Source organism: Variovorax sp., assembly GCF_035634955.1.
In the GTDB taxonomy this organism is placed as follows: Bacteria; Pseudomonadota; Gammaproteobacteria; order Burkholderiales; family Burkholderiaceae_C; genus Variovorax.
Map to the genome: position 1 here is coordinate 1 of NZ_DASQBZ010000002.1, position 52085 is coordinate 52085.

The 52085-nt window shown below is 69.2% G+C and carries 48 protein-coding genes; 33 read left to right on the top strand and 15 right to left on the bottom strand.

The features are described 5' to 3' along the window. The first annotated feature begins 535 nt into the window (after positions 1-535). The gene (locus tag VES41_RS00155; RefSeq protein ID WP_324811480.1) at positions 536-2446 is read left to right on the top strand and encodes an ATP-binding cassette domain-containing protein; all 1911 of its coding nucleotides are present in this window, start codon (positions 536-538) and stop codon (positions 2444-2446) included. Positions 2447-2521: 75 nt separating this feature from the next. After that, on the top strand, positions 2522-4345 hold the full coding sequence (locus VES41_RS00160) for a phospholipase D family protein (RefSeq protein WP_324811482.1): 1824 nt from the start codon (positions 2522-2524) through the stop codon (positions 4343-4345). 15 nt (positions 4346-4360) lie between these two features. On the opposite strand, the gene VES41_RS00165 is transcribed toward VES41_RS00160, so the two are convergent. Continuing rightward, the gene (locus tag VES41_RS00165; protein WP_324811484.1) at positions 4361-5773 is read right to left on the bottom strand and encodes a PLP-dependent aminotransferase family protein; all 1413 of its coding nucleotides are present in this window, start codon (positions 5771-5773) and stop codon (positions 4361-4363) included. A 97-nt stretch (positions 5774-5870) separates the two neighbouring features. Here VES41_RS00165 and VES41_RS00170 point away from each other — a divergent pair, with 97 nt between their 5' ends. The 7 genes from VES41_RS00170 to VES41_RS00200 all read left to right on the top strand — a co-directional run bounded on the left by VES41_RS00170 (position 5871) and on the right by VES41_RS00200 (position 11748). After that, positions 5871-6470, top strand: a complete 600-nt coding sequence (locus tag VES41_RS00170) for a LysE family translocator (RefSeq protein ID WP_324811485.1) — start codon at positions 5871-5873, stop codon at positions 6468-6470. Further along, positions 6467-7444 (top strand): DMT family transporter, encoded by a 978-nt coding sequence (locus VES41_RS00175; protein ID WP_324811487.1) that lies wholly within the window; start codon positions 6467-6469, stop codon positions 7442-7444. The genes VES41_RS00170 and VES41_RS00175 overlap by 4 nt, the downstream gene beginning before the upstream one ends. Next, the gene (locus VES41_RS00180; RefSeq protein ID WP_324811489.1) at positions 7441-8664 is read left to right on the top strand and encodes a PLP-dependent aminotransferase family protein; all 1224 of its coding nucleotides are present in this window, start codon (positions 7441-7443) and stop codon (positions 8662-8664) included. Before VES41_RS00175 ends, VES41_RS00180 begins: the two co-directional genes overlap by 4 nt. Positions 8665-8683: 19 nt before the next feature. Then, positions 8684-9325, top strand: coding sequence for a glutathione S-transferase (locus VES41_RS00185; protein WP_324811491.1), 642 nt, complete (start codon positions 8684-8686; stop codon positions 9323-9325). Positions 9326-9330: 5 nt separating this feature from the next. Next, positions 9331-10254 carry a PhzF family phenazine biosynthesis protein gene (locus VES41_RS00190; RefSeq protein ID WP_324811493.1) on the top strand — a complete coding sequence of 308 codons (924 nt, stop codon included), beginning with the start codon at positions 9331-9333 and terminating at the stop codon, positions 10252-10254. A gap of 10 nt (positions 10255-10264) precedes the next feature. After that, entirely contained in the window at positions 10265-10960 is a 696-nt protein-coding gene (locus tag VES41_RS00195; RefSeq protein WP_324811495.1) for a VOC family protein, read from the top strand. A 113-nt stretch (positions 10961-11073) separates the two neighbouring features. After that, a complete protein-coding gene (locus VES41_RS00200; protein ID WP_324811497.1) occupies positions 11074-11748 on the top strand; it encodes a histidine phosphatase family protein in 675 nt (224 codons plus the stop codon). 3 nt (positions 11749-11751) lie between these two features. Here VES41_RS00200 and cutA read toward each other — a convergent pair whose 3' ends face one another. From cutA to VES41_RS00220, 4 genes are all read right to left on the bottom strand, one after another. Beyond that, on the bottom strand, positions 11752-12105 hold the full coding sequence (gene cutA, locus VES41_RS00205; protein ID WP_324811499.1) for a divalent-cation tolerance protein CutA: 354 nt from the start codon (positions 12103-12105) through the stop codon (positions 11752-11754). 11 nt (positions 12106-12116) lie between these two features. Further along, complete coding sequence (locus tag VES41_RS00210) at positions 12117-12365, bottom strand: GlsB/YeaQ/YmgE family stress response membrane protein (RefSeq protein ID WP_324811501.1); 249 nt, start codon at positions 12363-12365, stop codon at positions 12117-12119. Between the two features lie 55 nt (positions 12366-12420). Then, positions 12421-13260 (bottom strand): creatininase family protein, encoded by an 840-nt coding sequence (locus VES41_RS00215; protein ID WP_324811503.1) that lies wholly within the window; start codon positions 13258-13260, stop codon positions 12421-12423. 62 nt (positions 13261-13322) lie between these two features. Then, positions 13323-14168 (bottom strand): DMT family transporter, encoded by an 846-nt coding sequence (locus VES41_RS00220; protein ID WP_324811505.1) that lies wholly within the window; start codon positions 14166-14168, stop codon positions 13323-13325. A gap of 50 nt (positions 14169-14218) precedes the next feature. On the opposite strand from VES41_RS00220, the gene VES41_RS00225 reads away from it, so the two are divergent. The 5 genes from VES41_RS00225 to priA all read left to right on the top strand — a co-directional run bounded on the left by VES41_RS00225 (position 14219) and on the right by priA (position 21763). Beyond that, a complete protein-coding gene (locus tag VES41_RS00225; RefSeq protein WP_324811507.1) occupies positions 14219-14974 on the top strand; it encodes an alanyl-tRNA editing protein in 756 nt (251 codons plus the stop codon). A gap of 62 nt (positions 14975-15036) precedes the next feature. Beyond that, positions 15037-17253 carry a protein-disulfide reductase DsbD family protein gene (locus VES41_RS00230; protein WP_324811509.1) on the top strand — a complete coding sequence of 739 codons (2217 nt, stop codon included), beginning with the start codon at positions 15037-15039 and terminating at the stop codon, positions 17251-17253. A gap of 205 nt (positions 17254-17458) precedes the next feature. Continuing rightward, entirely contained in the window at positions 17459-18064 is a 606-nt protein-coding gene (locus VES41_RS00235) for a thioredoxin family protein (RefSeq protein ID WP_324811511.1), read from the top strand. 39 nt (positions 18065-18103) lie between these two features. Continuing rightward, a complete protein-coding gene (gene hemE / locus VES41_RS00240; protein ID WP_324811513.1) occupies positions 18104-19213 on the top strand; it encodes a uroporphyrinogen decarboxylase in 1110 nt (369 codons plus the stop codon). Between the two features lie 372 nt (positions 19214-19585). Further along, positions 19586-21763 (top strand): replication restart helicase PriA, encoded by a 2178-nt coding sequence (priA, locus tag VES41_RS00245; RefSeq protein WP_324811515.1) that lies wholly within the window; start codon positions 19586-19588, stop codon positions 21761-21763. A 63-nt stretch (positions 21764-21826) separates the two neighbouring features. Here the strand turns inward: priA and VES41_RS00250 are convergent, their stop codons facing one another. Further along, on the bottom strand, positions 21827-22018 hold the full coding sequence (locus VES41_RS00250; protein ID WP_324811517.1) for a hypothetical protein: 192 nt from the start codon (positions 22016-22018) through the stop codon (positions 21827-21829). A gap of 240 nt (positions 22019-22258) precedes the next feature. On the opposite strand from VES41_RS00250, the gene VES41_RS00255 reads away from it, so the two are divergent. Continuing rightward, positions 22259-22912, top strand: coding sequence for a hypothetical protein (locus VES41_RS00255; RefSeq protein WP_324811519.1), 654 nt, complete (start codon positions 22259-22261; stop codon positions 22910-22912). Here the strand turns inward: VES41_RS00255 and VES41_RS00260 are convergent, their stop codons facing one another. Beyond that, the gene (locus tag VES41_RS00260; protein WP_324811521.1) at positions 22913-23884 is read right to left on the bottom strand and encodes an AEC family transporter; all 972 of its coding nucleotides are present in this window, start codon (positions 23882-23884) and stop codon (positions 22913-22915) included. Positions 23885-24004: 120 nt separating this feature from the next. Here VES41_RS00260 and VES41_RS00265 point away from each other — a divergent pair, with 120 nt between their 5' ends. The 3 genes from VES41_RS00265 to VES41_RS00275 are packed head-to-tail and all read left to right on the top strand — an operon-like array spanning position 24005 to position 27746. Beyond that, complete coding sequence (locus VES41_RS00265) at positions 24005-26089, top strand: ATP-dependent helicase (protein ID WP_324811523.1); 2085 nt, start codon at positions 24005-24007, stop codon at positions 26087-26089. 2 nt (positions 26090-26091) lie between these two features. Beyond that, the gene (locus VES41_RS00270) at positions 26092-26547 is read left to right on the top strand and encodes a hypothetical protein (protein ID WP_324811566.1); all 456 of its coding nucleotides are present in this window, start codon (positions 26092-26094) and stop codon (positions 26545-26547) included. Then, positions 26544-27746 carry a phospholipase A gene (locus tag VES41_RS00275; RefSeq protein ID WP_324811524.1) on the top strand — a complete coding sequence of 401 codons (1203 nt, stop codon included), beginning with the start codon at positions 26544-26546 and terminating at the stop codon, positions 27744-27746. Before VES41_RS00270 ends, VES41_RS00275 begins: the two co-directional genes overlap by 4 nt. Here the strand turns inward: VES41_RS00275 and VES41_RS00280 are convergent. The 4 genes from VES41_RS00280 to VES41_RS00295 form a co-directional block, all read right to left on the bottom strand. Further along, a complete protein-coding gene (locus VES41_RS00280) occupies positions 27743-28087 on the bottom strand; it encodes a hypothetical protein (protein ID WP_324811526.1) in 345 nt (114 codons plus the stop codon). The genes VES41_RS00275 and VES41_RS00280 overlap by 4 nt on opposite strands. A 138-nt stretch (positions 28088-28225) precedes the next feature. Further along, a complete protein-coding gene (locus VES41_RS00285) occupies positions 28226-29620 on the bottom strand; it encodes a HAMP domain-containing sensor histidine kinase (protein WP_324811529.1) in 1395 nt (464 codons plus the stop codon). Beyond that, a complete protein-coding gene (locus VES41_RS00290; protein ID WP_324811531.1) occupies positions 29617-30300 on the bottom strand; it encodes a response regulator in 684 nt (227 codons plus the stop codon). The genes VES41_RS00285 and VES41_RS00290 overlap by 4 nt, the downstream gene beginning before the upstream one ends. 168 nt (positions 30301-30468) lie before the next feature. Then, positions 30469-31236, bottom strand: a complete 768-nt coding sequence (locus tag VES41_RS00295) for a pseudouridine synthase (RefSeq protein WP_324811533.1) — start codon at positions 31234-31236, stop codon at positions 30469-30471. 106 nt (positions 31237-31342) lie between these two features. Here VES41_RS00295 and VES41_RS00300 point away from each other — a divergent pair, with 106 nt between their 5' ends. Together VES41_RS00300 and VES41_RS00305 are read left to right on the top strand one after the other, a co-directional pair. After that, a complete protein-coding gene (locus VES41_RS00300; RefSeq protein WP_324811535.1) occupies positions 31343-33421 on the top strand; it encodes an AsmA family protein in 2079 nt (692 codons plus the stop codon). A gap of 80 nt (positions 33422-33501) precedes the next feature. Further along, positions 33502-34869: an NAD(P)/FAD-dependent oxidoreductase gene (locus VES41_RS00305; protein ID WP_324811537.1), complete on the top strand. Its 1368-nt coding sequence runs from the start codon at positions 33502-33504 to the stop codon at positions 34867-34869. A gap of 36 nt (positions 34870-34905) precedes the next feature. Here VES41_RS00305 and VES41_RS00310 read toward each other — a convergent pair whose 3' ends face one another. Continuing rightward, positions 34906-36204 (bottom strand): chloride channel protein, encoded by a 1299-nt coding sequence (locus tag VES41_RS00310; RefSeq protein WP_324811539.1) that lies wholly within the window; start codon positions 36202-36204, stop codon positions 34906-34908. Between the two features lie 28 nt (positions 36205-36232). Then, positions 36233-36949 carry a Crp/Fnr family transcriptional regulator gene (locus VES41_RS00315; protein ID WP_324811568.1) on the bottom strand — a complete coding sequence of 239 codons (717 nt, stop codon included), beginning with the start codon at positions 36947-36949 and terminating at the stop codon, positions 36233-36235. A gap of 161 nt (positions 36950-37110) precedes the next feature. Here VES41_RS00315 and VES41_RS00320 point away from each other — a divergent pair, with 161 nt between their 5' ends. The 9 genes from VES41_RS00320 (at position 37111) to VES41_RS00360 (ending at position 47300) form a co-directional block, all read left to right on the top strand. Continuing rightward, the gene (locus VES41_RS00320; RefSeq protein ID WP_324811541.1) at positions 37111-39054 is read left to right on the top strand and encodes an AMP-dependent synthetase/ligase; all 1944 of its coding nucleotides are present in this window, start codon (positions 37111-37113) and stop codon (positions 39052-39054) included. An 11-nt stretch (positions 39055-39065) separates the two neighbouring features. Beyond that, positions 39066-39896 carry an ABC transporter ATP-binding protein gene (locus VES41_RS00325; RefSeq protein ID WP_324811569.1) on the top strand — a complete coding sequence of 277 codons (831 nt, stop codon included), beginning with the start codon at positions 39066-39068 and terminating at the stop codon, positions 39894-39896. An 18-nt stretch (positions 39897-39914) separates the two neighbouring features. After that, complete coding sequence (locus VES41_RS00330) at positions 39915-40844, top strand: branched-chain amino acid ABC transporter permease (RefSeq protein ID WP_324811543.1); 930 nt, start codon at positions 39915-39917, stop codon at positions 40842-40844. Between the two features lie 16 nt (positions 40845-40860). Next, the gene (locus tag VES41_RS00335; protein ID WP_324811545.1) at positions 40861-41925 is read left to right on the top strand and encodes a branched-chain amino acid ABC transporter permease; all 1065 of its coding nucleotides are present in this window, start codon (positions 40861-40863) and stop codon (positions 41923-41925) included. Positions 41926-42009: 84 nt separating this feature from the next. After that, on the top strand, positions 42010-43329 hold the full coding sequence (locus VES41_RS00340) for an ABC transporter substrate-binding protein (protein WP_324811547.1): 1320 nt from the start codon (positions 42010-42012) through the stop codon (positions 43327-43329). Positions 43330-43340: 11 nt separating this feature from the next. Next, a complete protein-coding gene (locus VES41_RS00345) occupies positions 43341-44156 on the top strand; it encodes an ABC transporter ATP-binding protein (RefSeq protein ID WP_414718975.1) in 816 nt (271 codons plus the stop codon). 43 nt (positions 44157-44199) lie between these two features. Further along, positions 44200-45447 (top strand): phenylacetate--CoA ligase family protein, encoded by a 1248-nt coding sequence (locus tag VES41_RS00350; protein ID WP_324811549.1) that lies wholly within the window; start codon positions 44200-44202, stop codon positions 45445-45447. Between the two features lie 129 nt (positions 45448-45576). Continuing rightward, positions 45577-46236: a peroxiredoxin gene (locus VES41_RS00355; protein WP_324811550.1), complete on the top strand. Its 660-nt coding sequence runs from the start codon at positions 45577-45579 to the stop codon at positions 46234-46236. A 23-nt stretch (positions 46237-46259) separates the two neighbouring features. Continuing rightward, positions 46260-47300 carry an MBL fold metallo-hydrolase gene (locus tag VES41_RS00360; protein WP_324811552.1) on the top strand — a complete coding sequence of 347 codons (1041 nt, stop codon included), beginning with the start codon at positions 46260-46262 and terminating at the stop codon, positions 47298-47300. 6 nt (positions 47301-47306) lie between these two features. On the opposite strand, the gene VES41_RS00365 is transcribed toward VES41_RS00360, so the two are convergent. Together VES41_RS00365 and VES41_RS00370 are read right to left on the bottom strand one after the other, a co-directional pair. Beyond that, positions 47307-48194, bottom strand: coding sequence for an alpha/beta fold hydrolase (locus VES41_RS00365; RefSeq protein ID WP_324811554.1), 888 nt, complete (start codon positions 48192-48194; stop codon positions 47307-47309). Positions 48195-48255: 61 nt separating this feature from the next. Then, positions 48256-48750 (bottom strand): DUF2127 domain-containing protein, encoded by a 495-nt coding sequence (locus tag VES41_RS00370; protein ID WP_324811556.1) that lies wholly within the window; start codon positions 48748-48750, stop codon positions 48256-48258. 120 nt (positions 48751-48870) lie between these two features. Here VES41_RS00370 and VES41_RS00375 point away from each other — a divergent pair, with 120 nt between their 5' ends. The 4 genes from VES41_RS00375 to VES41_RS00390 form a co-directional block, all read left to right on the top strand. Next, positions 48871-49635, top strand: a complete 765-nt coding sequence (locus tag VES41_RS00375) for a class II aldolase/adducin family protein (protein ID WP_324811558.1) — start codon at positions 48871-48873, stop codon at positions 49633-49635. Continuing rightward, positions 49563-49895, top strand: coding sequence for a 4-oxalocrotonate tautomerase (locus tag VES41_RS00380; RefSeq protein ID WP_324811560.1), 333 nt, complete (start codon positions 49563-49565; stop codon positions 49893-49895). The genes VES41_RS00375 and VES41_RS00380 overlap by 73 nt, the downstream gene beginning before the upstream one ends. 58 nt (positions 49896-49953) lie before the next feature. Next, positions 49954-51285 (top strand): cytosine deaminase, encoded by a 1332-nt coding sequence (locus VES41_RS00385; RefSeq protein WP_324811562.1) that lies wholly within the window; start codon positions 49954-49956, stop codon positions 51283-51285. 105 nt (positions 51286-51390) lie between these two features. Continuing rightward, positions 51391-52085, top strand: a 695-nt coding sequence (locus VES41_RS00390; RefSeq protein WP_324811564.1) for a tripartite tricarboxylate transporter substrate-binding protein, incomplete at its 3' end; no start/stop codon positions are given.

The following is a 52085-nucleotide window of genomic DNA, read 5'->3' on the forward strand; positions in this document are numbered from 1 at the left end:
TATATTTTTAATGAACCGCTCAAAACTCTTCGTTTTGAACTTCGCTCGCTGCGATCAGCGGAGCCTTCGATTATCGCACAGATTTTAAAGACCTGTCAAACTTGAGGGACTTTGCTGATCTTGTCGATCAACTCGCCCCACTGACTCTTTGCATTTCACTGCCTGCCTCGCTTTCGCGTTGCGCTCAGTGCCTTGCTTGAGCCGAGCCTTGAATTATGACACGAAAAATTCGTTCTTTTCAAGACCCCCGGCAAATTTCGCAGTTTTTTGGAAACTCGCTTTCGGCGGCGTTCCCTGCGTTGTGCCGAGCCCATGAGTATATGCCAGATTTTCTGCCCGAGTAAACACCGAACTCCTTTTCTTCTACTTTTCCTCGTTGCCCACGGAGCGCACCTGCGCGGGGGCGTTGCCCCGGGCGTCTGCTGAGGCGACGAGCCCGCCTCGTGCCGCAGCCGCGACCGGGGCCCAAGGAACGGCTTTGCCGCCACGGCTACATTGGGCCGCCGGCCACGCTCGTGGTCTCGATAATCCGCCCATGTCACTTCTCACCCTTTCCGCCGCCCAACTTGCATATGGACATGTGGCGCTCCTCGACGATGCGGAGTTTTCGCTCCAGGACAGTGAGCGCGTCGGCCTCATCGGACGCAACGGCGCGGGCAAGTCCTCGCTATTGAAGATACTGGGCGGGCTCGAGCGACCGGATGACGGCCTGCTGCAACTGCAGCAAGGCCTGCGCATTGCCTACGTGGCGCAGGAGCCGCGGCTCGATCCGTCTTTCACCGTGTTTGCCGCGGCCAGCCAGGGTATTGCGGACGTGATCGCCGCCCGCGACGATTATCTGAACGCGGTCGAAGGCGCAGACCTGGATGCGCTGCAGTCGCAGATCGAGTCCGGCAACGGCTGGAACTGGGAGCAACGCGTTCAGGAGGTGCTCGACCGCCTGCACCTCGACGGCCAAGCACTCGTCAAGACGCTCTCCGGAGGCACGCGCAAGCGCGTTGCCCTGGCCCAGGCGCTAGTAGCGACCCCCGACGTCTTGTTGCTGGACGAGCCAACCAACCACCTGGACCTCGATTCCATCGAGTGGCTGGAGCAACTTCTGATCGAGTTCAAGGGCAGCATCGTCACGATCACCCACGACCGCACCTTCCTTGACCGCGTCGCCACCCGCATCGTCGAGCTCGATCGCGGCGTGCTGCGCTCCTATCCCGGCAACTTCACCGAGTATCAGAAGCGCAAGGAGGAGCAACTGGCGCAGGAGCAGGTCATCAACGCGAAGGCAGACAAGCTGCTCGCGCAGGAGGAAATATGGGTTCGCAAGGGCGTCGAGGCACGCCGCACCCGCAGCCAGAGCCGCATCGGGCGGCTCGAGGCCCTGCGCCGGCGACGTGCGAGCCGGCGCGACGCGGTCGGGCGGGTGAACATGGAGCTTGCCACCGGCCTGCCGAGCGGCAAGATCGTCGCCGAACTCAAGCTCGCCACCAAATCCTTCGGCGACAAGACGGTGGTTCGGCAGTTCAGCGGCACATTGCTGCGCGGGGACAAGATCGGGCTGATCGGGCCCAACGGCGCCGGCAAGACGACCTTGCTCAAGCTGATTCTCGGCGAGCTCGAGCCCGACTCGGGCCAGGTGCGTCGGGGCACCAACCTGCAGGTGGCATATTTCGACCAGATGCGTGACGCGCTGGACCTGGACGCCACCCTGGAAGACTTCATCAGTCCGGGCAGCGAGTGGATCGAGATCGGCAGCCAGCGCAAGCACGTCAAGAGCTACCTGTCCGACTTTCTGTTCTCGCCCGCGCGTGCGAACTCGCCCGTCCGCTCCCTCAGTGGGGGTGAGCGCAACCGACTCCTGCTGGCGCGCCTGTTTGCGCGGCCCGCCAACGTCCTGGTGCTAGACGAGCCGACGAACGACCTGGACATCGACACGCTGGAACTGCTCGAGGACCTCCTGCAAAACTTCGAGGGCACCGTGTTCCTCGTCAGCCACGACCGCACCTTCCTGGACAACGTAGTCACCAGCACCGTCGCCTACGAGGGCGACGGCCGCTGGCGGGAATACGAGGGCGGCGTCCAGGATTGGCTGATCCAATCGCAACGTGCACGGGAAATTGCAGCCTCGTCGGCTTCCGCCGCCGCCTCGACCGCGCCGACGGCGGCGCCCGACCGCAAGACACAGGAAGCCGCCCCAACAGACGGCGCGGCCCGGGCGCCGGCAAAGCGCAAGCTCAGCTACAAGGAACAGCGTGAACTCGAGGCCCTGCCCGAGCGCATTGCCAGCCTGGAGGCCGAACAGCAGGAGATCGACCAGGCACTGGCCAGGCAGGGTGGCGTGCTCTATCGCGACGATCCCGCCCGTGCGGCCGAACTCGCCCAACGCCATGCCCGGATCGAGGAAGACCTGATGTCGGCCCTGGAGCGATGGGCAGAACTGGACGTCGGCTGACAACGGCCACGGACGGCCACCAGCTATATATACGGCTTCGTCACTGTGCGTGTCCTGAGAAGTACGCGCATTCGCATGCCCCTTTCTCGCCCATTCGCCATCACACGCATTGCTGCCGCCATCCAGGCGCCATCGCACCGCCGTTGGTCCGGCCTCGCAGTCGCACTGCTGCTCGGCGCTTGCGCACCATTGCCGCGCCACGTCGAACGCCCCGCCTCATATGCGCTGGCCACCTCCCAGGGCACGCCGCTCGCGAGCCTCACCGACGTGCTGCGCCCCAGGGACGCGCCCCGTCGCGACTCCGGCTTTCTCTTGCTGGCGGGCCCCCAGGATGCCTATGGTGCGCGCCTCGCACTGATCGATGCAGCGCGCAAGACGCTGGACCTGCAGTACTACGCCATTCACGTGGACGCCAGCACCGGGCGGCTGGTGCGCGCCTTGCGCGCAGCAGCGGCGCGTGGCGTGCGCGTGCGCATCCTGGTCGACGACTTCCACAGCACCGGGCACGATGCCCTGATCATGCGGCTGGCCTTCGAGAAGAACATCGAATTGCGGATGTTCAATCCGGTGCCAGGCGGGCGCGCCTCGATGGCCAGCCGCCTGTTCGGCGCGCTGACAGATCCGGCCCTGATGCAGCAACGCATGCACAACAAGCTGTTCATCGCCGACAACGTGATGGGAGTGACCGGCGGGCGAAACCTCGGCGATGCCTACTTCGGAAACAGCGACGACGGAAATTTCATCGATGTCGATGTGCTGGCCGCCGGGCCCATCGTCCCGGCCATGTCGAAGAGCTTCGACGCCTACTGGAACGATGAACGCGCCTACCCCGCGCAGTCACTGATCAGCCCCAAGGAGCTCGACGAGATCCGGGCTCAGGCCCGCGCGGAGCGCGAGAAGTCCAGCAACGCAGCGGAGGCGCACCGGATCGGCGAAGACGCCCCCGCCCAGCCGGAGGCCGATCGCCAGCCAGGCACCGCCGTGGAGGCGCAGGCACGCGCCCAGCGGCGGCAACGCGTCTGGAACGAGGAGCCGCTCGACCTGCGCGCGATGCATCTGACCTGGGCGCCATCGGCCGTTCTGGCAGACACGCCCGAGAAAATCGGCGGCGAAGGCGAGCCCGGCAAGGCGGCCCCGGCCGCAGCCACGCCCACGCCCCCAGACGAAGACCCCGCGAAACTGGCGCCCAAGGATCCGTCCACTGAGACATCGGCCAAGGTGCGAGTCAGCGGGCAGGACGGCGCGCAGACCGTCGAGGACATCGGCGTGGTGGACAGCCTGCTCGAGCTTCTGCGTCGAGCGCGCAGCAGCGTGGTGATCGTCTCGCCCTATTTCGTTCCGGGCCAGGACATGCTCGATGCATTGGCCGACGCTCGCAGAAGGGGCGTGAGGGTCCAGTTGCTGACGAACTCGCTGGCATCCAACGACGCGATCGCGGCGCATGCCGGGTACGTGCGCCATCGCGAAGCATTGCTGTCGATGGGCGTCGAACTCTACGAGTTGCGAAGCGAGCGTGGCTCCGCGGGAGGTGCGCTGGGATCGTCCGGTACCGGCTCGGCCGGCGAATCCCGCTCGATGCTTCACTCCAAGATGCTGACGCTCGACGGCGCCTGGGTCGTCATCGGGTCGATGAACCTGGACCTGCGCTCGCAGCTGCAGAACACCGAACTGGCGCTGCTGATCCATTCGTCGGACCTGGCGCACGCGGTCGACCAGCGACTCGAAGGCTCCGTGTCCCGCCTCGCCTGGCGGGTACGCAAGGACGAGCACGGCCAGCTGATCTGGCAGGCGCCGCAAGGCAGCGGTGTGCCCGACGCCCACGAGGAGCCGGACACCACCCTCGGACAACGCATGCTGATGCATCTGCTCGGCCCACTGGCCCCGCAGCGCCTCCTGTAGGCGCAGCCCGCCGCCTCAGCGCAGCGTGTCCCGCAGCCGGGCGAACGCCTTCCAGAACTGTGCGTCCTGCGCCGAGGCGAAATTGACCCGCATGCGGGTGTCGGGCGGCCGCCGGGCGTGGAACAGGGAGCCCGGGGCGATCAGGTAGCCCTCGTCCAGCAGCCGCTGCGTCAGCGCGTCAGTGTCGACGCCCGTGTCCACCCACCCGAACAGGCCCGCCGGCTCGGACGCGAAGGTACACCCCGCCGCCAGCGCCAGCTTCACGGTGCGGCTGCGCGCCGCATCCAGGCGTGCCCGGATGCGTTCGCAATGCCGCCGCAACTGCCCCTGATCGATGCACCAGGCCAGCGCCCGCTCGAAGATGGCCGGCGTGGTCAGCGTCGCCAGCAACTTCGTCTCCAGCAGGCGCGGATACAAAGAAGGCGGCGCCGCGAGGTAGCCGATCCGCCAGTTGGGTGCGAGGATCTTTGCGAATCCGCTCACGTAGATGGTGCGCTGCAGGCCGTCGAGCGCACACAGTCTGGTCGCATGGTCGGGTGCCAGATGGCTGTAGGTGTCGTCTTCGACAATGTGGAAGTCGTGGCGACTCGCCAGTTGCAGCAGCCGGTGCGCACTCCCCGGCGCCAGGCTGTAGCCGGTCGGGTTGTGAAGCACGCTGACGCTGACGAACAACTTCGGGCGATGGCCCTCCCCGGCTTCACAGTAGCGCGCCATCACGTCCAGGTCCGGCCCGTCGGGGCGCCGCGGCACCGGCAGGATGCGCATCCCCAGCGCCTCCAGCCGGGCAAACTCGATGGCCCACCCCGGCTCCTCGACCATCACCGGGTCCCCGGCGCGCAGCAGGGTACGACTGACGATGTCCAGCGCATGCGTCGCGCCAACGGTGGTGATGATCTGGTCGGGCCCGGCTGCGACGTTGATCCCCATCAGCTTTTGCGAAAGGCTGCGCCGCAGCACCGCGTCGCCGGCCGGCTCGCCGTACTGCAACGACAACTCCTGCAACGTCGGCCCCCCGATCACGCGCCGAAGGGCAGCCGGCGCGAAGGTGTTGTCCAGCCAGTCCGGTGGAAACACCCCCATGCCGGGTTGCGGCTTGGCGCTGTGCCGATGGAACATGCTGCGGATCAGGGAACTGGCATCCGCCTGGACCGGCGCCGCGGCTGCTGCCGCGGAGGACAATGACGGCTCCGCCCGGGCCGCCGCGTCACGTACGAAGAAGCCGCGCTGGCGACGCGCTTCCACCAGCCCCTGTGCCTGCAACTGGTCGTAGGCTGCGACCACCGTGTGCGGGCTCACGCCGTGCTGGCGCGCGCACTCGCGTACTGACGGCAGGCGCGCCCCCGGCGCCAGCAGGCGCCCGCGGATGCGCTCGGCAAAGCGTGCGGAGAGTTGGTCGGTGAGCGACAGCCCAGCGGTTCGTGTCAGCATGGTCGAAGCTGTATCAAGCAGCAGGCCAATACAAATGTTGAATTTGTACGGTCATCTGTACTGGTACTGTAATGGTCTTGAGTCTAAAGTCTGTACCATGACTTGGCAAGAATTCACCGCCCTGCTGGTGTTGGCCACGGCGATGAGCTTCTCGCCGGGGCCCAATACCACCTTGTCCACCGCCCTCGCGGCAAACGGCGGCATGCCGCGCGCCATGCGTTTCGTGCTGGCTGTGCCGGTCGGCTGGACGCTTCTGCTGGGCCTGTGCGCCGCTGGCGTGGGCGCGCTGGTCCTGGCCGCGCCGGGCCTGCGCATCGCCGTCCAGGCCCTTGGCGTGGGCTACCTGCTGTACCTGGCATGGAAGCTCGCGGGCAGCAGCGCGCTGGCGCAGGCCGAACAGTCGGCCTTGCGGGTCGGTTTCTGGCAGGGCGTGGCACTGCAGTTCGTGAACATCAAGGCCTGGCTGCTGGCGCTGACGATCGTCGCCGGGTGGGTGGCCGGCCAGCCCGACGCTCTGCACCGCTTCGCCATCGTAGCGCCGGTCATGCTCGTCTATGCATTTGCGAGCAACTTCGTCTACGCATTGGCCGGCGCGCTGCTGCGCCACTGGCTGGCCCAGGGCAGCCGGCTGCTGTGGTTCAACCGCGCCATGGCCGTCGTCCTCCTGCTGACTGCCTATTGGATTGCTCGCGCATGAGCACCGGCCTGCGCGCATCGCGGCGCCCATGGGGGCTGTCCGACTCCACCCTCGGCATGTGGCTGGGGGTACTCGGCGTGGCTGTCTTCGCGTTGACGCTGCCGGTCACGCGGCTTGCCACGGGCACGCAGGAAGCGCCTCAGTTGTCACCCTGGTTCGTCACGCTGGGCCGGGCCGCCCTTGCCGGCATGCTTTCGGCGGGGTTCCTCCTTTCCACGCGCTCCCCCTGGCCCAAACACCATCACTGGAAGCCGCTTGGCCTGGCGGTGCTGGGCAATGTCCTGGGCTACCCGCTGCTGCTCGCTTACGCGTTGCGCGTGGTCGATGCTGGTCACGCCGCGGTCATCACCGCGCTGCTGCCGCTGGTCACCGCTGCCGTCGCGGCCTGGCTTCTGCACCAGCGTGCCAGCGGCGCTTTCTGGTGGTGCGCCGTCGCCGGCAGCGCACTGGTGATCGTCTTCGCCGTGCTGCGCAGCGGCGGTGCAGGCTCCGTGCTCGGCTTCGAGTGGGCCGATCTGCTGTTGATCGGCGCCGTCGTGGCGGCTTCCGTCGGCTACGTTGCCGGCGCGCAGATCACGCCCGAACTCGGCGCCGAGCGGGTGATCTGCTGGGTTTGCGTCCTGGCGTTGCCCTTCACGCTGCCGGGCGCCCTGTGGCTGTGGCCCACCGGCCCGATCGCCCCTTCGGCCTGGAGCGCCTTCGTCTACCTCGGCATGTTCTCGATGTGGATCGGGTTCTTCGCGTGGTATCGCGGACTGGCACTGGGTGGCGCTCTTCGCGTCAGCCAGACCCAGTTGCTGCAGCCGTTTCTGTCCATCGTCGCGGCGCTGCCGCTGCTGGGCGAACCAGTGGACGGGCTGACCCTGGCCTTTGCCGCCGCGGTGGTCGCCACCGTGGTCCTCGGCAAGAAGCTTTCGCGACCTGCAGCAGCGCCGTCCCCACCTGTCTCCCGTCCGTCCAAGGAAAAGCCATGAAATGGAAACTCGCCGCACGCTCCGAAAAGATGAACCCGTCGGTGCTGCGTGAAATCCTCAAGGTCACCGAACGCCCCGGCATCATCAGCCTGGCTGGCGGCCTGCCATCCCCGCGCGCCTTCCCGGTCTCGGCCTTCGCCGACGCATGCGCCCAGGTGCTCGGCACGCAAGCCGAAGCGGCGTTGCAATACGCGGCCAGCGAAGGCTACGGGCCGCTGCGCCAGGCCGTGGCCGACATGCTGCCCTGGGACGTGGATCCGGCGCAGGTGCTGATCACCACCGGCTCGCAGCAGGGCCTCGATCTGGTGGCCAAGGTACTGCTCGACCCGGGTAGCCGGGTGCTGGTCGAAACACCTACTTATCTCGGCGCCCTGCAGGCCTTCGCACCCATGGAGCCCGAGCCTGTCGCAGTAGCCAGCGACGGCCAGGGCGTGCTGCCCGAAGACCTCCTTGCCAAGGCAGCCGGCGGCGACGCGCGCTTCGTCTACCTGCTGCCCAACTTCCAGAACCCCACCGGCCGCAGCATGAGCGAAGCGCGCCGTGTCGCGGTGGTCGAGGCGGCCCGCCAGGCCGGCCTGCCGATCGTCGAGGACAACCCGTATGGCGAACTGTGGTTCGACCAGCCGCCCCCGTTGCCACTGACGGCGCGGCATCCGCAAGGCTGCATCTACCTGGGATCTTTCTCCAAGGTGCTGGCACCCGGATTGCGCCTGGGCTTCCTGGTGGCACCCAAGTCCATCTTCCCCAAGCTGCTGCAAGCCAAGCAGGCGGCCGATCTGCACAGCCCGATCTTCAACCAGCGCATGGTCCACGAAGTGATGAAGGACGGGTTCCTCGATCGCCACGTGCCCACCATCCGCGCGCTCTACAAGCACCAGCGCGACGTGATGATCGAAGCACTCAGGCACGAAATGGCCGGGCTGGACGTCACCTTCCAGACACCCGCCGGCGGCATGTTCCTGTGGCTGCGCCTGCCGGCCGGCATCGATACCGTCGAACTGCTGCCCCATGCCGTGGAACGCGGCGTGGCGTTCGTGCCGGGCGCGCCCTTCTACGCCGATGCGGCCGACTCGCGTACCCTTCGCCTGTCATACGTGACGGCCAGCGAAGAGCAGATCCGCAGCGCCATCGCCGCGCTGGCCGAAACGGTGCGCGAGCAGCTTGCACACCAGGCAGCCGCTCGTACCGAACAACTTCTCGCCGCCGAGCCGGCGCCCTGACCGGAAGGACCCGACCGCCATGCTGAACATCTGGGGGCGCATCAGCTCCATCAACGTGCGCAAGGTCGTCTGGTGCGCGCAGGAACTCGGTCTGGATTTCCAGCGCACGGAAGCCGGCGGACGCTTCGGCGTGGTGCAGACCGAACCGTTCCTTCAGCTCAACCCGAATGCCCTGGTACCGGTGATCGACGACGGCGAGGGCGAGCAGCGCGTGGTGCTGTGGGAGTCGAACGTCATCGTGCGCTACCTGTGCGCCAGGCACGCGCCCGGCGGGCTCTATCCGCTGGATCTGCCGGCGCGCTTCGACGCCGAGCGCTGGATGGACTGGCAGCAGACCACCATGAATCGCGCCGGCAGCCCTGCTTTCCTGCAACTGGTGCGCACCCCGGCCGAGCAGCGCAACCCGGAAGTCATCGCACAGTCGTGTGCGGCCACCGAATCGCTGTTCGCCTTGCTCGACGCCCATCTGGCAGGCCGCGAATTCATGATGGGCGATCAATTCACCATGGCCGACATCCCGCTGGGCTGCGAGGCGCATCGCTGGTTCGGCCTGCCCGCGGCGCTCTACACCCGGCCGTCGTGGCCGAACGTCGAGCGCTGGTTCAGCCAGCTGCGCGCGCGCGCCGGTGCGCGCGGCGTGCTCGATCTCACTCTGGAGTAGATTCCATGCGCAGCCGCGACTTCAAGCAGGTCGACGTCTTCACCGATGCGCCCTATCTGGGCAACCCGCTGGCCGTCGTGCTCGATGGCGGCGACCTCGACGACGAGGCGATGCAGCGCTTCGCGCGCTGGACCAACCTGTCCGAGACCACCTTCCTGCTTCCGCCGACGGACCCGGCCGCCGACTACCGCGTCCGCATCTTCACGCCCGGCGGAGAACTGGCTTTCGCAGGCCACCCGACGCTCGGGAGCTGCCACGCATGGCTGGCCGCGGGCCATACGCCCAGACAACGCGGCGAGATCGTGCAGCAATGCCAGGCCGGGCTGGTGCGTATTCGCAAGATCGGCAGCCCGGACGGCGGCCTCGCTTTCGCGGCACCGCCGCTGCGGCGCGCCTCTCCGAGTCCGACCGTGCTGGCCAAGGTGGCCGCAGCCCTCCAGCTCAAATCCCACCAGATACTCGCCGCGCAGACGCTGGACAACGGCACCGTCTGGCTCGGCCTCCTGTTGGCTGACGCAGACCTGGTGCTGGCGCTGTCGCCGGATCACCGGCAATTGCGCGAAATCGGACTCAAGGTCGGCGTGGCGGGCATCACCAGCGCGCAGGACACCGCGTTGCTGATCGGTCGATCGAACCGAGAGGCGCGTGCATTCACCGGTGCCGCATCACGAGCCCGGGCCGAGGCGCAACTGGAGGTCCGCGGCTTCGCCGCCCCGATCGGCGTCGACGAAGACCCCGTCACCGGCAGCCTCAATGCGAGCCTGGCGCAATGGCTGATCGCCGACGATCGCCTGCCCGAACGCTACGTGGCGGCCCAGGGCCAATGCATCGGCCGCGACGGACGGGTGCACATCGAGCGCGACGATGACGGGCAGGTCTGGGTCGGCGGCCGCTCGGTCACCTGCATCCAAGGCAGCGTCACGCTCTGATCCATCGACGATGACCCGCGCTCGAATCGACCATCTGGTGGTGGCAGGCGCGTCGCTGGCCGACTGCGTGCAGTGGTGCGAAGCCACGCTCGGCGTGTCACCCGGCGCTGGCGGTCGGCATCCGCTGATGGGCACGCACAACCGGCTGCTCGATCTGTCGAGCACCGCCCATCCGCGTTGCTACCTGGAACTGATCGCTGTCGAGCCTGGCGTGGCGCCCACCCGCGCCCCGGGCCTGCGCCGCTGGTTCGACCTGGACGACGAAGGCCTTCAGGCCAGCCTGCGCGTCGAAGGACCGCGGCTCATCCATTTCGTGGCCCGGGTTGCCGACGCGCAGGCAACCGTCGATTCGCTCGCGCATGAAACGCCCCCCGTCAACCGCGGCGCCGTGATCCAGGCGACCCGCGACAGTCCCGCCGGCCGCCTCGAATGGCGCATCAGCGTCCGCGACGATGGCCAGCGCCTGATGCAAGGGCTGTTGCCCACGGTGATCCAGTGGGGCAATCTGCATCCGACCGGTACGATGCCCCCATCCGGCCTGACGCTCGAGCGCCTCGTCGCCCGCCATCCGCAGGCGATGCCGCTGGCGGCCAATCTCGCGTGCATCGGCTTGCACGACGTCGAGACGCAGCCAGGCCCACCGCTGCTCACCGCATGGCTGCAGACCCCGCGCGGGCCGGTCAGCCTGTGCTCCGACGGGATCTGAGCGGCCCGGCAGTGTCCTGCGCGGTCCAGCCCCGCTGGGGCCAGGCGCAGACGGGCAAACGGCTCGTCACGCGCGGGACGGGTTTCGACGGCGCCTCTTGCCAGAATCCACGCATGGGCACCCTTTACCTCGTGCGGCACGGCCAGGCCTCTTTCGGCGCCGCCGACTATGACAACCTCAGCGACCTGGGCCGCCGCCAGAGCGAACGCCTGGGCGAATACTGGCGCGAACGCGGCATGACCTTCGACGCCGTGATCACCGGCACGCTACGCCGCCACCGTCAGACCTGGGAGGGGATTGCGCGCGGCCTGGGCCTGACGCGCGACGACGTGCTGCCCTGGCCCGGACTCAACGAGTACGACAGCGAGGCCGTGATCGCCGCGATCCATCCGGCCAAGCTGGAGAAACCGGACACGCCCGAGCTGTACCGGCACCACTTCCGGCTTCTGCGCGACGGGCTCGGCTCCTGGATGCAGGGCCGCACCACGCCCGTCGGCATGCCCAGCTACGTGGACTTCCTGGCCGGCGTCACCTCGGCATTGGACCACGTCCGCGACCGCCACCACGGCGCGCGCGTGCTGGTGGTCTCGAGCGGCGGGCCCATCAGCACCGCCGTCGGCCACGTGCTGGGCACCAGCCCGGAAACCACCATCGAGTTGAACCTGCGCATCCGCAATACGGCCGTGACGGAGTTCGCGTTCACGCCCAAGCGCCACATGCTGGTGACCTACAACACCTTGCCGCACCTGGACGGTCCGGCCTGGGAAGACTGGGTCACCTACGCCTGAGCGTCAGGGCGACGCCGGCCCCGGCGTGGTCGCCTCGACCAGCCAGCGCAGATACTCCGGCAGGCCGCCACCGAGGGGCAGTTGCAGGATTTCCGGCGTCTGGTAGCTGTGCCGCTCGCGGATGAGTGCCTGCGCCTGCGCCGCGCATGCCGCACGGGTCTTGACCATCAGTACCCATTCGGGCTCACGCCGCAACTCGCCATCCCAGCGGTAGAAGCTGCGCACCTGCGTCACCTGCACGCAGGCGGCCAGGCGCGATTCGACCAGGGCGCCTGCCAGCGCCTCCGCTTCGTCCTCGGTTCCGAGCGCGGTCGTCAGGAGACAAGGGGCGTCGGCGTCGATCTGGGTGCTGCTCATGGCGGGTGCCGTCAGGTCTTGCGCTTGATCAGGCCCCAGATGACGAGCAGCACGATGGCGCCGACCACCGAGGCGATGAAGCCCGCTGGTTCGCCGACGGCATACCACCCCATGGCCTGGCCGACATAACCGGCGGCCAATGCGCCGAGCACGCCGGCGATGGTGGTGGCAATGATGCCCATCGAATCGTCGCCGGGCTTGATGGCGCGGGCCACGAGGCCCACGACGAAGCCGATCAGAATGGTCCAGACAATGCTCATGAGCGTGTCCTCTTCGTTGCGGCGGCCCGGGCGGTGTGTCCGGACTCGAAGGCCATCATAGCGGCGTGGCTGCTCCGCCGGGGGCGGGGCCGTCCACCAGCGTGGACAGCGGCAACCGCGAGACCTCGCCCAGCAGGAGCGCCAGTTGCCTGGCTGCGCCGTCCACCAGCGCCTGGCCCTTCGCAGCGTCGGCCGCGGCGGCGTTGCCTGCGGCGCCTTCGGGGTTGTAGTCCTGCATCGCCCAGGCCAGCTTGGCGCTCCTGCCGTTGCCGAGGATCGGATAGTCGGCGGCGCGCTGGCGCGAACTGGAGGGAAAGTCCTTGGCGGCGCCCATGTCCACCAGTTGCGGCGCAAGCGCCAGCATCATGGCGGTCTCGGACTCGCCTGCATGCACGTCGAACCGGCCCGGCTCCGCGTCGCCCAGCGGCAGGTGGAACCAGCTGACGCTGTAGACCAGCAGGTCGTGCGCCTGCCGCAACTCGCGCGCGACCACGTCCATCGCGCCGACATGGCCGCCGTGGGCATTGAAAAGCACCAGCTTGCGCAGGCCGGCACGCGCGACGCCGGCACCGATCTCGGACCACACCGCCATCAGGGTGCGGGCAGACAGGGTCAGGGTTCCGGGAAACCGGGCATGCTCCGGGCTCAGGCCGATCGGTTGCGTCGGCAGAAACAGCACCGGCAGGCTTGACGGCAGCAGCGGCAACGCCGCCTGGACGATGCCATCGGCCAGCATGGTGTCGACGCCCAACGGCAAGTGCGGCCCGTGCTGCTCGGTGGCGCCCAGCGGCAGCACGGCCACCGTTGTTGCCGGATCGAGCGCGGCAAAGTCGCGGGTGCCCAGTTCGGCCCAGAAACGGCGGGAGCGGGGCGGACTGTGGGGTGCGGCGGTCATGCCGTGCATCTTAGTCAGGCGCGGGCGGCCTGCACGCTGCAGATCGCGCAGGCGCGCCGCGGCTAGTGGCGCCGCTCGCGCATCAGCACCAGCGCAATGCCGCCGAGAATGGCGGCGCTCGCGCCCACCAGCCGCATGCCAGGTTGCTCGGCCATGAACATGACGCCGCCGATGGCCGCCAGCGGCGGGACCGACAATTGCACGGTGGCGGCGCGCAGTGCCCCAAGCCCTGCCAGCGCGGCGTACCAGACCACGTAGCCCAGCCCGGAACTGATGGCCCCTGAGGCCACGGCCAGCGCAACCCCGCGCGCATCGGCGTGGGCCTGCCAGCTCAGCGCCAGGGCCAGCGCGAGCGCCAGCGGCGTCGCCCAAAGAAAATTGTGGGTGGTGGCGGCCAGCGGATCGGCCACACCGCGCCCACGCAGTGTGTAGACGCCCCAGGCGATGCCGGCCACAGCCATCAGCAGGGCGCCGACCGGCGGCGGCGCGCTGACGCCCGGCAAGACCAGCCACACGAAGCCGGCGACGGCCAGGGCGAAGCCGACCCAGCCCCGGGCGCCGAAGGATTCGCCGCGGCGCAGGCCGACCGTCAGCATGGTCAGTTGCACTGCACCGAAAAGGATCAACGCGCCGGTTCCGGCGGACAGCGTCCGGTAGGCGAAGGAAAAGAAGGCGACATAGCCGAAGAGCATGGCCGGCGCCAGCCAGTCGCGACGGACAGGCACCGCAGGCCGTGCGCGCCACCGCAGCACCAGGACGAGCACCAGCGAACCTGCGGCCAGACGCAAGGCGCCGAAGCTCGCCGGATCGATGTCTGCGTCGGCAAGCGCCAGCCGACACAGGACCGAATTCGCCGCGAACGCCACCATCGCGACAACCGTCAGGACGAGGGTGCGCATCGCGGGCATGGACGGTATTGTGCGGCGCGCGCCAGCACGCCGCCCGCTACCATCGGCCCATGACCGAAGAGCTGTTCCGAACGGACGCCTACCTGCGCGAGTGCAGCGCGCGCATCGCACGCCTGGATGAGGGCGGCGCCATCGTGCTCGACCGCACCGTGTTCTATCCGATGGGCGGCGGCCAGGCCGGCGACAGCGGCGCACTGCTGCTGGCCGACGGCCGCGCCATCGCCATCTCCGACTCGCGCAAGGCGCGGGACGCGCACGGCCGGCCGTTGCCCGACGTCCTTCACGTCCCGGAGCCCGGGCAGGAATCCCTGCTCGACGCACTGCACCCGGGCGACGCGGTCGTCGCGCGCATCGACTGGGCGCGCCGCCACAAGCTCATGCGGTTTCACACTGCCACCCACTTGCTGTGCCACCTGGTGCCACATCCGGTCGATGGCTGCTCCATCACGCCCGAATACGCGCGGCTGGACTTCCACATGACCGAGCCGCTCGACAAGGAAGCGTTGACGGCCGGCCTGGCGCAACTGGTGGCGCAGGCCCACCCGCTGGCCGTCGGCAGCATCAGCGAAGCCGAACTCGACGCCAACCCGGCGCTGGTGAAGAGCATGAGCGTGCAGCCGCCACGCGGCAGTGGGCAGGTGCGCACCATCCGCATCGGCGGCGGCGACGGGCAGCCGCAGATCGACCTGCAGCCGTGCGGCGGCACCCACGTGGCCAACACGGCCGAAATCGGCCCGGTGCTGGTCAGCAAGGTCGAGAAGAAGAGCGCACGCACGCGGCGGGTCGTGCTCGGCTGGGCGGCATGAGCGGCCGCCAGCCGCCAGTGCCACCGGAACTTCGACTCGCCTTGCATGCTCCGACCTGCCGCATGAACACCTTCGCACGCCGGCTGCTGGCGCCCTTCCTGTTTCTCATGACCGCCGGCTACGCCGCCCTGGCGCTCGCGCAGGCGCTGCCGGGCGGGCCGGCGCAGCCGGTGCTGACGACGCCCCACGTACGTGCCGAGCTGGTGGCGTATGCACCCCAGGGCGTGGCGCCGGGCCAGCCCTTGTGGGTCGGCTTGCAGATCCAGCACCAGCCCGAATGGCATACGTACTGGAAGAACGCCGGCGATTCCGGGCTCCCCACCGAGATGCACTGGACGCTCCCGCCCGGCATCGACGCCGGCGACATCGACTGGCCGGTGCCGCACAAGATCCCGGTCGGCTCGCTGGCCAACTACGGATACGAAGGCACGGTGCTGCTGCCGGTACCGCTGACCGTTTCGCCGGACTATCGCCCTGCGCCCCTGGCGCGCAGCCTGCCGGTGCGCCTGCAGGCGTCCTGGCTGGTTTGCCGGCTCGAATGCATTCCCGAGGAGGGCACCTTTACCCTCGACATCCCGTTGAACGGCAGCCTGGCGCTGAGCGCCGACGCCTTCCAGGCCGCCTTCGACGCCCGCCCGGCGCCGCTGCCGGATGCCGGTGCCGTCACGGTCGAAGGCGATCGCCTCCAGGTTCGCCTCGGCGGCCTGCCGGCCGAGGCGCAGGGCCGGATGCTCGAGTTCTTCCCGGAAACCGGCGAATTGATCCGAAATGCAGCGGTTTCCGGGCGCGACTGGACGCAGTCCTGGCAAGGCGCCACGTGGACCGCCAGCGTGCCGCTCGACCCGCAGCGGGCCGTCAGCCCGAGCAGCCTGCCGCTCGTCGTCGCTCTGGCCGAACCACGCACCGGGGAGGTGCCGCGCGCCTGGCGCGTCGACGCGCCGATCTCCGGCACCTGGCCGGGCCCCGCCGCCGCGCGCGCGCAGGTCTCCCCGGCATTGCAAGCCGCGCTGGCCGAGAACAGCGCCGCGGGCGGCCCCGTTGCCGGCGCACCCGTCCCGACGACCATGCCGCTGGCAGACGCAAGCTTTGCGCTCGCATTGGCCGGCGCCCTGATCGGCGGGCTACTGCTCAACCTGATGCCATGCGTGTTCCCGGTGCTGGCCATCAAGGTTCTGGGCATCGCGCGCCAGGCCCAGGACCACCACGGCCATCGTCGCGCGGCGCTCGCCTACAGCGGCGGGGTGGTCCTGTCTCTGCTGGCGCTCGGCGCCGCCATGCTGGCGCTGCGCGCCGCCGGCGCCCAGTTGGGGTGGGGCTTCCAGCTGCAGTCACCGGCGGTCGTGGCGGCACTGGCTGCACTGTTCACCCTGATCGGCCTGAACCTCGCCGGCGTGTTCGGTGTCGGCCGGCTGGCGCCGGATGCGGTGCTCAACCTGCAGGCGCGGCGTCCGCTGGTCAATGACTTCCTGTCGGGGGTGCTGGCGGTGGTGGTCGCTTCGCCGTGCACCGCCCCATTCATGGGCGCATCCCTCGGCTTGGCGGTGACGCTGCCATCGGCCCAGGCATTGCTGCTTTTCGCCGTGCTTGGCCTCGGGCTGGCGCTGCCCTATCTGCTTGCCGGCTTCGTGCCGGCGCTCGCACGTGCCTTGCCGCGCCCGGGTCCATGGATGGAGACGCTCCAGCGGCTGCTTGCGTTCCCCATGTTCGCCACCGTGGCCTGGCTGGTCTGGGTGCTGGGACAGCAGGCGGGGATCGACGGCGCGGGCGCCCTGCTTGCCTTGCTCGTCTGTCTGGCTGCTCTGGTGTGGGCATTCAGCCTGGCCGGCCGTGCACGCCTGATCATCGGCGGAGCGGTGGCGGCCATCACATTGGCCGTGGCCGGCGCCATCGGCGGCAACATCGTCCGGGAAGCACCCGCGGCCGCGGTGGCTTCCGCGGACGCCCGCTGGCAACCCTGGTCGGAAGGTCGGGTGGCGGAATTGGCCGCCCAGGGCAGGCCTGTCTTCGTCGACTTCACCGCCGCCTGGTGCGTGACCTGCCAGTACAACAAGAAAACCGTGCTATCCGACCCCGAGGTGCTGGCCGAATTCGACGCCAAGCGGGTCGTCACCCTGCGCGCCGACTGGACGCGCCGGGACCCGGCGATCACGGCCGCGCTGGCCGCGCTGGGACGCAGCGGCGTGCCCGTCTACGCCCTGCACATGCCCGGTCAGGCGCCGCGGATCATGAGTGAGATACTGAGCAAGAACGAGCTGTCGGCCGCCCTCGCGCGACTGTGAAAGCGTCTGTGACAGGACTTGACCCTGTCTCGCGCCGGGTTGTGTAGGCATCAGTTGAAATATCCGGTCTAAGCTCCGGCCGTGTTTCAGTTTTATGGAGACAGGCAAGAAAGACATGTCCACCGTTTCAAGCTCCGCCACGCGCTCCCTTCGCGCCGCGCGACGCGCACGTGCCGCGCTTACGCGGGCCTCGCGGCGCGCCATCATGACCGCCGCGGTTGCGCTTGGCGCCACCCTGCTGGCCGGCAGCCCGGCGCATGCCGCCCCGGCCATCGGCCAGAAGGCGCCCGATTTCGTGGCCACCGACACCCAGGGACAGCAGCACCGCCTGTCCGATTTCGCCGGCAAGTTCGTGGTGCTGGAGTGGACCAACCCCGGTTGCCCGTTCGTTCAGAAGCACTATGACAGCGGCAACATGCCGGCCACCCAGAAAGCGGCGGCGTCGCGCGGCGTGGTCTGGCTGGCCATCAACTCCACCGAGCGCGCGGCCTCCGATTTCATGCAGCCGGCCGCCATGGCCGCGTGGATGCAGGAGCGCAAGGGCGTCCCCACCGCCATCCTGATGGACCCGGACGGCACCATCGGCCAGGCCTACGGCGCACGCACCACACCCCACATGTACATCATCGATCCGAAGGGCGTGCTGGTGTACGCAGGCGGCATCGACAGCATCGCGTCGGCGCGGCAGGAAGACATCAAGACTGCCACGAACTACGTCAACCAGGCCCTGGCCGAGGCCTTCGGCGGCAAACCGGTCTCGGCCGCCAGCACCCGCGCATACGGCTGCTCGGTCAAGTACAAGAGCAGTTGACCCGCCTCGGGGGGCTGGGGCGCCTGCGACAATCGCGCCATGGCCTTTTCCCCGCTGAAGAACGACAGCTTCCTGCGCGCCTGCTGGCGCCAGGCGACCGATCACACGCCCATCTGGCTCATGCGCCAGGCCGGGCGATACCTGCCGGAATACGTGGCGACTCGTGCCCTAGCCGGCAGCTTCATGGGCCTGGCGACGAACGTCGACTACGCCACCGAGGTCACGCTGCAGCCGCTGGAGCGATACCCGCTCGATGCCGCCATCCTGTTCTCGGACATCCTCACCGTGCCGGACGCCATGGGTCTTGGGCTGTCCTTCGAGGCCGGCGAAGGCCCGCGCTTCGCCCGCCCCGTGCGCGACGAGGCGGCGGTCGCGCAACTGGCCGTGCCCGATGCGGACAAGCTGCGGTACGTTTTCGACGCCGTGGGGTCGATCCGCCGCGCGCTCGACGGGCGGGTACCGCTGATCGGATTTTCCGGCAGCCCCTGGACGCTGGCCTGCTACATGGTCGAAGGGGCGGGCTCGAGCGACTACCGCCTGGTCAAGTCCATGCTCTACGGCCGGCCCGACCTGATGCATCGCATCCTGGCGGTGAACGCCGATGCCGTGGCCGCGTATCTGAACGCCCAGATCGACGCAGGAGCGCAGGCGGTGATGATCTTCGACAGCTGGGGCGGGGTATTGGCCGACGGCATGTTCCAGACCTTCAGCCTGGCCTACACCGCGCGCGTGCTGTCGCAACTGCAGCGCCACGGGGCCGACGGGCAGCCGGTGCCGCGCATCGTCTTCACCAAGGGCGGCGGGCTGTGGCTGTCCGAGATGGGCCAGCTCGATTGCGAGGTCCTGGGCCTGGACTGGACCGTCAACCTCGGCCGTGCCCGCGCTGCCGTGGGCGAGGAAGGCACCGCACGGCCGAAGGCTCTGCAAGGCAACCTGGATCCGAACGTGCTCTTCGCACCGCCGGAGCGGGTGGCCGCCGAAGCCCGGAAAGTGCTCGACAGCTTCGGCAAACCCCATGGCGACCGGCAATCGGCCGGGCCGACGCATATCTTCAACCTCGGCCACGGCATCAGTCAGTACACCCCGCCGGACCACGTCTCGGCATTGGTGGAAGCCGTTCACTCGCACTCACGGGCGCTGCGCAGTTAGCGAAGGCTCACCTTCGTTAACGAATGTAACTGCAAACTGTGAAAAAGCCGCTTGTCAAGCACAAAGAGGTAAGCACCGGCTGACTTATACACAAAGTCCTTGTTGCACTGCGCAAGGACCGCTTGTAGGAAGCCACTGGCGACGCGTTCCAAGGTATCTCGCTAAGTGCTTGATTTTTATAGAGTTTGAAGATTGCCGTTTTTGCGGGCAACCTAGCCGAAGCCTTGATTTGCAAGGCTTGCCGGCCGGTCAGGCGCTGATATCAACAAAGTTATCCACAAAAAATCTGGACGACTTTCAAAGGCCCGAAAAATCAACGACTTAGTCCATGTTCTTACAGGGCACCTCAAGAATGTTGCTGGCGCGCGCGACATGAAGTGGCGGTTGGACGTCGCCGTGCCGACCCCCGCGCACAGTGCGCTGGGCGATCTGCTGAGCTATGGCAGCGACGCGCCGCTCGTGCCCGGGACGCTGGTGCGCGTGCCGCTCGGGCGCCGCGAAGTGCTCGGCGTGGTCTGGGCTGCGACGATCGACGACGGCGGCAGCGCCGAAGGCATCGCGCTGCGCTCGGTGGCCTCGGTTCTGGACGCGCTGCCGCCGCTGGCGCCGGGCTGGATGGACTTGGTCGCCTTTTCGGCGAGGTACTACCAGCGGGCCATCGGCGAGGTTGCCCTGGCGGCACTGCCGCCGCAACTGCGCGAACTCACCGCCGAGCAACTGGCTCGCAGGTTGCGCCGTCGAGCGACCGCGGCGGCCGGCGCGAAACCCAAAAAGGTGCGTGCACACTCAGCCGACGATGCGGCTTCCGGTGCGGCGGCGCAGGCAACCGTCGATGCGCCTCCGGCGCGACTGCCGCCAGATCCCACCGCCGAGCAGGCCGAAGTGCTGTCGCGCATGGACGCGGGCGACGGCCCCTTCCTCCTGTTCGGCAGTACCGGCAGCGGCAAGACCGAGGTCTACCTGCGGGCCGTCGCCAGCCTGCTGGCGCGCGAACCCGGCGCCCAGGCCCTGGTGATGGTGCCCGAGATCAATCTCACGCCGCAGTTGGAAGCACGCTTTCGCGAACGATTCGGCGCCGACGCCGTGGTCTCGCTTCACAGCGGAATGACGCCGGCGCAGCGCCTGGCCAGCTGGATGGCGGCGCACGTCGGGCAGGCGCGCATCCTGCTCGGAACGCGCATGGCGGTGTTCGCCTCGCTGCCTTCACTGCGCCTGATCGTGGTCGACGAGGAGCATGACCCGAGCTACAAGCAACAGGAAGGCGCGCGCTACTCGGCGCGCGACCTGGCAGTCTGGCGCGGCCGGCGCGACGGCGCGAAGGTCCTGCTGGGCTCCGCCACGCCCTCGCTGGAAAGCTGGCACCGGAGCCGCCCGCCGGCCCCGGACGACGCCGGTGGCCGCTACCAGCGGTTGCTGATGCCCTCGCGCGTCTCGGCAGGGGACGCCAAGGCCGAATTGCCGGAAGTGCGCCTGGTCGACATGACCTTGCAGCCGCCGCGCACCGTCCTCTCCGGCGCCCTGCTCGCGGCCATCGGTGAACGCGTGGCACGCGGCGAGCAATGCCTGCTGTTGCTCAACCGGCGTGGCTATGCGCCGGTGCTGGCCTGCGGCGAGTGCGGATGGAAAAGCGAATGCCCGCACTGCAGCGCCTTCCGCGTCTTCCACAAGATCGACCGCACCCTGCGCTGTCACCACTGCGGCTTCGCCGAACGGGTGCCGCGTGCCTGTCCGTCCTGCGGCAACCTGGACATTGCGCCGATCGGGCGCGGCACCGAACGGCTGGAAGAACACCTGGCCGAGCTGTTCCAACCCGTGACCCGGCCCGACGGCGAGTCGCTGCGCATTGCGCGTATCGACGCCGACAGCACGCGGCGCGAAGGCGCGCTGGAACAGCACCTGGCCGCCGTGCACGCCGGCGAGGTGGATCTGCTCGTGGGCACGCAGATGATCGCCAAGGGGCATGACTTCCGGCGCGTGACCCTGGTCGCCGCCATCCAGCCCGACGGCGCCCTTTTCTCGGGCGACTTCCGAGCGCCCGAGCGCCTGTTCGCACTGTTGATGCAGTCGGCCGGACGCGCCGGACGCGACGCCGCCTACATGGCCGCCCAGGGCGGCCGCGCCCAGATGTGGATCCAGACCCACCACCCGCGCCACCCCCTGTTCCAGGCCTTGCGTCGTCACGACTACCCCGCCTTCGCCGAACAGGAGTTGCAGGAGCGCCGCGACGCCGGCATGCCGCCCTTCGCCTTCCAGGCATTGGTGCGCGCCGACGCGCGCACCCAGGAGGCCGCCCAGGCGTTCCTCAACGAGTTCGCGCGGCAGGCCCCACTGGCTGGGGCGCAGCACGTCACGTGCTACCCGGCGGTCCCGCTGTCGATCCAGCGGGTGGCCAACGTCGAGCGCGCGCAGATGCTGGTGGAAAGTCCGTCGCGGGCCGCCTTGCAGGCCTATCTTTCGGCCGGGCGCCCGCTGCTGCAGACCCTGCGCCAGGGACCGCTGGGCAAGGGGCTGGTCCGCTGGCTGGTGGATGTGGATCCGCAGGCGATCTGAACGTCGCCCGGATGCGGCAGGGCGAGCCGCATCAGGCGGCGCGAACGGCAGTCTCGGCCTGCCTTACCGGATCTCGACGTAGCGCAACTCGCGGGTGCGGCGCCGGCGTGCCGTGCTGCCAGGCCAGGCAAACACCGCCAGCCCGAGCGCAGCGCCGGCCAGCGCCATTCCTGCGCCCAGCGCGCCATCCCGCCAAAGCCAAGCCATGGCGGCACACCACAGGGCCCACAGCACGGCGCGAACAAATGTAGACATCGAATGCTCCCATTGCCTAGGTTGCACTCTATGACAAATTGAGAACCTAAGCACTAGACAGAAGAACTATGGCGTGCGCGGCGTATGGACAAGAAACGCGCGCAATTCCCGCAGCGCAACAGGGTTGAGACAAGAGGCGCAAGAATTCGCAACAGCCATTGACGCCGTCGCCCCCGGCCGCGAGCCTCGGGTGAACGCTCACTGTCATCGGCAACCCTACCAGCGAAGGCCATGAAGACCATGCATCGACTCCACGGGGCGCTGGCGCTGCTGCTGCTCGCGGCCAGTGCCGTGCGGGCGGCCGAACTGGTCTCCGAGAACGAACGCCTCCTGGTCAGCGGCATGCTCGACGGCAGCGCCGCCAGGATGTTCTCGGACCAGCTGCGCGCCGGCGGCGTGCGCGTCGTGGTGTTCAAGGACGCGCTCGGCGGCACGGCCGAAGCGGCGCTGGTCTACGCACAGGCGATCGCGGACGCCGGCGTCGAGACCGAGGTCGTCGGGCAGTGTCACGCCGCGTGTGCCTATGCCTTCCTGGCAGGGCGCAGCCATCGCTTCGCCGATGGCGACCAGGTCAACGCCTTGCTGATTCCGGTGATGGCGCGGCCGGCACCGGGCGAAATGGCGACCCGCTGGCGTGGCGATGCGGCGCGGCGGACGCTCGTCGAGTTCACCGAGGTCGGCGAGCCGGTCGCGTCGGCGGCGCCGCAAGCCGCGGTGCCGGTCGGCAGCGGCCGCTGGCGGCCGGAGCACGGTCTGCTCTTCCTTTCGACCCCGACACTGTTCGGCCGCGTCTACAACACCTACTACTGCGACGGCAGCCAGGGCCGCGACCTGACGCGTTGCGAGCTGCTGCCCGACGCCGACCCGCGGCGGCTGGGCATTGTCTCGGACTGACTAGCGCAGGCGCGCCGCCTGCTCCACCACCAGCGGGAAGGTGAAGAAAGCCGCCACCGTCGTCCACAAGATGATGCGGGCCACCCGCCCATTGTCCGCACCGAAGCGCTCGGCCAGCATCGAGACATTGCTCGCGCTCGGCAGTGCGGCCACCAGGACGAGCACCGTCAGGGCCGAAAGCGACAGCGGCAAGCCGACCGCGCGCAGGCCGAGTGCCACCCCTGCGACCAGCACCGGATGCAGCGCCAGCTTTGCCACGACCACCGGCACCACGTCGCGCAGCGGCGCCTGCCCGCGCGCGCCCCGCGCCATCATCGCCGAGCGCGCGAGCACCGCGCCGATGGTGAACAGCGCCACTGGCGACGCCGCGTCACCGAGCATGGCCACGGTACGGTCGAGCGGGCCCGGCAGCCGCACGCTGGCCCACGAGGCTACCGCGCCGAGCATGATGGCCCAGGGCATGGGGTTGCGGAACACGCCGGCCAGCGCGCTTCGCATCGCCTGCGCCGCGCCCCGGGAATCGGCGCTGTCCAGCCGCGACAACGCGATGCACAGCGACGTGGTGACGACCATGTCGAAGATGATGGTGAAGATCACCGGCCCGGCCGCCTGCGCGCCGAGAATGGCCGTCAGCAGCGGCACGCCCATGAAACCGGTGTTCGGGAAGGCCGCCACCAGCGCGCCGAAAGCGGCGTCGTTCCAGCCGATGCGCGCCCTGACGCTCCAGGCGACGACGGCGGCCACCATGATGAACGCGCAGATTCCCCAGATCAGCGCCACGCTGCCGTCGAGCAACTGGTCGATCGGCGTCGTGGCCCCGAACCGGTAGAGCATGCTCGGCAAGGCGAAATACAGGACGAAGGCATTGAGCCCCGGAATGGCCTCGATCGGCAGGATGCGGATGCGTGCGGCGAGATAGCCGGCGGCGACGAGCGCGAAGAACGGGAGGGTGACGAGGAAGATGGGCAGCACGGGGGCGGATTGTCGCCGCCCGCCGCGGCGCCCGCCCCGGGATGCGAAAAGCGGCCCATTTATCATCGACCGCTTTGGCATCCAGCCGTGGCGCCTGCCCGGCGCGCCGAAATCCGACCCATGTCTTCCGGCCTCAATCTCGCGCAGCAGGAAGCTGTCAACTACATGCATGGCCCCTGCCTGGTGCTGGCCGGTGCCGGCTCGGGCAAGACGCGCGTCATCACCCACAAGATCGCCCGGCTGATCCAGGCCGGCGTGCCGCCCGAGCGCATCGCCGCCATCACCTTCACCAACAAGGCGGCGGCCGAGATGCGCGAGCGCGCGCGCGGACTGATCGGCAAGAACGCCGGCAAGGTGCTGATCTGCACCTTCCACGCCCTGGGCGTGCGCATGATGCGCCAGGACGGCCAGGCGCTGGGCCTCAAGCCCCAGTTCTCCATCCTCGATTCGGACGACGTGGTGCGCATCCTCAAGGACGCCGGCGGCACCACCGACGCGGCCACCGCCCGCATCTGGCAGTGGAGCATCAGCAAGTGGAAGAACATGGGGCTTTCCGCCGCGCAGGCCGAGGCGCAGGCCCAGGACGACAACGAGCGAATCGCCGCGCGCGTGATGGCCCGCTACGAGGAGCGCCTGACCGCCTACCAGAGCGTCGACTTCGACGACCTGATCGGCATGCCGCTGCGGCTGCTGCGCGACCATGAAGACGTGCGCGCCAAGTGGCAGCAGGCGATGGGCCACATGCTGGTGGACGAATACCAGGACACCAACGCCACCCAGTACGAGCTGCTCAAGGCGATGGTGGGCGAACGCGGCCGCTTCACGGCGGTGGGCGACGACGACCAGTCCATCTACGGCTGGCGCGGCGCCACGCTGGACAACCTGCGCAAGCTGCCGGTGGACTATCCGGCGCTGAAGGTCATCAAGCTCGAGCAGAACTACCGCTCCACCAGCGCCATCCTGCGCGCGGCCAACAACGTGATCGGCCCCAATCCCAAGCTCTTTCCCAAGACGCTGTTCTCAGAACTGGGCGAAGGCGAACCAGTGCGCGTGGTCGATGCCGACAACGAGCAGCACGAAGCCGAACGCGCGGTGGCGCGCATCCAGAGCCTGCGCGAGAGCTCCACGCACAAGGAATGGCGCGACTTCGCCCTGCTCTACCGCGCAAACCACCAGGCCCGGGTGTTCGAGCAGGCGCTGCGCCGGGCACAGATTCCCTACAAGGTCTCCGGCGGCCAGAGCTTCTTCGACCGGGCCGAGATCCGCGACCTGTGCGGCTGGTTCCGCCTGTGGATCAACAACGATGACGACCCGGCCTTCCTGCGCGCCGTGACGACACCCAAGCGCGGCATCGGCCACACCACGCTGGCCAGCGTGGGCCAGTTCGCCACCCAGTACAAGCTGAGCCTGTTCGAGGCGCTGTTCAGTTCGTCGCTGCCCAGCGTCGTGCCGCGGCGCGCCATCGAAGGCCTGCATGAGTTCGGCCGCTACATCAATGACCTCGAGTACCGTGCCCGCCACTGCATGGGCGCCGCCAATGCACGCGCATTCCTCGACGAGTGGCTCAAGGAGATCGAGTACGAAAAACATCTGTACGACGGCGAGGACAGCGAGCAGGCGGCCGCCAGCCGTTGGGGCAACGTGATGGAGTTCTGCGACTGGATGGCGCAACGCTGCGGCGGCGCGCTGCAGGACGACGCCGGCACCGATGCCGTCGTCGGCGAGCAGCGCAGCCTGCTCGAAGTGGCGCAGACCATCTCGCTGATCTCCACGCTGAGCGAGCGCGAACAGGACCAGAACGTCGTGACCCTGTCCACGCTGCACGCGTCCAAGGGGCTGGAGTGGCCGCACGTCATCCTGATCGGCTGCAACGAGGGGCTCCTTCCCTTCAAGCTCGACGACGACGAGGGCCGGCAGGACAAGGTGGCCGAGAACACCGCCGAGCGCCTGCAGGAAGAGCGGCGCCTCATGTATGTCGGCATCACCCGCGCCCAGCGCAGCCTGGCGGTCAGCTGGACGCGCAAGCGCAAGAAGGGCCGCGAAATGGTGGCGGCCCGGCCCAGCCGCTTCATCGAGGAGATGGCGCTGGACAAGACCACCGCCCGCGAGGACCCGCGCGAGAAGCTCAAGGCGCTGCGTGCCGAGTTCGCCCGGCGCGCAGCCGACAGCGCAGCAGCGGCCGCCGCCGATGCGGCAGCGCCGTGAGCATGCACACCGCCATGCGTAGCGCTGCAACCCCGTTGTTCCTGGCGCTGGCACTTGCCGGCTGCGCCCCCGTGTCCGCGCCGCCCGGCGCGCGCGCATCTTGCCCGGACGACGCGGCGGACCTGCCCACCCGTTCGTTGTACGGCGCATGGGAGGCCCGCATCGACGGCCAGCCCGGCGTGGCCCGCGTCGAGCTGCGGCGCCATCCCGACTACGATGGTGTGCGCGGCACCATCCAGCGCGCTGGCCAGCCGCCGGCCCAGCTGGCCGGAGACATCAATCCGTCCGACGGCCAACTGGCGCTGGACGAATCGCAGGACGGGCGCAGCATCAGCGCCAGCTGGACCGGCGTGATGGATGCGCAGTCCTGCGGCAAGCGCTTCAGCGGCAACTGGCACGCTGCCACCGACGACAAGGACCATGCATTCACCCTCGACAGGGTGCAGGGAAAACAATGATCTCCAACGACGTTTCGATCAAACCGAGCCGAGCGGCCGCGCATTGCGCGCTGCTGCTGCGCTGGTCGGCCACGGCCGCCGGCCTGCTCGCCGCCGGCGGCGCCTGGGCGCAGGCACCCGCGCTGCCGCGCACCGACTCGCAGCTGACCTGGCAGCAGTGCCAGGCCATCACCCACAACGACAGTGCGCGACTGGCCTGCTTCGACCGCTGGTCCCAGCAGCAAAGCCTTCCGGCAGCGGAGGTGCCCGCCGCGCCACCGGCGCTGGCCGGCACGGCGGCTCCTGACGCTGCACCCGCGGCGCCGCCGGTCGATTCCACCGTCCCGGTAACCCGGGTGGTGGAAGCCGACACCGGGCGCGGCTGCCGCAATCGCGAATACTCCACCTTGTCGCGCTTCTGGGAACTGGAGCCCGACGCCGGCTGCGGCGTCTTCGGCCTGCGCGGCTACCGCCCGACCGACCTAACACTGGCCGTGTCTCCCGACGCGCCGCAGACCCCGACCTCGGCCGCGCCGGACCACAACGGCACGCCGCAGGACTATCAGAAGGCCGAAATGCAGATCAACCTGTCGCTGCGCAGCAAGCTGGCGCAGGGCCTGCTGACGGGCAGCGACCCGACCCGGCAGGATTCGCTGTGGTTCGGCTACACGCAGCAATCGAACTGGCAGGTGTTCAACAACGACCTGTCGCGTCCGTTCCGCAACACGGACTACCAGCCGGAGTTCATGTACGTCTACCCGACCGACTTCCACCTGCCGGGCGGATGGCGCTGGCGCTACGCCGGCCTCGGGCTGGTGCACCAGTCCAACGGCCAGAGCAAGCCGCTGTCGCGCAGCTGGAACCGCTACTACCTGATGGGCGGCATGGAGCTCGACAACCGCTTCGTCGTCACGGCGCGCCTGTGGAAGCGCATCTCCGAGAGCCCGGACGACGACGACAACCCCGACATCACCGACTACCTCGGCCATGGCGAACTGGCTGCCTGGTGGTATCCGGACAGCCGCAACGCCTTCGGGCTGACGCTCGGTGGCTTCGGCAAGGCCTCGCAGCGCCTGGAGTACACCCGCGTGATCGGGGACCCCGGCACCAGCGACCTGCGCTTCCTGGTGCAGCTGTTCAACGGTTACGGCAACACCCTGCTGGACTACAACCGCAACCGCACCGTACTCAACATCGGCCTGCGGCTGGTGGACTTCTAGCCGCCGTCGCCGTGCACCGGCAGCGGCGCAGTCGAGCTGCCGATCGACTCCGTGCCGGCGCCGTTCGACATGCGCGCGGCATCGATGGCGCCTTGCCGGGCCAGTTCGCCGCCCTCGCCGCTGGTCATCGGCAGCGCGGTCGAACTGCCGATGGCCTCCGCGCCGGCGCCGTTCGACCTGCGCGCCGCGTCGATGGCACCCTGGCGTACCTGCGTCCCGTCGGACATGTTGACCTGCATCGGGCGGTAGTCGCCGCCATCGCTGATCAGGGGCGGCTGCTGCGCGCAGGCGGCACCTGCGGCCAGGCAAAGCAGACCGGCGGGAATGAGTGAATTGCGCATCATGATCTCCTCGGATGAAACTCGGTGGAGGCGGGCCGCGGAGCGCGGCACCAGCCGCCGGCCAATGTAGGCAGCCCGAATGAGACGAGACTGAGCAAAGAATGAGCGCAGAGTGAGCGCGCCTGCGGCAGGCGGCGCTCAGCCTGGCGCAGGCATCCGCGTGCGCACGCGCGCAACCAGTCCGGCGGTGCCTTGGCGGTTGTGCAGCTCGATGTGCAGGCCACAACGCAATGCCGCCGCCTGCGCAATGGCCAGGCCCAAACCGCTGCCGCCGGCCGCCGTACCGGGCACGCGAAAGAACCGGTCGAACGCCCGCCCGAGCCATTCGGGCGCGATGCCCGGGCCGGTGTCGATCACTTCCACCAACGGGCCGCCCGCCTCGCGCAGCAGGCGCACGTCGACCACGCCGCCTTCTGGCGTGTAGCGCACCGCGTTGTCGATCAGGTTGTCGAACACGGTGCGAAGCTCGTGCTCGGCGGCCGCCACGCAACGCAGCGCGGGCTCCTGGATCAACCCTTCGAAGCCCACGTCGACATGACGCCGGTCGGCCAACGGCATCAGCTGGCCGACGCTGTCGCGCAGGACCGCCGCCAGGTCGGTCATCGGCGGCGACTTCTGCGCCAGGTCCGGCGCATCCTGGCGCGACAGGCGCAGCAGTTGCTCGGCCATGTGGCGCGTGCGCACCACGCCTGCCTCCAGCTCGGCAAAGCGCTCGGCCGCCGCGCCGCCGGGCGGGATCAGCGCGCGCAGGTTGTCGACCTGGATGGCGATGGCGGCGATCGGCGTGCGCAGCTCGTGGGCGGCGTCCTGGATGAAGCGCCGCTGCCCGCCGAGTGCGTCGCGCAGGCGCGCCAGCAGTGTGTTGAACGCGGCCACCAGGGGGCCGATCTCCTCGGGCACGCGCTCCAGCGGCAGCTCGGCAAGGCTGTGCGCATCCTGCGCCGCGATCTCGCGCGCCGCGCCGCGCAGGGTGCGCGAGGCCGACGACACGATCAACCACAGCACCAGGAGCGACACCGGCAACAGCAGGACGATGGGCAGGCTTTCGAGCAGGGCGCGGCGCGTGGCGCGCTGCTGGCGGAAGGCCACGCTCTGGAGCACCTGCACCCGTGGATGGGCCGGGTGCGCATCGTCCGGGGCAACGTAGACGCGCCAGGGTGCCGCAGCGCCGCCGGGGTCGGCCACCTGCACGGTGCGAAAGCCGGCGTCCCCCGGCTGCAGGGGCAGCGCCAATGCCGGCCACGAGCTGGCCAGCAGGGCCTGGCCGTCCTGGCTCCACAACTGGACCACGAAGGCGCCCCCATCCAGCGCCCGCTTCGACGGCAGCTCTTGCAGCGCGCGCGGCTTGCCGCGGGCATAGGAGTCCGCCACGAGTCGCATCTGCTCGTCCATGAAGGTATCGATCAGCCGGGCATAGGCGCGATAGGAATAGAAGGCCGTCAGCGCCGTGGCCGCCAGGTGCAAGGCGACCAGCGACCACCACAGCCGCCGCCCCAGCGCCTGCGGGCGACGGGGCGGCGCCCCGCCGCTCATGGGGCGGCCGGCGCCGGGCCGGCCGGAACGCGCCACCCCAGCCCACGGACGTTGCGGATCACATCCATCCCAAGCTTGCGCCGCATCCCGTGGATCAGGACGTCCACCGCATTGCTGCTGACCTCCTCGCCCCAGCCGTAGATGCGGTTTTCCAGCTGCTCGCGCGACAGGATCGCGCCAGGGCGTTCGAGCAGCGCATGCAGCAGCGCGAATTCGCGCGCGGTCAGCGCCAGCGCCGCATCGTGGCCCGACAGCATGACCTCGCGCGTGCTCAGGTCCAGCCGAAGCGCGCTGGTGCCGATCAGGGAATGGGCGCTGCCGTCGCGCCGCCGCACGACGGCGCGCATGCGCGCGGCCAGTTCGCGGAATGCAAAGGGCTTGAGCAGGTAGTCGTCGGCGCCGAGGTCCAGGCCCAGCACGCGGTCGTCCAGGCCGTCGCGGGCAGTGAGCACGATCACGGGCGTCGCATCGCCGCGCTGACGCGTCCGGCGCAGCACGTCGGTGCCGTCCTGCCCGGGCAGCCCGAGGTCGAGCAGCACGCAGGTGTAGCCGCCGTCGGCCAGTGCGCTGGCTGCCAGGGCGCCGTCGCGCACCCAGTCGACCGACCAGCCTGCACCCGCCAGCGCCTGGGCCAGGCCCTGGCCGAGCATTTCGTCGTCTTCCGCCAATAGAACGCGCACCGCGCTGCCTTTGCCGCCCGTTGTCCGGGCACCGATTCCCCTGGCCGGGCCCGGCACTCGCGGACTCGACCTCCTGCCGCCCGACGCAGTGCGGCGGGCGCAAGCATAGTGAGCATTTCTTATTGCTGCATGAGGCGGCCGGCTGGACCGCGGGCTGCGCCCGGCGATTCAGAACCGCTCGTCCGGGCCCAGGTAGCGCCATTGGCCCTGCGGCAGCTGTCCGAGCACGACCCGGCCGATGCGGATGCGCTTGAGCCCCATCACCTTCAGGCCGACCAGCTCGCACATGCGGCGGATCTGCCGCTTCTTGCCCTCGGTGAGAACGAAGCGCAGTTGCTCCGGGTTCTGCCACTCCACCCGGGCCGGCTTGAGCGGCTGGCCGTCCAGGCTCAGGCCGTGGTGCAGCCGGGCCAGCTGGTCGCGCGGGAAGGACGCCTGCGGATTGCTGGTAACCGGGCCGTAAGCCACCCGCACCAGGTATTCCTTCTCGATCCCCGAGTCCTCGCCGATCAGTTGGCGCGCCACTCGCCCGTCCTGTGTGAGCACCAGCAAGCCCACCGAATCGATGTCCAGCCGGCCGGCCGGCGCCAGGCCGCGCAACTGCGCCGGCGCGAATCGGTTGCGGCTGCCGTCGCCCTTCCAGTGATTGCGCGGCTGCACCAGCGTGACGGCCGGCTCGTGCCCGTCCTCGGCCTGGCCGCTGACGTAGCCGACCGGCTTGTGCAGCAGGATGGTCACGCGCGCCGCCTGCTCGCCTCGGGCGGCGCGGTCGACCTCGATGCGGTCCTGCGGACCGACCTTCACACCCATGGCGGCCGGCGCGCCATTGACGCGCACCCAGCCGCGCTCGATCCATTCGTCGGCCTCGCGCCGCGAGCACAGGCCCAGCTCGGCCATGCGCTTGTTCAGGCGCACCAGGGAAACATCTTCGGACATGGGCGCGATTGTCCCTCAGCGAGGCGCCGGGACCGGCGATCGGGCCTGCCGCCTGCACAATCGCAAACAGAAGAAGTAACAATGGCGACTTCCTGATCGGCCCCACATGAAACGACCCTGGCTGCGCATGCTGATGCTCGGCGCGGCGCTGTCTGCGCTGCTGCTGGGCGTGGGCGCGTGGCTGCTGGTGCGGGGAATCGACGGCAACGCAGTCCTCGCCCGGGCCGCGCGCGAAGTGCACGCAGCCACCGGGCGCGATCTCGCCGTCGACGGACCACTGCGGCTGAAGCTGCTGCCGCGCATCGCACTGGAGGCCCACGGCGTGCGCCTGGGCAATGCGGCTTGGGGCAGCCAGCCGGACATGGCGCGGATCGGCACCCTGCGGATGGTGGTGGCGCTGGCCCCGCTGCTGCAACGCCGGGTGGAGATCGACCGCATCGAGCTGTCCGACGCCGACCTGCTGCTCGAGACCGATGCGCAGGGCCTGGGCAACTGGAGCTTCGCGGCCCAGGCAGCCCCAGCGGCCCATGGCGACGACCCCGCCGAGGCGCCTTCCGCGGCGACGCCGTCGCGGCCGGGCAGGATCCGCCTGGGCCTGGCGAACCTGACCGTGCAAGACAGCCGCCTGACCGTGCGCAATGGCCGCACCGGACGCGCCGGGCCGGCCGAGCCGCTGCTGATCGAATCGCTGGCGCTGACGCAGGAGGGCTCGTCGCGCCGCTGGCAGTTGGCGCTGCAGGCGCAGTGGCGGGCCCGCGAGCTCGGGGCCAAGGGCTGGGTCGGCCTGCAGGAGGATGCGGCGACCAAGACGCGCAGCGTGCCCCTCGAAGTGGCGCTGACGCTCGACGGCGCAAGCGCCGAGGTCAAAGGCGCGTTGGGCCTGGGCTCGCAGGCAGGCCAGGGCCGCCTGAAAGTGAATGCGCAGATCCGGCGCAAGGACGCGCTCGCGCCGGCGCTGGGCATGACGCTGCCGCTGCCGATGCCGGCGAACGTGCGTGCCGAGCTCGACTGGCAGCGCCGCCGCCTCGTGGCCGACCCGTTCGAGCTGGAAACGCAGGGCCAGTCCGTGACCGGCCGGGTCGCGTGGAACGGCGCCGCGTCGCCCGCCGAGCTGCAGCTGAGCCTGCGCGCCGACGGGCTCGACCTGGCGCGGCTCTATCCTCCGGTCAAAGCCCCCGCCGGCATCGATTCCCCGGACGACGGGCACCTGCTGTCCAACGCGGCGCTGCCGGAACTGCACCTCCCGGCCCTGGCCATCCAGGCCGACCTGCGTACCGAGCGGCTGGTGCTGCCCAACGGGCTGGAGCTTGCATCGGTGAAGGCCATCGGCCGCGGGGTAGCCGACCGGGTCGACGTCGAGCAGCTGCAGTTCGGGCTGGCGCGCGGGACCTTCCACGCCGCGGGCCACTGGCGCCAGAGCGCCGGCAGCAACGCCGTGGCGCCCCGGCTGGGGCTGCAGTTGCAGGCGCGCGGCGTGGCCATGGACGCGCTGCTGGCCGTGCTGCGCCGCGAGGCGCCGATCTCCGGCGGCCGCACGGACATCGAGGCCCAGCTCACCGGCAGCGGGCATTCGCTGCGCGCACTGGCCGCATCGCTGGACGGCGAGGTCCGCATGCGCATGGGACCGGCGACCAGCATCGGCCGCGCGCGCTCGAGCGGGCCAGGCGACCTGGTCGCGGCCGTCCTGCACGCGCTGACGCCCATGCGCGATTCCGCCGAGCGGGTGCAGGTGCGCTGCGCCGCCGCGCGCCTGCCGCTGCGGCGCGGGCACATCGAGATCGACCGCGCCATCGCCGTCGAAAGCGAGCGGGTCGACCTGGTCATGTCCGGCACGATGGACCTGGGCAGCGAGCGCCTCGACCTCGCGATGCGCCCGACCGTGCGCAAGGGCACCGGCCTGGACCCGGGCGCCTTCGCCGGCATGGTCAAGATCGGCGGCACCTTCGCGGCGCCTCATGTCGAGGCGAACCTGGCCGGCACCGCGCGCGAGGCCCTGAGCATCGGCGCCGCCGTGGCCAGCAGCGGCGTCACGCTGCTGGGCGAGCGCGTGCTCGGCCGCGTCAACGATCCGCATCCTTGCGACACCGCCTACAAGGGCGGCGGCGCGGCGCCCGCGGCCGGACGGCCGGAGACCCGGGCCGAGGCTGACGACGACGGCCCGCTGCGGCGCCTGTTCGGGCGCTGACGCAGCGGCCATCCACATCGCGAACGCCGGGCAACGCGCGTTATCCTGCAAGGCATCGGAACCACAGCAAGACATCACCCATGGACACGTCCATTGCCGAGCCGACCAGCGTCGCCGGCGCCACTCCCATCGAAGCCTGCGACGTCCTGGTGATCGGCGGCGGCCCGGCCGGCGCCACCATCGCGGCCTTGCTGGCGCAGCAGGGCCGGGAGGTGGTGCTGCTCGAGAAGGACCACCATCCGCGCTTCCACATCGGCGAGTCGCTGCTGCCGGCCAACGTCGAACTGTTCCGCAAGCTCGGCGTGTACGAGCAGGTCGACGCCATCGGCATGAAGAAGTGGGGCATCGAGTTCGTCTCGCTGGAGCACGAGCACCGAAGCTACGTCGAATTCGCCGACGCCTGGGACAAGTCCATGCCCTCGGCCTGGCAGGTGCGCCGGTCCGACCTCGACGAGATCCTCTTTCGCAACGCGGCGGCGCGCGGCGCGCGCACGCTGGAAGGCTGCCGCGTGCGCGACGTGCAGTTCGACGCCGAAGGCGCCAACGTCGAAGCGCGGCTGGACGACGGCGCCACGCGCCGCTGGCGCGCCCGCTTCGTCGTCGATGCCAGCGGGCGCGACACCTTCCTGGGCAACAAGCTGCGCAGCAAGCAGAAGAACCCCGACCACAACAGCACCGCGCTGTTCGGCCACTTCCGCAACGCCCGCCGGCTCGAAGGCAAGCGCGAAGGCAACATCAGCATCTGCTGGTTCCCGCACGGCTGGTTCTGGTTCATTCCGCTGGCCGACGGCACCACGAGCGTCGGCGCGGTGTGCTGGCCCTACTACCTCAAGGCGCGCGACAAGCCGATCAAGGACTACTTCTTCGACACCCTGGCCATGTGCCCCGAACTGGCCGACCGCCTCAAGGGCGCCGAACTGGTGGACGACAAGGTGCACGCCACCGGCAACTTTTCCTATGGCGGCACGCATTGCACGGGCGACCGCTACCTCATGCTGGGCGATGCCTTCGCCTTCATCGACCCGATGTTCTCGTCGGGCGTGTACCTGGCAATGCACAGCGCTTTCGACGGCGCCGAACTGGTGGCCACGGCGCTCGACCGGCCGGCTGCGCTGGCGCGTGCCCGCGCCGACTTCGAAAGCGCAATGCGCAAGGGACCGCGCGAGTATTCATGGTTCATCTACCGCGCCACGAATCCCACCATCCGCGACATGTTCATGCACCCGAACAATGTCGCGCGGGTCAAGGAGGCGCTGATGTCGCTGCTGGCCGGCGACATCTACGGCAACACGCCCATGTGGTGGGGCCTGCGCCGCTTCAAGATCCTCTACTACGTCATCGCCGTGCTGCATCCGCGGCGCACCTGGCGCGGCTGGCGCAGGCACCGCAACAACATCCGCGACCTGGGCAAGCTGCAGGGCGAGACGGTGATGGAGGCGCAGCAGTAGGCGACCGAGGACCGCGCCAGGGGCCTTCGACCGGCCCTAGCGTGTCGCCTCGATCGGATTGCCGTAGAGCGGTTGCGCGCCGAACTGCGTGCTCACCGCGTGCGCCACGCCGGCGGCCAGCATCACCGGTACCGTCAGCTGGAACTGGTTGGTCATCTCCAGCACCATGACGATCGCCATGAGCGGGGCGTGCGTGACGGCCGCCAGCACGGCGGCCATGCCGATCACCGCCAGCACGCGCGGATCGCCGACCAGCGCGGCGGGCAGCCACAGCGCCGCCACTTGCGCCAGCGTGCTGCCTGCCGCGGCGCCGACGAACAGCGACGGCGTGAACACGCCGCCGATGGCGCCGCTGCCCGAGCTGAGCGCGGTGGCCACGACCTTCGTCAGCAGGATGACGGCCAACGCCTGCCACAGCAACTCACCCTGCAGCACGGCCGACACCACGCTGTAGCCGTTGCCCCAGACTTGCGGCACGGCAGCCGACAACAGGCCTGCCAGCAGGCCGCCCAGGCCCAGCCGCAGCGTCAACGACCGGATGCGCCGGAAAGCGAGCCGCGTTCGCTCGAGCAACGCCAGCAGCGCCCAGCCGATCGCACCGAACAACAGCCCCGCGGCCAGCGCCAGCCCCAGGCTGGTCGCCTTCATGGGCACTGTCGGCATCACGTACAGGGGCGCGGGCTCGACCAGCCAGTAGATGAGCGCGCTCGACGTGGCCGAGGCGATGAACACCGGCGCCAGCGTATTGCGCGCAAAGAAGCCCAGCGCCAGTTCGAGCACGAACACGAGCGACGCCACCGGCGCGTGATAGGCCGAACCGATGCCCGCCGCGATGCCGCACACCATCAGGATGTTGCGCTGCTCTGCCGTGAACGGCAGGTGACGGGCCAGCACCGACGCGATCCAGGCCGACAGCTGCACCATCGGCCCCTCGCGCCCGATCGATGCCCCGGTGCCCACCGACACGAGCGCTGACAGCGTTCGCGCGAGCGTGGTGCGGTCGTTCAGGTGCGCCTCGCCGATGCGCGCGGCGTCCAGGTAGTCGAGGTGCTTGTCGCCCTGGGGGCCCCGGCGCGCCCACGCCAGCCCGGCCTGCAGCAATGCGCCGGCGACCAGCCCGCCGATCGCGCAGACCAGGGCGCGGTGCCACGGCGCCAGGCTGCGCGCGGCATCCACCAGGCCGCCGCGGTACCCCGTGGCGAGATATTCCACCTGCTGGGTCAGGGCCCGGAAGGCCAGGGTCGCCGCCGCGGCCAGCGCGCCTACGGCCGCCGCCCACAACCACAGGCGCAAGGTCCGGGCGGCGGGCGGGAGATGGCGAACGACAGGAAGCATCGCGGCCGAGCCTAGCGCACGGCGCCTTTCAAGCCGCTTCCCTTTCGCCGCCGCGGCGCAATGCCGCCAGGTCGCGCACCCGCACGCCGCCGTACTCCAGCTCGATCGCGCCGCGCGCCTGCAGCGTTCGCAGCGCCTCGTTGACCCGCTGGCGCGACAGCCCGACGAGGTAGGCCAGCTCCTGCTGCGTGATGCGCAGCAACTCGCCCACGCCCGGGAAGAGCACCGGGTTGAACAGCTGCGCCAGGTTGCGCGCGACCCGTGCGTCGGGGTTGTTCAGGCGGTCGGCCTCGCGCGCGGCGATGAACTGTCCGAGCCGTTCGTTGAGCTGGTTCATGACGAAGCGGTTGAAGCCGATCGAGTGGTCCAGCAACCAATGGAACTCGTCGATCGGCAGGCCGGCGACGACGCTGCGGCGCAGCGCCAGGATGTCGTAGCGGTAGGGTTCGCGCTTGAGCGCCGTGCCCTCGCCGAACCAGCCGCCGGAGGACAGTCCGCTGTACGTCATGGAGCTTCCGTCGGCGCTGTCCTTGCTCATCTTGAGCAGGCCTTCGACCACGCCGAACCAGTAGGTGGGCGGGCGGCCGACGCGGCACACGCGGTCGCCCGGCTCGGCGTCGCCCACGACGATGGCGGCCTCGGCCCGGGCACGTTCGGCCGGCGCCAGGGCGCGCAGCCACGGCACGCCAGAGAGCTCCGTCGCGGTGGCCGGTCGCACACGCTCGCGCAGCGAGCCGCCGTCCATGCCGCGCGTCGGCGTGCCGGCGCGCGGGAACGCGGGAATGGGATCGGCCAGGACATCGGAACGCATCGGGAAACTCCGGGGAGTAGCTTCCCCTAGATTGTCGTTGGAACGACAACATGACGTCAAAGTACCGGCCTACATTGCCGTCAACGTTTCTGAATATGTCTCAACCGAACACCACCTTTCCGCGTTTGCTGGCAGAGCACGCCAGGCGACAGCCCGACGCGCCCGCCATGCGCGAGAAGGACCTGGGCATCTGGCAGGCATGGACCTGGCAGCAGGTCGCGCGCGAGGTGCGCGAGATGGCCTGCGGGCTCGCCAGCCTGGGGTTCGCCGCGCATGACAACCTGGCGATCGTCGGCGCCAACCGGCCGCGCCTGTACATGACGGCGCTGGCGGCGCAGAGCCTGCGCGGCGTGCCGGTCCCGCTGTACCAGGACGCGGTCGCCGGTGAGATGACTTTCATGCTCGAGGACGCCGGCGTGCGCTTCGTCATTGCCGAGGACCAGGAGCAGGTCGACAAGCTGCTCGAATGCCGCGAGCAATGGCCGCGGCTGGCGCACATCATCTACGAGGACCCGCGCGGCCTGCGCAACTACGACCAGCCCGGCCTGCTGAGCCTGGAGCAGTTGCGCGAGCGCGGCCGGGCCTTCGACGCGCAGCATCCGGAGCACTTCGAGCGCGCCGTCGCCAGCGCGCAGCCGGACGACGTGGCGGTGATCCTCTACACCTCCGGCACCACCGGCCGGCCCAAGGGCGTGTGCCAGACGCATGCCAGCTTCATCGCCGCCGGACGCGGCGGTGTCGAGTCGGACCGGCTCGGTCCCGGCGACGACATCATGAGCTACCTGCCCATGGCCTGGGTGGGCGACCACCTGTTCTCAGTCGCGCAATGGCTGGTGGGCGGCTTCACGCTCAATTGCCCCGAGTCGTCCGAGACGGTGATGAACGACATGCGAGAGATCGGCCCGACCTACTACTTCGGGCCGCCGCGCACCTTCGAGGGCCTGCTCACGTCGGTGTCGATCCGCATGGAGGACGCGGCCACGCCCAAGCGCTGGCTCTATGCCAAGTGCATGGCGCTGGCGCGGCGCGTGGGCGCCGACATCCTCAACGGCGCCCCGGTGTCCGCGCTCGACCGGCTGCGCTACCGCCTGGGCGACCTGCTGGTCTACGGGCCGCTTCGCAACATGCTGGGGATGAGCCGCATCCGCGTGGCCTACACGGCGGGCGCGGCCATCGGGCCGGACCTGTTCCGCTTCTACCGGTCCATCGGCGTCAACCTCAAGCAGTTCTATGGGCAGACCGAGACCTGCGCCTACGTCTGCCTGCAGCAGGACGGAAAGGTCAAGCTCACCAGCGTGGGCACGGCAGCGCCGGGCATGGAACTACGCATCGCCGACAACGGCGAAGTGCTCGTGCGCGGCGTCTCGGTGCTCAAGGAGTACTACAAGCGGCCGGAGGCGACCGCCGAGGTGCTCGACGCCGAGGGCTACTTTCACACGGGCGACGCGGGTGTGATCGACAGCGAAGGCCACCTGCGCATCATCGACCGGGCCAAGGACGTCGGCCGCATGAACACCGGCGCCATGTTCGCGCCCAACTACATCGAGAACAAGCTCAAGTTCTTTCCGCAGATCAAGGAGGCGGTGTGCTTCGGCCACGCGCGCGACGAGGTGTGCGCCTTCATCAACATCGACTACGAGGCGGTGGGCAACTGGGCCGAGCGGCGCGGGCTGCCCTACGGCGGCTACGTCGACCTTGCCGGCAAGCCGGAAGTGCTGGCGCTGGTGGCCGAATGCATCGGCCGGGTCAATGCCGACCTGGCGGCGGAGGAAGGCATGGCAGACACGCAGATCGCGCGCTTCCTGGTGCTGCACAAGGAACTGGACCCGGACGACGACGAACTCACCCGCACCCGCAAGGTCCGTCGCGGCCACGTGGCGGACAAGTACCGCGTGCTGGTCGATGCCCTGTACGGCGGCAAGACCGAGCAGTTCATCGAAACCCAGGTGAAGTTCGAGGACGGCCGCACCGGCACCGTGAGCGCCACGCTCTCGATCGTGCCGGCCCAACGCTACCCTGCCGTCAGGGCCGCCGCATGAACGCCCGTGCCATGGACCTGCCGCCGCAGGCCGCGCCGCAAGGCGATGACGCGCCGCCACCGGCACGACGTATCGGCGAGTCGATACTGGAAGTGAAGAACATCTCGCTGGCCTTCGGCGGGGTGAAGGCGCTGAGCGACATCAGCTTCGACGTGCGCGAGCACGAGGTGCGCGCCATCATCGGGCCGAACGGCGCCGGCAAGAGCTCGATGCTCAACTGCATCAACGGCGTCTACACGCCGCAGCAGGGCTCGATCACGTTCCGCGGCCAGACCTTCCGCCACATGAACTCGCGCCAGGTGGCCGAAATGGGCGTGGCGCGGACGTTCCAGAACCTGGCGTTGTTCAAGGGCATGAGCGTGCTCGACAACATCATGAGCGGGCGCAACCTGAAGATGAAGAGCGGCCTGCTGGCGCAGGCGCTGCGCTGGGGCCCGGCCGAGCGCGAGGAGCTGGCGCACCGCGAGTTCGTCGAACGCATCATCGACTTCCTGGAGATCCAGGCCTGGCGCAAGACGCCGGTGGGCCGCCTGCCCTACGGGCTGCAAAAGCGCGTGGACCTCGGGCGTGCGCTGGCGATGGAGCCGCAGGTCCTGCTGCTCGACGAGCCGATGGCCGGCATGAACGTCGAGGAAAAGCAGGACATGTGCCGCTTCGTTCTGGACGTGAACGACGAGTTCGGCACCACCATCGTGCTGATCGAGCACGACATGGGCGTGGTGATGGACATCAGCGACCGCGTGGTGGTGCTGGACTACGGCCGCAAGATCGGCGACGGCACGCCGGACGAGGTGCGGGCCGACCCCGAGGTGATCCGGGCCTATCTCGGCACGACACATTGATCATGCGGAAGGCTTGACATGGGATTCTTCCTCGAAACCGTCTTCGGCGGCCTGATGGCCGGCATGCTCTATGCCCTGGTCGCCCTGGGCTTCGTCCTGATCTTCAAGGCCTCGGGCGTCTTCAATTTCGCGCAGGGCGCGATGGTGCTGTTCGCGGCGCTGGCGATGGCGCGCTTCGCCGAGTGGTTCCCGCGGTGGCTCGGCTTCGACAGCGCGGTGCTGGCCAACCTCCTGGCCTTCGTGGCGGCGGCGCTGTGCATGGTCGTCGTGGCCTGGCTGGTCGAGCGGCTTGCCTTGCGCAGGCTGGTCAACCAGGAAGGCATCACGCTGCTGATGGCCACGCTGGGCATCGCCAACGTGCTCGACAGCGCCGGCCAGCTGCTGTTCGGCAGCGCCACCTACAAGATCGACATCGGCATGCCCAAGGATCCGATGATCGTGCTCGACAAGGTATTCGACGGTGGCCTGCTGCTGAGCAAGGAGGACATGTTCGCGGCCGTGCTCGCGGCGGCCCTAGTGACGACGCTCACGCTGTTCTTCCAGAAGACCGCCACCGGCCGGGCGCTGCGCGCCGTGGCGGACGACCACCAGGCGGCGCAGTCGATCGGCATACCGCTGGCGCGCATCTGGGTGATCGTCTGGTCGATCGGGGGCTTCGTGGCGCTCGTGGCCGGCGTCATCTGGGGCAGCAAGCTCGGCGTGCAGTATTCGATCTCGCTGGTGGCGCTCAAGGCGTTCCCGGTGGTCATCCTCGGCGGCCTGACCTCGGTGCCCGGCGCCATTCTGGGCGGGCTGATCATCGGGGTGGGCGAGAAGGTCTCGGAGATCTACCTCGGGCCGTACCTGGGCGGCGGCATCGAGAACTGGTTCGCCTACGTGCTTGCCCTGGCGGTGTTGCTGGTGCGGCCGCAAGGCCTGTTCGGCGACCGGATCATCGACCGGGTGTAGGGAAGGCAAGACAACGATGTTCTACCGCGAGAACGGCCAGTTCAAGACCAGCTACCGCGCCGACCTGGCGCTGTTCCCCGTGGCGCAGGACCGCTGGGCCATGCTGGCGCTGGCGGCAGTCGCCTTCGTCGCCGTGCCGCTGCTGGCCAGCGACTACAGCTTTCGCGCCGTCTTCATTCCCTTCCTGATCCTGTCGCTGGCGGCCATCGGCCTGAACATCCTGGTGGGCTACTGCGGCCAGATCTCGCTCGGGACCGGCGCCTTCATGGCCGTGGGTGCGTACGCGGCCTACAACCTGCAGGTGCGCATCGACGGCATGCCGCTGCTGCTGGCCCTGATCGGCGGCGGCCTGTGCGCCATGGTGTTCGGCGTGCTCTTCGGCATCCCGAGCCTGCGCATCCGCGGCCTCTACCTGGCGGTGGCCACGCTGGCCGCGCAATTCTTCGTCGACTGGTTCACCAACCGGGTCAAGTGGGTGACGAACGATTCTTCGTCGGGGTCGGTCAGCGTGCGCGCCCTGCAGATGTTCGGCTTCGAGTTCAGCACGCCGACCCAGAAATACCTGCTCGTGCTCACGCTCGTGGTGATCTTCGGGCTGCTGGCCAGGAACCTCGTGCGCGGCGCCATCGGGCGCGAATGGATGGCCATGCGCGACATGGACGTGGCGGCCGCGGTCATCGGCATCCGGCCGGTCTACGCCAAGCTCACCGCCTTCGCGGTCAGCAGCTTCATCGTCGGCGTGGCCGGCGCGCTGTGGGGCTTCGTGCACCTGGGCGCGTGGGAACCGTCGGCCTTCGGCATCGACAAGTCGCTGCAGCTGCTGTTCATGATCATCATCGGCGGGCTCGGCTCGATCGCCGGCAGCTTCTTCGGGGCGGCCTTCGTGGTGCTGCTGCCGCTGTTCCTGAACTACGTGCCGCACTGGCTCGGCCTGGCGATCTCCACCGCCACGGCCTCGCACCTGGAGCACATGATCTTCGGCGCGCTCATCGTCTTCTTCCTGATCGTCGAGCCGCACGGCCTGGCACGGCTGTGGGCGACGGGCCGGCAGAAGCTGCGGCTGTGGCCATTCCCGCACTAGGCCCGAACCCATCGCGCCGCACGACGAAGCCCGCCCACGTTTTTTCACCCGACCTGTTCCCAGTTCAAACGAAGGAGACAAGACATGCAAGGAAGCAATTTCACCCGCGTCACCGCCCTGGTCGCGGCCGGCCTGTCGATGGTGGCCGCGAGCTCGCTCGCGCAGGCGCAGGCCGCCGAGCAGTTCGTCCCGCTGCTGGTCTACCGCACCGGGCAGTTCGCGCCGCTGGGCATTCCGTGGGCGGACGGCAAGCAGGACTACCTCAAGCTCATCAACGCGCGCGACGGCGGCGTCAACGGCGTGAAGCTGACCTTCGAGGAATGCGAGACCGCCTATGACGCGGCCAAGGGCGTCGAATGCTATGAGCGCCTCAAGGGCAAGGGCAGCGGCGCCTCGGGCTTCGACACGCAATCGACCGGCATCACCTTCGCCGTCACCGACAAGGCCTTCGTCGACAAGGTGCCGGTCGAGACACCCGGCTACGGCCTGTCGCAGTCGGTGGACGGCACGGTGTTCGAATGGAACTTCCCGCTGATGGGCACCTACTGGACCGCGACCGACGTGATGCTGCAGGACATCGCCAAGAAGGAAAAGGGCAGCCTCAAGGGCAAGAAGATCGCGCTGGTCTATCACGACTCGCCGTACGGCAAGGAGCCCATTCCGCTGCTCAACAAGCGCGCGGCGGCCGAGGGCTTCGAGGTGCTGCTCTATCCGGTCACGCCGCCCGGCGTCGAGCAGAAATCCACCTGGCTGCAGATCCGCCAGCAGCGCCCCGACTACGTTCTGTTCTGGTCGGCCGGCGTGATGACGCCGGCCGGCATCCGCGAGGCGCAGGCCAGTGGCTACCCGCGCGACAAGATCTACGCCGTGTGGTGGGCCGGCTCCGACCATGACGTGAAGGACATCGGCGAAGGCGCCAAGGGCTACAACGCGGTCACGCTGCAGAACAGCGCGGCCAAGGACAAGGTGCTCGACGACATCAGGAAGTTCGTCTACGACAAGGGCCAGGGCACCGGCTCGGCCGAAGGTGTGGGCGCCATTGCCTACAACCGCGGCGTCATGATCTCGATGCTCCAGGTCGAGGCGATCCGGGCCGCGCAGGAGAAGTACGGCAAGGGCAAGCCGGTGACGCCCGAGCAGGTGCGCTGGGGCTTCGAGAACCTCGACCTGACGGCCGACAAGCTCAAGGCGCTCGGTTTCGGCGAGATGATGCGGCCGATCAAGACCTCGTGCAGCAACCACATGGGCGACGACTGGGCACGCGTGATCCAGTGGGACGGTGCCAAGTGGAACATCACGTCCGGCTGGTACCAGTCCGACAAGACGCACATCAACGCGCTGGTCAAGGAGTACGCCGAGAAGTACGCCAAGGACAAGAACATCAAGACGCGCAGCTGCAGCTGAGCACAGAAGCCGTGAACGCGCCCGCCGACCGACCCTTGCTCGATGTCAATGGCATCGAGGTCATCTACAACCACGTGATCCTCGTGCTCAAGGGTGTGTCGCTCACGGTTCCGGAGGGCGCCATCGTGGCCCTGCTCGGCGGCAACGGCGCCGGCAAGACCACCACGCTTCGCGCCGTCAGCAACCTGCTGGCCGGCGAACGCGGCGCGGTGACCAAGGGCACGATCGAGCTGCGCGGCGAGCGCATCGAGGCGCTCTCGCCGGCGGCGCTGGTGCAGCGCGGCCTGGTGCAGGTGATGGAAGGGCGCCACTGCTTCGCGCACTTGACGATCGAGGAGAACCTGCTGACCGGCGCCTACACGCGCAAGGATCGGGGCGAAGTCGCGGCCAACCTGGAGAAGGTCTACACCTACTTCCCGCGCCTGAAGACGCGGCGCACCAGCCAGGCCGCCTACACCTCGGGCGGCGAGCAGCAAATGTGCGCGATCGGGCGGGCGCTGATGGCCAACCCGAGCGTGGTGCTGCTCGACGAGCCGTCCATGGGGCTCGCGCCGCAGATCGTCGACGAGGTGTTCTCGATCGTGCGCGACCTGAACCAGAAGGAACGGGTCACGTTCCTGCTGGCCGAGCAGAACACGAGCATGGCGCTGCGCTACGCCGACTTCGGCTACATCCTCGAGAACGGGCGGGTGGTGATGGACGGCGAAGCCGCCAGCCTGCGCGAGAACGAGGACGTCAAGGAGTTCTACCTGGGCGTGGGCGGCGGCGACCGCAAGAGCTTCCGCGACGTCAAGAGCTACAAGCGCCGCAAGCGCTGGCTGGCCTGACCCTGCGCGGCCGCTTCGAAAACCTGAACGCGAACAGAGCATCATGAGCCAGTACTACGACGCACTGGAGACGCGCGAGCCGGCCGAGCGGGAGCGCGAGCAGCTCGCCCGCCTGCCGTGGCAGCTCGCCCATGCGGTGCAGGCGGCGCCGGCGCTGGCGCGCATCCTCGGTTCCACCGACACCGCCTCCGTGACCACGCGCGAAGCCCTCGCGCAGTTGCCCGTCACGCGCAAGTCCGAGTTGCTCGAACTTCAGAAAGCCACCCGCGCGAGCGACGCATTCGGCGGCTTCGCTGCCGCGCGCGGTCCGCGCACGCGGCGGGTGTTCGCCAGCCCCGGAACGCTGTACGAGCCCGAGGGCGCAGCGCCGGACTACTGGCGCACCGCGCGCGCCTTCTTCGCCGCCGGCTTTCGCGCCGGCGAACTGGTGCACAACAGCTTCAGCTATCACATGACGCCGGCCGGCTCGATCATGGAAACCGGCGCGCATGCGCTCGGCTGCACCGTGTTCCCCGGCGGCACCGGCCAGACCGAGCAGCAGGTCCAGGCGATCGCCGAACTGCGGCCGCACGGCTATGTCGGCACGCCCAGCTTCCTCAAGCTGATGCTGGAGAAGGCGGCAGACCAGCACATCGCCCTGCCCACGCTGACCAAGGCGCTGGTCTCGGGCGAGGCCTTTCCGCCCAGCCTGCGCGACTGGCTGGACGAACGCGGCGTAGGGGCCTACCAGTGCTACGCCACCGCGGACGTCGGCCTCATCGCCTACGAGACGCCGGCCCGCGAAGGCCTGGTGATCGACGAAGGCGTGCTGGTGGAGATCGTGCGCCCGGGTACCGGCGAACCGGTGCCCGAGGGTGAGGTGGGCGAGGTGGTGGTGACGCCGCTGTTCAACGCCGACTACCCGCTGGTGCGGTTCGGCACCGGCGACCTGTCGGCAATGCTGCCCGGCACCTGCCCCACCGGCCGCAGCAACGCCCGCATCAAGGGCTGGATGGGGCGCGCCGACCAGACGACCAAGGTGCGCGGCATGTTCGTGCACCCGGGGCAGGTGGCGCAGGTCGCCCGCCGGTTTCCCGAGGTGCTGCGGGCCCGGCTGGTGGTCGAAGGCGAGATGGCGCAGGACCGCATGACGCTGCACCTCGAATGCAACGGCGCGCCGCCCGGCCTGGCCGAACGCGTGGCGGAGGCGATCCGCGAGGTCACCAAGCTGCGCGGCGAGGTGCGCATCGTCGCGCCTGGCAGCCTGCCCAACGACGGCAAGGTGATCGAGGACGCGCGCCGATACGAATAGCCGGCGCGGCCTCGTCCCTGCGCTTGCCACTGTCATGGCGAAAGTGGTGTACTGCGATCCCCGCATTGGGTGCTTTCTCATCCAACTGCAGGTTCGTTGTTCATTTCTCCAACTTATGACGGAGCCGTCATGTCACTGCGCATCAACGACATTGCCCCGGATTTCAGCGCCAACACCACGCAGGGCCGGATCCAGTTCCACGACTGGATCGGCGACAAGTGGGTCGTGCTGTTTTCGCACCCCAAGGACTTCACGCCGGTGTGCACCACCGAGCTGGGCTACATGGCGAAGATCGAGCCGGAGTTCACGCGCCGCAACACCAAGCTGATCGGGCTGAGCATCGATCCGGTGGACGCGCATGACCGCTGGGCCACCGACATCGAGGAAACCCAGGGCCACCGGCCCAAGTACCCGATGATCGGCGACACCGACCTGGCGGTGGCCAAGGCCTACAACATGCTGCCCGCGGAAGAGCCAGGCAGCTCCGATGGCCGCACCGCCGCCACCAATGCCACGGTGCGCACCGTCTTCATCATCGGCCCGGACAAGAAGATCAAGCTGATGATGACCTACCCGATGACCACCGGCCGCAACTTCGACGAGATCCTGCGCGCCCTCGACTCGATCCAGCTGACCGCCGCGCACAAGGTGGCGACGCCGGCGAACTGGAAGCACGGCGAAGACGTGATCATCGCCGGCTCGGTCAGCGACGACGACGCCAGGACGCTCTTCCCCGACGGCTGGAAGTCGCCCAAGCCCTACCTTCGCGTGGTCAAGCAGCCGGGCTGAGCCCGGCAACCGGCGGATCTGCCATGGTCTTCGAACAGATCACCACCGGCGGCTGCCGGTCCTACCTCGTCGGGTGCGACGACACGCGCGCCGCCGCGCTGATCGACCCGGAACTGAGCCAGGTCGACCACTACCTCGGACTGGCGGCGCAGCACGGCGTGCGCATCCGCTACGTGATCGACACGCACACGCATGCTGATCACTTCTCGGCCACGCGCGAGCTGGCGCGCAAGCTGGCAGTGCCGGTGATCATGCATCGCCGCAGCCCGGCCCCGTTCGTCGACATCCGCCTCAACGACGGCGAGATGATCGTGCTGGGCAAGCTGCGCATCGCCTCGATGCACACGCCCGGCCACACCGCCGACTCGATGTGCCTGCAGGTCGAGGACCGCCTTTTCACCGGCGACACGCTGCTGATCGGCGGCACCGGGCGCACCGACCTGCCGAGCGGCGACCCGCAGGCGCTGCATGACAGCCTGTTCAACAAGCTGCTGCGCCTGGACCCCTCCCTCAAGGTGCATCCGGCCCACGAGTACAAGGGGCGCGACCATTCGACGCTGGCCGACGAGCTGGCCGGCAATCCGAGGCTGCAGGTGCGCGAGCGGGCGGCGTTCGTCCAGATGATGCAGCAGCTGAACCTGTCGATGCCGACCCACATCACCGAGGCACTGCGCACCAACATGAGCGGCGGCCAGACAGTGGCGGCATTGCTGGCGGAAGCCACGGCGAAGGTGCCGTTCATGGCGCTGGGCGAGCTGCGGGCCAGGGTCGAAAGCGGCGACGAAGAGTTCATCGTGCTCGACGTGCGCGAGCGCGATGCGTACGAGAAGGGCCACGTGCCCGGCGCACGGCTGCTGCCGCGCGGCCAGCTGGAACTGCGCGTCAACCAGGACCTGCCGGATCCGACGCGCCGCATCCTGACCTGCTGCGAGCTCGGCTACATCTCCACCCTGGCCGCGGCGACGCTGCGCGGCATGGGCTTCGTCAATGCCGTGGCGCTGGACGGTGGCATGAAGGCCTGGCGCGAGGCGGCCTACCCTCTGCGCGAGGGCGCCGAGCCCTGATCGGCTTCAGCGCGCGGCCAGTACGCGCGACAGCCACGCCAGCAGCACGTCGACCACCTCCTGGCGATTGGTCTCGTTGAGCGTCTCGTGGCGCGCGCCGCCGAAGACGTGCGAGGACACGTCGGTCAGCCCCGCGTCGCGGTAGCGCTGCACCAGCGGGTGGAACCATTCGCCCTTGTTGCTGACCGGATCCTGGTCCCCGATGAACAGGTACAGCGGCAGCGCAGGCGGAATGCGCCCGCGCATCGCGTCGGGCGCGAGCGAGGCCAGGCTGGCGAAGATCGATCCCATGCCTTCGGCGTCGACCGTGAACCCGCACAGCGGGTCGGCAACATAGGCGTCGACCTGCGCCGCGTCCCGGCTGAGCCAGTCGAATGGCGTGCGCACATCGGGCAGCGCGGCATTCATGTCCTCGAGCCTGAAACCAGCCTGCAGGCCGGCGCCGAGCAGGTCCAGGGCTGTCGTGCCGGACAGCACCGCCCCGCCGAGCAGCGCGCTGTGCTCGATCAGGTAGTACTGCACCGCGAACGAGCCCATGCTGTGCCCGAGCAGCACCAGCGGCACTCCGGGATGGCGGCTGCGCGCGTGGCGGCTGAGCTGCGCCATGTCGTCCACCAGCGCCGAGAAGCCGCGCGGGCCGAACCGGCCCAGTTCGCCGCGCGCGGCCGCCGCCGGACCGTGGCCGCGGTGCTCGTTGGCATACACCGCGCAGCCGGCGCGCTGCACCAGCGCGTCGGCCAGCGGCCGGTAGCGCAGCGAATGCTCGCCCATGCCATGCGCGATCTGCACGACGGCGCGCGGCGCGGCGCCGCCATCGGCATGCCAGCCATGGGCCTCGATCACGTGGCCGTCGCCGGCCTCCAGCGTGAAGTGGGATTCGGTGGTGCCCTGCATGTCAATCCTTTGCGGTTGCGAACCGGCCGGCCATCTTAGGGCCTGCGGCACGCGCCGCGCATCAGCTGCCGGCGACGCGGGCCCGCCGCCGCTGCAGCAGCGCCAGGACCATCACGCCGACCACCGCCAGGTTGACCAGCACTACCACCAGGCCCACCATCGATGGCCGGCGGACCAGGTGCAACAGGTCGAAAGGCACGTAGATGGCGCCGCTGGCCGCCGCCAGCCACTCGGCCCAGGCGCGCTCGCGCAGCAGGCCGTATGCCTCGGCCAGACGCGCGGCCGAATATGCGGCCGAACCGGCCGCCAGCCACAGCACGTGCCCGCCGTCCTGCACCTTGGCCATGGCGTCCAGAAAGATCTGCGGATAGTGCGAGGCCGGATTGAGATGCGAATGGCGCACCAACTGCACGGCCACGTCGTAAAGGTCCTGCCGGTGGATGAGCGACAGCACGCCAGTGGCGACCAGCAGCACGAGAAGCCCCTTGGAGGCCTCCACCAGGGCAATCGCGCGAATGGCGCGGCGCGACGCGGACGTGCTGCCGGATGGGTTCATGCGATCGGCGGCCGGTTGGCCGGAACGGTTGGTCCTGCATTGTGGCCGCGACAGGCCCATCGGCGTTGTCGGTGCGGGCGCCGCGCTAAAGTCGGGGCCCGCCCGTCCGACGGCCCGCCGATGAACGCCCACTCCCCCGCCGCTGCCCGCCCGCCACGCACCGAGACGCAGGTTCGCACCGACCTGGCGGCGGCCTACCGCATGGCCGCGCGCAATGGCTGGGACGACACGATCTACACGCATCTGTCGGCGAGCGTGCCGGGCGAACCCGGTCACTACCTGATCAATCCCTTCGGCGCCACTTTCGACGAGATCACCGCTTCGAGCCTGGTGAAGGTGAATACGCACGGCCGCGTGGCCGACGGCTCCGGCGCCCGCGTCAATCCGAGCGGGTTCGCCATCCATGGTGCGGTACATGCCGCACGGCCTGACGTCGAGTGCGTCATCCACCTGCACACGCCCTGGGGCGTGGCCCTGTCCATGCTGCCCGGCGGGCTGCGCGCGACCTCGCAGTACGCCATGCGCCTGCACGGCCGCCTCGGACGCCATCCCTACGAGGGCCTGGCACTCGGCGCCGACGAGCAGCGCCGCATGGTGGCCGCGCTCGGCACGCTCGACGGCCTGATCCTCGAGAACCACGGCCCGCTGGTGGTCGGACGCACCGTGGCCGAGGCGTGGATGCTGATGCACCTGCTCGAGCGCGCCGCCATGGCCCAGTTGCGCGCCATGGCGGCCGCCGGAGGCCAGGTGCTGGCCGTCAGCGACGCACTGGCTGCGCGCACGCACGCCGAATGGGTCGGCGACGGCAGCGAATGGGACGGCGACGCCGAGTGGCCGGCCTTGCTGCGCCGGCTCGAGCGCACCGACCCGGGCTTTCGCGACTGACCCGGCCGCCAAGGCCTGCCACCGATTCACAACCCAAAGGAGATTCCATGCCCACCATCCGCGTCGAAATGTTCGAAGGCCGCACCGTCGAGCAGAAACGCGCCCTGGCGCAGGCGCTGACCGAAGCCACCGTCCGCACCCTCGGCGGCTCGGCCGAGGCTGTCGACATCCTGTTCTACGACATCGCCCGCCAGGACTGGGCCACCGGCGGCAAGCTGTGGAGCGACGCCGCGCCGGCCAAGCCTGCCGGCGGCAGTTGAGATCGCCGCCCGCCAGGGGCCCGATGGAATGCGCACCGATCTTGCTTGCCTGCCCGGCATGACCCATTCGTTCTTCCAGCCCCCCGAACTGACCCGCTATGCATTGCGCAACCTGCGCGCTCCGGAGTGCCTCGTCCAGGCCGGAACGCTTCCCGCCGAAAACGGCCTCGTCGGCATCGACCTGCTGATCGATGACGGCCGGCTGAGCGCCATCGAGCCGGCAGGTACGCTGCCGGCCGAACTCGGCCCGGACCTGGACGCCTCGATGGTGCTGCCGGGCATGCTCGACCTGCACACGCACCTGGACAAGGGCCACATCTGGCCGCGCCGCCAGAACCCGACCGGTGACGGCGCCGGCGCCGGCATGGCGACGCAGCAGGACCGCGAGGCGAACTGGAACGCGCAGGACGTGGCGCGCCGCATGGAGTTCGGCCTGAAGACGGCCTACGCGAGGGGCGTGGTCGCGATCCGCACGCACCTGGACTCGCTGGCGCCGCAAGCCGCCATCTCGTTCCCGGTGTTTCGCCAGATGCGCGAGCGCTGGGCCGGCCGCATCGACCTGCAAGCTTCCTCCATCGCGCCGGTCGATATCTTCCTGACCGACGAAGGGCGCCAGTTGGCCGACATCGTGGCCGAAAGCGGCGGCCGGCTGGGCTTCGTGACCAAGTCGACCTCACATCCGCGCGAGCCCGTTCCGCCGATGCTCGACGAGGCGCTGGGGCGGGTATTCGCCCTGGCCCGCGAGCGCGGGCTCGACCTGGACCTGCACGTGGATGAATCCACCGATCCGCGGGCCTGCTCGCTGATCCGCATTGCGCGAGGCGCCGTGACGCACGATTTCCCGGGCCGCATCCTGTGCGGCCACGTCACCGCGCTGGCGCTGCAGACCGACGAAGTGATCGACCAGACGCTCGACGCGTGCGTAGAGGCCGGCATCGACGTGGTCAGCCTGCCGACGGTCAACATGTACCTCCAGGACCGCAGCCAGAACGACCGCACCCCGCGCTGGCGCGGCGTGACCGTGCTGCACGAGATGAAGGCGCGCGGCATGCGCGTGGCGGTGGCCGGCGACAACTGCCGCGACCCTTTCTACGCCTACGGCGACCACGACATGCTCGATACCTATACCCAGGCGGTGAAGATCCTTCACCTGGACCATCCGCTGTCCGACTGGATCCGCGCGGCAACCGAGACGCCAGCGGCCATCATGGGCCTGGACCGAGGCGTCTTGCGTGCCGGCGCCGGGGCCGACCTGATCGTGCTGAAGGCGCGCAGCTACTCCGAGATGCTGGCGCGCCACCAGTTCGACCGCTGCGTCATTCGCGCCGGCCGCGCCATCGACACGCGCCTGCCGGACTATCGCGATCTGGACGATCTGATGAATAAGTAGCCCGGCGCGACGGGCGACCCGGGCAAGCGCCCGTGGCGAACGCCACCGGCCGGGCTAAGATCGTTGCTTTACTTTTTCTAACATTCTCCCGGAGACGTTTTCCTCATGAAGAAGTTGCTCACCCTCGCGGCGATCGCCCTGGCCGCGGCCGGCGCATCGGCACAAGACTACCCTGGCGACAAGGTGGTCACCATCGTGGTTCCCTTCGCCGCCGGCGGGCCGACCGATCGCGTCGCGCGCGACCTGGCCGAGGCGCTGCGCAAGCCCCTGGGCGCCACCAGCGTGGTGATCGACAACACCGCCGGCGCCGGCAGCACCATCGGCAACGCCAAGGTCGCGCGCGCCAGGCCCGACGGCTACACGCTGCTGCTCACCCACGTGGGCATGGCCACCACCCCGGTGCTGTACCGCAAGCTCAGCTACAACTACGAGACCGACTTCGAGTACCTGGGCATGATCAACGACGTGCCCATGACGCTGATCGGCAGGCCCGACCTGCCGGCCAGCAACTTCAAGGAGCTGAGCGACTGGATCGCCAAGGCCGGCGGCAAGGTCAACCTGGGCAACGCCGGCGTCGGCTCGGCCTCGCACCTGTGCGGGCTGCTGTTCCAGAGCGCGCTCAAGGCCGAGATGACCACCGTGCCTTACAAGGGAACGGCGCCGGCCATTGCCGACCTGATGGGCGGGCAGATCGACCTGCTGTGCGACCAGACCACCAACACCACCGGGCAGATCGAGGCCAAGAAGGTCAAGGCCTACGGCGTGGCCTCGCTCAAGCGGCTGACGACGCCGGCGCTCAA

Coding starts and splice junctions, on each gene's coding strand:
- VES41_RS00310 (WP_324811539.1), bottom strand. CDS start 36,204: ATGCTTCCTGTCGTTCGCCATCTCCCGCCCGCCGCCCGGACCTTGCGC.
- VES41_RS00380 (WP_324811560.1), top strand. CDS start 49,563: ATGGGACGGCGACGCCGAGTGGCCGGCCTTGCTGCGCCGGCTCGAGCG.
- priA (WP_324811515.1), top strand. CDS start 19,586: ATGAAGTGGCGGTTGGACGTCGCCGTGCCGACCCCCGCGCACAGTGCG.
- VES41_RS00355 (WP_324811550.1), top strand. CDS start 45,577: ATGTCACTGCGCATCAACGACATTGCCCCGGATTTCAGCGCCAACACC.
- VES41_RS00175 (WP_324811487.1), top strand. CDS start 6,467: ATGAGCACCGGCCTGCGCGCATCGCGGCGCCCATGGGGGCTGTCCGAC.
- VES41_RS00270 (WP_324811566.1), top strand. CDS start 26,092: ATGCACACCGCCATGCGTAGCGCTGCAACCCCGTTGTTCCTGGCGCTG.
- VES41_RS00285 (WP_324811529.1), bottom strand. CDS start 29,620: ATGAGCGGCGGGGCGCCGCCCCGTCGCCCGCAGGCGCTGGGGCGGCGG.
- VES41_RS00200 (WP_324811497.1), top strand. CDS start 11,074: ATGGGCACCCTTTACCTCGTGCGGCACGGCCAGGCCTCTTTCGGCGCC.
- VES41_RS00335 (WP_324811545.1), top strand. CDS start 40,861: ATGTTCTACCGCGAGAACGGCCAGTTCAAGACCAGCTACCGCGCCGAC.
- VES41_RS00305 (WP_324811537.1), top strand. CDS start 33,502: ATGGACACGTCCATTGCCGAGCCGACCAGCGTCGCCGGCGCCACTCCC.
- VES41_RS00185 (WP_324811491.1), top strand. CDS start 8,684: ATGCTGAACATCTGGGGGCGCATCAGCTCCATCAACGTGCGCAAGGTC.
- VES41_RS00350 (WP_324811549.1), top strand. CDS start 44,200: ATGAGCCAGTACTACGACGCACTGGAGACGCGCGAGCCGGCCGAGCGG.
- hemE (WP_324811513.1), top strand. CDS start 18,104: ATGGCCTTTTCCCCGCTGAAGAACGACAGCTTCCTGCGCGCCTGCTGG.
- VES41_RS00275 (WP_324811524.1), top strand. CDS start 26,544: ATGATCTCCAACGACGTTTCGATCAAACCGAGCCGAGCGGCCGCGCAT.
- VES41_RS00220 (WP_324811505.1), bottom strand. CDS start 14,168: ATGCCCGCGATGCGCACCCTCGTCCTGACGGTTGTCGCGATGGTGGCG.
- VES41_RS00340 (WP_324811547.1), top strand. CDS start 42,010: ATGCAAGGAAGCAATTTCACCCGCGTCACCGCCCTGGTCGCGGCCGGC.
- VES41_RS00375 (WP_324811558.1), top strand. CDS start 48,871: ATGAACGCCCACTCCCCCGCCGCTGCCCGCCCGCCACGCACCGAGACG.
- VES41_RS00155 (WP_324811480.1), top strand. CDS start 536: ATGTCACTTCTCACCCTTTCCGCCGCCCAACTTGCATATGGACATGTG.
- VES41_RS00230 (WP_324811509.1), top strand. CDS start 15,037: ATGAACACCTTCGCACGCCGGCTGCTGGCGCCCTTCCTGTTTCTCATG.
- VES41_RS00215 (WP_324811503.1), bottom strand. CDS start 13,260: ATGACCGCCGCACCCCACAGTCCGCCCCGCTCCCGCCGTTTCTGGGCC.
- VES41_RS00225 (WP_324811507.1), top strand. CDS start 14,219: ATGACCGAAGAGCTGTTCCGAACGGACGCCTACCTGCGCGAGTGCAGC.
- VES41_RS00360 (WP_324811552.1), top strand. CDS start 46,260: ATGGTCTTCGAACAGATCACCACCGGCGGCTGCCGGTCCTACCTCGTC.
- VES41_RS00250 (WP_324811517.1), bottom strand. CDS start 22,018: ATGTCTACATTTGTTCGCGCCGTGCTGTGGGCCCTGTGGTGTGCCGCC.
- VES41_RS00385 (WP_324811562.1), top strand. CDS start 49,954: ATGACCCATTCGTTCTTCCAGCCCCCCGAACTGACCCGCTATGCATTG.
- VES41_RS00210 (WP_324811501.1), bottom strand. CDS start 12,365: ATGAGCATTGTCTGGACCATTCTGATCGGCTTCGTCGTGGGCCTCGTG.
- VES41_RS00325 (WP_324811569.1), top strand. CDS start 39,066: ATGGACCTGCCGCCGCAGGCCGCGCCGCAAGGCGATGACGCGCCGCCA.
- VES41_RS00265 (WP_324811523.1), top strand. CDS start 24,005: ATGTCTTCCGGCCTCAATCTCGCGCAGCAGGAAGCTGTCAACTACATG.
- VES41_RS00255 (WP_324811519.1), top strand. CDS start 22,259: ATGCATCGACTCCACGGGGCGCTGGCGCTGCTGCTGCTCGCGGCCAGT.
- VES41_RS00170 (WP_324811485.1), top strand. CDS start 5,871: ATGACTTGGCAAGAATTCACCGCCCTGCTGGTGTTGGCCACGGCGATG.
- VES41_RS00235 (WP_324811511.1), top strand. CDS start 17,459: ATGACCGCCGCGGTTGCGCTTGGCGCCACCCTGCTGGCCGGCAGCCCG.
- VES41_RS00280 (WP_324811526.1), bottom strand. CDS start 28,087: ATGCGCAATTCACTCATTCCCGCCGGTCTGCTTTGCCTGGCCGCAGGT.
- VES41_RS00320 (WP_324811541.1), top strand. CDS start 37,111: ATGTCTCAACCGAACACCACCTTTCCGCGTTTGCTGGCAGAGCACGCC.
- VES41_RS00190 (WP_324811493.1), top strand. CDS start 9,331: ATGCGCAGCCGCGACTTCAAGCAGGTCGACGTCTTCACCGATGCGCCC.
- VES41_RS00165 (WP_324811484.1), bottom strand. CDS start 5,773: ATGCTGACACGAACCGCTGGGCTGTCGCTCACCGACCAACTCTCCGCA.
- VES41_RS00370 (WP_324811556.1), bottom strand. CDS start 48,750: ATGAACCCATCCGGCAGCACGTCCGCGTCGCGCCGCGCCATTCGCGCG.
- VES41_RS00315 (WP_324811568.1), bottom strand. CDS start 36,949: ATGGACGGCGGCTCGCTGCGCGAGCGTGTGCGACCGGCCACCGCGACG.
- VES41_RS00180 (WP_324811489.1), top strand. CDS start 7,441: ATGAAATGGAAACTCGCCGCACGCTCCGAAAAGATGAACCCGTCGGTG.
- VES41_RS00330 (WP_324811543.1), top strand. CDS start 39,915: ATGGGATTCTTCCTCGAAACCGTCTTCGGCGGCCTGATGGCCGGCATG.
- VES41_RS00195 (WP_324811495.1), top strand. CDS start 10,265: ATGACCCGCGCTCGAATCGACCATCTGGTGGTGGCAGGCGCGTCGCTG.
- VES41_RS00160 (WP_324811482.1), top strand. CDS start 2,522: ATGCCCCTTTCTCGCCCATTCGCCATCACACGCATTGCTGCCGCCATC.
- VES41_RS00295 (WP_324811533.1), bottom strand. CDS start 31,236: ATGTCCGAAGATGTTTCCCTGGTGCGCCTGAACAAGCGCATGGCCGAG.
- VES41_RS00365 (WP_324811554.1), bottom strand. CDS start 48,194: ATGCAGGGCACCACCGAATCCCACTTCACGCTGGAGGCCGGCGACGGC.
- VES41_RS00300 (WP_324811535.1), top strand. CDS start 31,343: ATGAAACGACCCTGGCTGCGCATGCTGATGCTCGGCGCGGCGCTGTCT.
- cutA (WP_324811499.1), bottom strand. CDS start 12,105: ATGAGCAGCACCCAGATCGACGCCGACGCCCCTTGTCTCCTGACGACC.